A 54869-nucleotide genomic window follows, 5' to 3' on the forward strand; every position below is an offset into this window, starting at 1 on the left:
AAGCGATTGGGTACCGGTACGGGACTTGCTTCGTTATATCGAGGCTATCCTTCGCGTGTACAACGCACTCGGACGACGCGATAATATTCATAAAGCGCGCATTAAAATCCTGATTCGCGAGATGAAAGCCGAGCGCTTCATCGAGATGATCGAGCAAGAGTTCGCCGAGATGCCCAGAGATCATGCGGTTCTCGACGACGAGATCATATCAGCAGTGGGCGCGCGGTTCCATGAGCCCCCATTCGAGAATCTTCCGAAGCATTGCGTCGCGTTTGAGCAGGCTAAGCGCGAGGACCGAGCCTTTCGGTCGTGGGTCAAGACGAACAGCCATCCTCATCGGAAAGCCGGTTATATCTCCGCCGTGGTCTCAATGAATCCGGTAGGTGGAATCTCCGGAGATATCAGTGCGGATGAGATGGATTTCGTGGCAGACCTTGCGGATCGTTTCTCGTTTGGTGAACTTCGTGTCTCACACGAACACAATCTCGTACTGCCGCATGTAGAGCAGGATAAGCTCTATGATCTTTGGCGGTCCTTGGTAGGCGCCGGCCTGGCGACGGCAAATATCGGTTTGATTACAGATATTATCTCATGTCCGGGGATGGATTATTGCAGCCTGGCCACGGCGCGCTCAATTCCAATTGCGCAGCAGATCGCCCAGCGCTTTGCTGACCCGGCGCGGCAGGAAAAGATCGGCCCTGTCGACCTCAATATCTCGGGCTGCATCAACGCCTGCGGACATCACCACGTAGGTCACATCGGATTGCTCGGCGTCGACAAGAATGGAAAGGAGGTCTACCAGATCACGCTTGGTGGATCCGGTGACGAAGAAGCATCAATTGGTGCAATCATCGGACGTGGCGTTGCTGCCGATGATGTACCTGACGCGATCGAAGCCATCATTGATGCCTACCTCGCGAATCGAAAGGACGGTGAACCGTTTATTGCGACTTATAGGCGCCTCGGTGTTGCACCGTTTAAGGAGGCTGTTTATGGCGCTCATTGATAATCGGGCTCAGGTCATTGAGGAGCGTTGGGTTTATCCTGGCACAGACGGTGCCTATGTAGCTGAGGCGTACAGCGTCGTTCCTGCTGACGCCCTGGCGTTGGTTCCTCCATCTGTACGGCCGCTTGGTGTGTTCGTGTCGGCGGGCACTGCCGTGGATGTCCTGATCTCATATTTGAATAAGCTCGATTTGATCGCCGTGGAGTTCCCGAAGTTTCGGGATGGGCGCGGCTTTACAATGGTTCGGACGCTACGCACAAAATACGGGTTCCAAGGCGACATTCGCGCAATCGGTTATGTGTTGCCTGATCAGTTTGCCCCGCTTGTGCAGTGCGGGTTTTCTAGCATTGTAACGTCTGCTGAGCATCCTCCTGAACAGTGGCAACAGAAGGCAGCTTCGCTCGGAGGCACACCTCCGAAGCCTCTCGTGCAGCGAATGATCAACCAGCGGGCGAGAGTCCCGAATAGCCTTGAGTGATATTACCGCCCCGCCGCACCGGGCTGATTATCATGAACTTGTTCTGACCGGCCCACGAGTGTCCCAGGAAGCGGCACACTAAAATGCTCGCGTGAGCCGCTAACAATTCCTTCTTAACCGACCTGATGACGGAGTGGATATGGAGCATGGCCATAATCGGAAAAGCGGTATTCTTTCGGGTAGGATGCCCAGTCTGCCTTGACGTGGAACAGCGCTTTGTGGGGGCGATTAATCCCGCATTGTACAATGTTGAAATCGTCGATTTGGAAAAACAAAAAGAACGTCTCGCTGAGGCGACGGCGGCGGGCGTCCAATCCGTTCCAGCGCTCCTTATTCAGGGCGCTGTCTACCATATCAACTTTGGCGCTGACATCCTCGATCTCTTTGGCGAAGAGATCGATCACGGCCACGACTTCATTGATGTGGGGGCTGGGATATAGGCTGTGGGGCAGGATGCATGAGAAGAGCTCGCCCTGTGAACGGGCATGAGTGCGGATCGCCGAGCTCTAGGGTTGATCGTGAATGTGCGGCTGACCGAAAGCATGGCCCCGACTGACTGACTTCGGCCGGGTGGGCGCTTTGGGAGGGGCGGTCGGATATGTCGCGTGAGATATCACCTGGATCTCTGTCCTCGTCAGGACTATCCAATAAAATTGCGGAATTTGACCTCAGGGCTCTGAGATACGTTCTGGCTGCAGCGGAAGCGGCTAGCATTCGCCGCGCGGCAGAAGCCATCGGCGTCGAGCCGTCAAGCGTCAGTCGTGGTATCAGAGATTTCGAGGACCGAATTGGTGTAGGCGTCTTTGACCGCGGACCGTTCGGCGTACGTTTGACGAATGCGGGGAAAGCATTTCTACAGCAGGCGATGCCGGCCATCCAGCAGATCAACGAAGCCTTTGAGCTCGCCGGTGCGGCGGGCCGCGTCGAAACAGGAACTGTTCGGGTCGGTCTCATTACGACGCTTGCCAGTGGGTTTCTACGTCAATTAGTAGGACGGTTTAAAGATGCGCACCCTAACGTAGCGATCGACTTTTATGATGGAGGACGTCCAACTCACATCCAGGGTATCCGAACCCGAAAACTGGACATTGGAATCTTCACCGGCAACGGTGCGGTAGAGGCATGTGACACTCTGGAGTTGTGGCGCGAAAGAGTCCATATCGCGATGCCCCTTGAGCATCGTTTGGCTCGTCAGCGGTCGATAGGCTGGCAGGAACTCCGGGATGAACGTTTTATCGTATCCAGATTTGGAGCCGGTCCGGAAATACGTGACTACATCGTGCGGAGGATCTGTGATTACAGCACCTACCCGTTGATCGACTATTGTGGCGTACAGCAGGAGACGTTGATGCACATGGTCGCGATGGGGAAGGGTATAACTCCTGTGGTGGCTGCGTGGAGCGATATATCCATTTCTGCACTGACCCTCGTCCCTTTAGACGCTTTGGAGGACGTGGTCCCTTTTAGCGCCGTTTGGTCACCGGACAATGACAATCCCGGCCTACGGCGCCTACTCGTTCTTGCGCGAATGATGGCCAGCGAACTGGCCGAATGAGGTGGAGTTTTCAGGACGGATCAGTTCCGTCGTACGAGTCTATTCAAATCGAGTTAGCGTATTTGAATCACTGATTTTTTTGTGCCTGACGCCTCACTTTTGCAAAGCCCCGATCTGTCGTGATGAACCGCTCCAGCATCGGCACGACTAGTTTCTTTGGATCGGCAGCGGCCTGGCCGGTCTCCCGCGCGAGGGCATCGGCATAAGCGACGAGATCGCGATACAGTGCCGCTGGCAAATCCAGCGCCACCTTGACAGGTTTGTCCTCCGTGATGGGACCGAGTTTCAATTTTGTCATTGGGCAGTTCCATAGGGTTCGAGGACGAGATCGCGAGTTACAACAACCCGGACCGGAAATCCCGGCCGAATGGTAAGAGTAGGCTGGACGTTGAGCTGGCGGCGCACGATTTGCTGGCCAGCATCATTGATAGTGTCCTGTCCTCCGTCGCGAATGGCACTGAGCAGACGATCATCGTCATCGACGGCAAGCTCTGTTCCAATGGCGAGCAGAGTCGATAGACCGGCCGCCTTGGCAAGATCCCACCAGTGATAGTCGACGTCATCTTCCAGCCCCGCGTAGCCTTGTCCGTCGGCGCCGGGCTGACGTTCCAGAACGATCGATCGGCCGTTGGGCATGATCAGTCTGTTCCATACCAGCAGCACACGCCGCTGCCTGAAACCGATCCCGTTGTCATATTCACCGATGAGGCGGCTCCCCTGTGGCACGAGTAGAATGCGGCCTGTCGGGCTGTCAAAGATATTCTCCGTGACCTGCGCAGTGATCTGTCCAGGAAGGTCAGACCGGATGCCGGTGATGAGGGCGGCGGAAATCACCGCGCCCGCCTGAAGGACATAGGGCGAAGCCGGAGGCGCTACGCGATCTCCAGAGACGGTACGCCGGTCGACAGGGGCGTTGAGAAACGCGATTTGGCGATCCTGCGCGGTTTGCGCGCCGCCCTGAGCTGCAAGGCCCATCCCGTTGAAGTCCGGCGTTGCGCCCGTGGCGGCGGCATTGCCGCCCGGTCGTGCTTCGGTCTGAAAGAACACCCTGCTGGTGCGCGCGGCCTCCTCTTCTGCGAGGCGGCGCTGCTCCTCCTGATCCACTCCCGGTGCGCCAGCCATAGGCGGCGGCGCTACGGGCTGTCCCCGGTTCTGGGCGTCGAGGATCGGGCCACCAAGATCGCCAGGAAGGGGAGGTCCGAGAACAGGGCCGGTATAGTCGCGTGGCAGCCCCGCTAGGCCGTCTGCCGTGCTGCGATTGTCGACGGAATAGAGCTCCTCGCCGCCAGGGCCTACCTCGTGGGTCTGAAGTGCGTAAATCAGCGCGCCGCCGACGCCGAGTGCGGTGACGACGCCAAGCCCGGCCAGAACCTTGCGCGACAGGCGGGTGACGCTCGGCGTCTCCGCGCGCAGGCGCATTGTCGGCGCGGTAGCACCGGTCGTGCCCGTCAACGTTACGCCGGAATCGTCGTCTGGTTTGGTTGACCCGTTTGGGCTGTTATCGGTATCGCTCATGATGCGGGCCTCCCGTCGGTTCGAACGATTCTGACGACCTGTTGCCGATCGCCGCTGCCAAGTCGTAGCTCGGCGGCGCCGAACAGGCGGTCCACGATCAGGATATGTTGGTGGATGCGGCTGTTGACGATCTGGGCTTCACCCTCGGGGCCGATGACGAAGAGCGGAGGCATCTCACCCTGGACGATGCCACGCGGGAACTCGACATAGACGTGCCGACCATCGTCGTAGATCGATACGGGCTTCCAGGGCGGGTTGGCGCCGGTGAGGCCATAGCGGTAGTTGCGAGCGGTTGCGGCCGGGATGATAGGCGTGGTCGGTACGGACTGCCTTGATCCAGGCTGCGCGGGATAGGCCCAGGCAACGGCTGGCATATAGAGCGCCTCTCGAGCGCGCAGCTCGATCATATAGGTCCGGCGATCCGTTGTGATCACGAGGTTGGTCGCGATGTCGGCGCGCGTCGGTTTGACTAGGACCTGCACGCGGCGGGTCAGGCCGGCGCCGCTTTCGGTGTCCCCGATGATCCATCGGGCGGTATCACCGGCTGCTATCGGGCCAGCGCCGGTCAGGCTTTCGCCGGGTTCAAGCGCAATCGTGGTGATCTGGCCGACGGCGGCGTAGACCTGATAGAGTGCGCCTTCGCTCCAGGGGTAGATCTGGATGGCGTTATAATAGCCCTCACGCCTCGGTTCCACACGCGCGGCGGCGTTGGCGCTTTCTATGCGCCCAGTTGGTGTTCCTGCCGAGGTGCCGCCCCGGCTCACCGTCCAGGCCGGAGGCACATGCAAGGGGCGCGGCGCCTGTTCCGTCACCACAGCGGGGATAGCGGGTAGCGGCGGAACATCGGAATCGTAGCTGATCTCCGGCGGCTTCTTCATCGTGGCGCAGCCCGCGAGCATGGTCGCGGACAGAAGAATAACAAGCAGGGCGCCGCTCTTCTTTCCCGGGGTCTCTGATTTGCGGATGAGGGGCATCATTGGCTCATCTCCCGCGACCAGGAAATGGCATTCACGTAGATGCCAAGCGGATTGGCTTTCAGCCGTTCGGCGTCGCGTGGTGGTTGCAGGACGATGGTGAGGATTGCGGTCCAGCGTTGGGTGCTGGAGAGTTGACCGTTCTCGTAGTGACGCTCGGTCCAGGCAACACGGAACGAATCCGGCGATGCGCGGATGACGCTTGAGACATCGACGGCGATCTGGTTCCGACCCACCTTTGTGAACGGATCATTGGCACGGGCGTAGTCGTTGAGCGCTGCCGCTCCGCGATCAGTGGTGAACTCATAGGCGCGCAGCCAGTTCTGGCGGACGATGATGCCGTCGGCCGGGATGGAGCGCACCTGCTCGATGAAACGTCCCAGATGCCAAGCAACCTGCGGATCGGTCGGGCGATAGTCTGCAGTTGCCGGGGCAACGGCCTGCGATTGGCCGAGGTTATCGACCTGCACGACCCATGGAACGACCGTGCCACGCGCGGACTGCCAGACAAGGGCTGAGGCAAAGCCGGCCGACAGGATCAGCGAGCCGAGCGCCATGGTGCGCCAGTTTTTGGCCTGCACGCGAGCCGATCCGATGCGCTCGTCCCAGACCTGGGTGGCTTTTTGATAGGGCGTCTCCGGTTCGGGAGATTTGCCATAATGGGTTGCTGGACGTTTGAAGATACTCATGAGCGGTCACTTTCAGAAAGGTTGACGGAGGAGCCGCCGCCGTGGCTATCGCCGGAGCGCACGGCGTGTCCGGCGGCGGAAACGCCGTGGCTGAGCGACTGCGAGCGCTTCATGCGCTTGGCCCAATCGGGCGGGCCGCTAGCAGCGGGTGGCGATGCGGCAGAGGCGGCATCGCCACCGCCAATCGTTCCCATGGTTGAGGAGCCGCCCGTGGTCTCAAAACCGGATTTTGCGCCCTCGGAGAAACTGGATTTGACACTTTCGCTTGCGCGGGCGGCTGCCCGCTTCAGTGGTGACGCGGCTGCGCTGCCCGCAGCTTTGGCCACGCCGCCCATTCCGGCAGCAACGCCGGATGCGCCGGATTGACCAGCGGAGGCGAGGCTATAGGCTGTTGAAGCTCCGCCGGCAGCTGCGGCTCCGCCTCGAACGGCGGCAGCGCCACCAGACAGAGCGGCAGCACCACCCTTTGCAGCAAGACCGGCAGCGCCGCCTGCGGCGAGTGCCGCGCCACCAACGGCAAGTCCGGTCCCGACCGCGGCGCCAGCGCCGAGCTGGGGGCCACCGGAGACAAGGCCGTTGGCTATGCCGGGTCCGAAGATGCCAAGGCCGAGCAGAGAGAGTGCGGCCAGCACGATCGCCATGGCGTCATCAATGGTCGGGGTTGCCCCGCCGAATCCGGTTGTGAACTGCGAAAACAGCGTCGAGCCGATACCGATTATGACGGCAAGTACCAGAACCTTGATGCCGGACGAGACGACATTGCCGAGGACTTTCTCGGCCATGAAGGCGGATTTGCCGAACAGGCCGAAGGGAATGAGGACGAAGCCGGCCAGTGTGGTCAACTTGAACTCAATCAGCGTGACGAAGAGTTGGACCGCGAGGATGAAGAAGGCGAGCAGGACCAGAGCCCAGGCGAACAACAGGCAGGCGATCTGGATGAAATTCTCGAAGAAGGACCAGTAGCCCATCAGGCCGGAAATGGATTCGAGCAGCGGGCGTCCGGCATCGAGGCCGGTCTGCGCGACCTTGCCGGGGCGAAGGAGATCGGCCGTGGTGAAGCCGGTGCCGGAGCCCTTGAGGCCGAGACCGGCGAAGCTGTCGAAGACGATCTTCGCCAGATTGTTCCAGTTGCCTATGATGTAAGCGAAGGCGCCGATAAACAGGGTCTTTTTTACCATACGCGCAATTATGTCGTCGTCTGCACCCCAGCTCCAGAACAGGGCGGCCAGCGTTACGTCGATGACGATCAGAGTCGTGGCGATGAACGCGACCTCACCGCCCAGTAGACCAAAGCCTGAATCGATATAGCTGGTGAAGACCTGCAGGAACTGGTCGATGACGCCGGTGCCGCCCATGATTATTGTCCTTCTTTTTGGTGGGGTACGGCCGGTGCGTCTGGCGATCGGATGCCGAGGAAGCGATCACGACTTTCGGCCCAGACCGCCAGGCACTCGGAATTCTCGGTCGCCTTTTGCCCAAGTTGCTGGCAGCGACGCTGAGCGGCATGCAGGGGATCGGGGGCGGACGGCTGGAGCTGCCTTGCGGCTGGCGCTGCGGGGACATCTTCCTCGCGCGTCATCTCGATTGCGGTCGCCGTGATGGCGACCGCGACGAATATGATGGCGCCCAGCCGGGCCAGCAGCTTGCCGTCCATCTTCTTCCCCCTTTCTGGTGTCAGTTGCCGTTGTTGAACATCTGCGCGTTGCCCGGCTGGTAGCCGGAGCCGGGCGTCAGAAACCGGCGGCGTTGTTCGCGACCCTGTTCGGCGGCGGCTGCCTGTTCTGCCGCCGACAGGGCTTCGGCCCGGCCGTTGGCGGCCAGAAGCGCGGTCAGGTCTGAAAGCTGCTGCGCCTGGAGCGCCAGGAGCTGATTGCCGGCCTGGGTCGCCTGAAGCGCGCCAGTGGCGCCCTGGCTCTGGCCGATCAGAGCCGACATTTCGGCGCGCTGCCCGTCGATATTGCCGACGACACCGGCCTGCACCCGCATGGCATCCTGCAGACCGCCAACGGTGTTCTGCCAGCGATCGCGGGCGCCGGCGACAAGTGCCTGGTCCGAGGCCGACATCGATGCAGCGCCGTACTGGGTCTGGAAGGCCTGATCGATTTTCTGGACGTCGAAGGCGATGTTCTGCGCCTGGGAAAGAAGCTGCTGCGTCCTCTGGACGTTCTGCTGAAGCTGCTGGATCGAGGAATAGGGCAGGCTCGCAAGATTGCGAGCTTGATTGATCAGCATCTGCGCTTCGTTCTGAAGCTGGGTGATCTGCTGGTTGATCTGTTGAAGGGTGCGCGCCGCCGTCAGGACGTTCTGCGCATAGTTGGACGGATCGAATACGATTCGCCCGAAGCCGAACTGGGCGTGCGCAGGCGCAGCCAATATCGGCGAAAGCGCCAGAGGAACGGCAAGAAGGCTGGCGGCCATCAGGGCCGCGCGGGAACGGTGAACAAGAGTCATGACGGTATCTCCAGGTTGGTGAGGTCAGGGATGAGGTCGGCGGCCCAGGCGATGTCGCGCAGGCGTAGCCAGGCTTCGAGAAAGCCTTGGCGGCCATGCTCGGCGACGATCTGCGCGATCCGGGTCTGGTCGGATTTCGAGGAAGCGGCGCAGAGCGCCAGCGCCACTTCACCAAGGCCGAGGTCGAACAGGCGATTGCCGCGGCGTGACTGGCAGTAATAGTCCCGCTTGGGTGTGGCCCGTGCGAGGATCTCGATCTGCCGGTCATTGAGACCGAAGCGACGATAGATCGCCGTGATCTGCGGCTCGATGGCGCGCTCGTTCGGCAGCAGCAGCCGGGTCTGGCAGCTTTCGATGATCGCAGGCGCAATGGCGCTGCCATCGATGTCGCTGAATGACTGGGTGGCGAAGATGACGGATGCGTTCTTCTTGCGCAGCGTCTTCAACCATTCACGGAGCTGGCCGGCGAAGCCGTCGTCATCGAGTGCCAGCCAGCCCTCGTCGATGATCAGCATGGTCGGCGATCCGTCGAGACGGTCCTCGATGCGGTGGAAAAGATAGGAGAGGACAGCGGGTGCAGCGCCCGTGCCGATCAGGCCTTCGGTCTCGAACGCCTGGACTGAGGCGCCGCCGAGATGCTCTGCTTCGGCATCGAGCAACCGGCCGTAGGGGCCGCCAACGCAGTAGGGTCGCAGCGCCTGCTTCAGCTCGTTGGATTGCAGTAGCACCGCAAGGCCGGTGATCGTGCGTTCCTGAACCGGTGCGGAGGAGAGCGAGGTCAGCGCCGACCAAAGATGCTCCTTTACGTCCGGTGTGATGGTGATGCCTTCGCGCGTGAGGATCGATACGATCCAGTCCGCCGCCCAGGCGCGTTCGGGCACGTCATGGATGAGGGCCAGCGGTTGGAGGGAAACGCTGTCGTCGGCGCTCTCGCTTAAATTCCCGCCGAGATCATGCCAGTCGCCGCCCATGGCGAGGGCGGCAGCACGGATCGATCCGCCGAAATCGAAGGCGAACACCTGACTTCCGGCGTAGCGGCGAAACTGGAGGGCCATCAACGCCAGCAAGACGGACTTCCCCGCGCCGGTCGGGCCGACGATCAGTGTATGGCCGACATCGCCGACGTGAAGGGAAAACCGGAACGGGGTCGAGCCTTCGGTCTTGCCGAAGAGCAGAGGGGGCGCTGCGAAATGCTCGTCCCGTTCCGGCCCCGCCCACACCGCTGAAAGCGGGATCATGTGGGCGAGATTGATAGTGGAAATCGGCGGCTGCCGGACGTTGGCATAGACATGGCCGGGCAATGAGCCGAGCCAGGCATCCACGGCATTGATGCTCTCGGCCATGGCGGTGAAATCGCGTCCCTGAATGATCTTCTCGACCAGCCGCAGCTTCTCGTCGGCAATCCGCGGGTCGTCGTCCCAGACAGTGACGGTTGCGGTGACATAGGCCTGGCCGGCATAGTCCGCGCCCAGTTCCTGAAGCGCGAGATCGGCGTCGGCAGCCTTGTTGGACGCATCGGTATCGACCAAAGCCGAAGCCTCGTTGGTCATGATCTCTTTGAGGATCGATGCGATGGATTTGCGTTTTGCGAACCACTGCCGCCGGATCTTGACCAGCAGCTTGGTCGCATCGGTCTTGTCGAGCATCACTGCGCGGGTCGACCAGCGATAGGGAAAGGCCAGCCGGTTCAGCTCATCAAGCAGACCCGGCGTTGTCGCGGTCGGAAACCCGACGATGGTGAGGATGCGAAGATGGGCCGTTCCAAGGCGTGGCTCCAGCCCGCCGGTCAGCGGCTGATCGGCGAGCAGGGCATCGAGATACATCGGCGTTTCCGGCACGCGGACGCGATGGCGATTGGTGGAGATGCAGCCATGCAAGTAGGTGAGGGTCTCGGCATCGGTTAGCCAGTCGCATTCCGGCATGAAGCCGTCGACCAGTTGCAGGACGCGATCGGTGCGATCGATGAAGCCGGTGAGGATCTCGCGGGCATTGACGCCGGTCTCGGCCTTGCCTTCATAGAGCCAGCTTTCCGCGCGCGCTGCGTCTTCGGCAGGCGGCAGATAGAGGAAGGTCAGGAAATAGCCGGACTCGAAATGGCTGCCGGCCTCCTCGAAATCTGCCTTGCGTTCGGCGTCAACCAGCGCAGAGGCGGCGTCGGGAAAGCGGCTGGCGGGATAGGTGCCAGCGGCATGGCGTTGTGCTTCGACAAAGATCGCCCAACCGGAACCAAGGCGACGGAAGGCGTTGTTGAGGCGGCCAGCGACCGCAACCAGCTCGGCGGGAACTGCACTGTCGAGATCCGGCCCCCGAAAGCGAGCCGTTCTCTGGAAGCTGCCGTCCTTGTTGAGGACAACGCCGTTATCGCATAGCGCGGCCCAGGGCAGGAAGTCGGCCAGGCGGGCGTTGCGATTGCGGTATTCTGCAAGGTTCATCATGGCGGTACTCCCTTCAGACGCCCAGGTGCCCGGGGATGCGCAGATGGCGACGCACCACATCGACAAAGAGGGGATCGCGTTTGGCCGCCCAGACGGCGGCGAAGTGACCGAGCAGCCCAAGCGCGATGCCGACGAGCCAAAGCCGCAGACCCAGTCCGAGGGCGGCGGCCAGTGTGCCGTTGACGATGGCGATTGACCGGGGGGCACCGCCCAGCAAAATGTGCTCGGTCAGTGCGCGGTGGACCGGGGCGATGAACCCCGGCACCTCGGCGAGGTTTTCGAGCGAACCCGCCATCAGACGAGTGCCCCGCCACCGAAGGAGAAGAAGCTCAGGAAGAATGAACTGGCGGCGAAGGCGATAGAGAGGCCGAAGACGATCTGGATCAGCTTGCGGGCGCCGCCCGAACTGTCACCAAAGGCCAGCGTCAGGCCGGTGACGATGATGATGATCACGGCGATGATCTTGGCGACCGGGCCTTCGATTGATTGCAGGATCGATTGCAGCGGGGCCTCCCACGGCATTGACGAACCCGAGGCGTGAGCGGCGGGCGCGAGGATCAGGGTGGCGTAGGTGACGGCTGCGGCCGTCGCGACATGGCGGCGGATGCGGATTGCATGACGGATCATGGTTGGTCTCCTGTTGGGTTGGGGGCATGGGTTGCCGGGATGACGTAGTAATCGCCGTCGGGGCCGAGGCCTTCGACACAGGCGAGTTCGGAGAGGCGGCGCAGCGATCCGCGCCCCGACAGCACGGCGACGAGATCGATGGTCTCGGCGATCAGAGCGCGGGGCACTGTGATGACGGCTTCCTGAATGAGTTGCTCGAGGCGGCGCAGTGCACCGATGCCCGTGCTGGCGTGGATGGTGCCGATGCCGCCGGGATGACCGGTTCCCCAGGCCTTCAGGAGATCAAGGGCTTCGGGGCCACGCACCTCTCCGATGGGGATACGATCGGGCCGCAGCCGCAGTGAGGAGCGGACCAGATCGGACAGCGAAGCCACGCCATCCTTGGTTCGCATGGCGACAAGGTTCGGAGCCGCGCATTGCAGCTCGCGGGTATCCTCGATGATCACCACGCGGTCAGACGTCTTGGCAACCTCGGCAAGCAGCGCGTTTGTGAGGGTGGTTTTGCCCGTCGAGGTGCCACCTGCGACGAGAATGTTGGCGCGGGAGGAAACGGCCTGCCGCAGCGTTTCGGCCTGGTCAGCATCCATGATCCCGGCAGCAACATAATCATCGAGGGTGAAGACGGCGACAGCGGGTTTACGGATCGCAAAGCTCGGCGCAGCGACAACGGGGGGCAGAAGGCCCTCGAACCGCTCTCCCGTCTCGGGGAGTTCGGCCGAGACGCGCGGCGCGCCAGAGTGAACTTCTGCGCCGACGTGATGTGCGACCAGACGCACGATCCGCTCGCCATCAGCGGGCGACAAGCGTTCGCCCGTGTCGGACAGGCCCTCGGAAAGTCGGTCGATCCAGAGCTTGCCGTCGGGGTTGAGCATCACCTCGACGATCGACGGGTCTTCCAGAAACCGGGCGATGGCGGGGCCAAGGGCGGTGCGCAGCATGCGTGCGCCTCGCGTGATCGCCTCAGATTTCTGGTGATTTTCCGCCATGTCGTCCCCTTGCATTCAGGGACCGTTCGGCAGGCCCTGGATCGGGGACGATTAAAAGAGCCTGAAATTGGGCTGATTCAACAAGTGTTTGTCGTAGTAGTAGTGTGGAGCGCAAATACAGGAGAACGGCGGTGCGGCCCGCGACTGGATTTGTTTTCGGGAGGACTATGGATCTTCCAAATGCGAATCGTTGGTGGGGATTACATCGTTGCCAGCGACATCATCGGGAATCTCACGCAGGAAGCTTTGGCCCTTCTGAAGGCGCATTCCGAGGGTTTCGATAAAGCCTTCGTAGCGCTCGCGGCCTTTGACCTGAGCGGCAGCGTGCGCGTCACTGGGGAGAGGCGGTGTGATGGTCAGCCAGAAGCGGACGAACAGCGCTACGGTTTCGGCGGTAACCCCGAGGTCGCGCTCGAGGCGCTGGACCTGTCGGGAGAGCCGATCCATGCGGCGAGCGAAAGCGGCTTCGCGCCGATCAGCGTCGTCGGGCGAGAGAAACGAGGCGACAGCCGCCTCAACGATCGCTGAGCGCGAGATGTTCTTGCGCTCGGACAGGTCTCTGATCTTCTCGATCATCTCGACAGGCAAGGTGAGGTTTAGACGGTCACGCATCGTCACAGATCCATATTGTCGTTGGGGGCCATGGAAACTTGCCGCGCGATACCACTCATCTGGCGGCGCAGAACCTGCCGCTGGCGGGCGGCATCCTCCGGTTCGTCATCGAGCATGATGGCGAATTCTTGGGACGGGTTCGGATCTGTCGTCTCCTTGACGATGGCGACATGATCGGGCAACTCCGGTTCGCGGCGTAGCCCACTGTTGGCGGCGTCCTTCTCCGCCTTCTGGATTTCGGCGAGCAGAGCGGCATCTGGCGCCTGCGGTTTGAGTTCCGTCCAGGCGTCTTTCCGTGTGGTGCGCTTGGTCTTGGCCGGATCGGGTGGGGGCAAAACGCGCTCGTTGAAGCGCCTGTCCTCGTAGTATCGCGCCTTCTTGGCCCGGACAGGTGGTGTCGCCGCCAGCATGACGATTTCATCGTCAGGAGGAAGCTGCATGATCTCGCCGGGGGTAAGGAGCTGGCGCGCGGTTTCCGAACGCGAGACCATCAGATGGCCGAGCCAGGGCGACAAGCGATGCCCGGCATAGTTCTTCATCGCCTTCATCTCGGTGGCGGTGCCGAGTGCGTCTGACACGCGCTTCGCGGTGCGCTCGTCATTGGTCGCGAAGGAGACGCGCACATGGCAATTGTCGAGGATCGAGTTGTTGGCGCCGTAGGCCTTTTCGATCTGGTTGAGGGATTGGGCGATGAGGAAAGCCTTCAACCCATAGCCCGCCATGAAGGCCAGAGCGCTCTCGAAGAAGTCGAGACGGCCGAGGGCAGGGAACTCATCCAGCATCATCAGCACGCGATGCCGTCGGCTTTTGGCGTGCAGATCTTCGGTCAGGCGGCGGCCGATCTGGTTAAGGACCAGGCGGATCAGCGGCTTGGTGCGTGAGATATCGGAAGGTGGGACCACGAGGTAGAGCGTGGCTGGCAACTCGTCCTCGATCAGATCCGCGATGCGCCAATCGCACCGGCTCGTCACCTCGGCCACTACAGGGTCGCGATAGAGACCGAGAAACGACATTGCGGTCGACAGCACGCCGGAGCGTTCGTTGTCGGATTTGTTCAGCAACTCGCGTGCAGTTGAGGCGATGACCGGGTGTGGCCCCTTCTCGCCGAGATGAGGCGTGGTCATCATCGCTGCCAGTGTCGTCTCGATCGGACGCTTTGGGTCCGACAGGAATCCGGCGACCCCGGCGAGTGTTTTGTCCTTCTCGGCATAGAGGACGTGGAGGATTGCGCCGACCAGTAGCGAGTGGCTGGTTTTTTCCCAGTGGTTGCGTTTCTCCAGCGAGCCTTCCGGATCGACCAGCACGTCGGCGACGTTCTGAACGTCGCGCACTTCCCATTCGCCGCGGCGTACCTCGAGCAGCGGATTGTAGGCGGCGGATTTGATGTTGGTCGGGTCGAACAGCAGCACGCGGCCGTGCTTCGAGCGGAAGCCCGCCGTGAGCTGCCAGTTCTCGCCCTTGATGTCGTGAACGACGACGGAGCCTGGCCAGGTCAGGAGGGTCGGGACGACAAGACCGACGCCCTTGCCGGACCGTGTCGGCGCAAAGCACAGTACATGCTCTGGACCATCGTGGCGGATGTAGTCGCGGTCTAGCTTGCCGAGCACCACGCCATCAGGGCTGAGTAGGCCGGCAGCCTTGATCTCATGTGGATTTGCCCATCGTGCCGAACCATAGGTCGCGATGTTCTTCGCCTCACGGGCGCGCCAGACCGACATGCCGATGGCGACAGCGATGGCGATGAAGCCGCCGGAGGCGGCGATCATGCCGCCTTTGGCAAAGACGTCAGGGGCGTAGGCGTCGAAGAAGTACCACCACCAGAAGATGGCGGGCGGATAGTAGACGGGCATACCGCTGAACACGAACCATGGTGTCCCGAGTTGCGCCTGAAATCCGAGCTGCCAGGCGACGTATTGGGTGGCGCCCCAGGTCGTGAACAGCACGATCAGGAAGACGATGAGGATCTGGCCCCAGAGGATTTTGGTTGCGGACATTATCGTGGTCCTTACTGTCGGGGTTGAGGGTTACAGGCCGAGCCCGCGCTGGCGGCCGAGACTCCAGTCGATGCCGCTGGCGCCCTTGGCGACGCCGGCAATGTGCTGACCGAGTTTCTTTTCCAGCGGCGGGGTCCAAGGGACGAGTTGGAAGCCCAGTCCGTTGTCGATCATCGCGAAGCGGCCGGAGGAGAGGGCGAGGCGCTGGCGATAGATGCCGGTGACATGCTCGCCGGCCTGCACCTTCTGGAAGGCGAGCCCCGTTTCGGTCGCGAGCTTCGCGCCAACGGAATCGAGTTCGCGCTGGCGCAGGGTGTTCAGAAGATCGCGTTGCAGGATGACGCGCTGGCCTTGGCGGCGGGCGAGGCCTTCTTCTGCCAGATGCTCGGTACGTGCTCGCATGGCCTCGCGAACTTCGCCGCCAAATCCGCCTGCTGACATAGGGCTCGGTTCGCGCTCGACGAGGCGATGATCGAGCCAGGTGGCGCCGGGAGCGGCGACTTGACGGTTGAGATCGAGATCGGATCGGTTGGCGAGCACGAGTGTCGGACGTTCATCATCGGGACCGCCGAAGCGCCTGACCTCGACGATGCCGCCGATTGGAGGTGAATGTTCGAATGCGTCGATGCCACGAAAGCGGACATGATGGGCCCGGCCGTCGGTGCCGTCGATCACGGCATAGGCTTCGCCCGTGAGTTCGTCATGCAGGCCGCGATCGACCAGGCGACCCATGATCGGGGAACCTACGGTGGTGCCGTCGATAATATAGTCGGTGAAACCGCGATCCTGTCCGCGCTCGGTGAAGGCACGGTGCATGGTCTTGATGATGTCGCCGCGCATACCAAGATCGCGCAGGGATTTTTCCGCCTCAAGGCCCACCATCCATTCACCGGGGCCGGCGGGTGCTGAGAGGCCCATCTTTTCGAGATGCTGGAGGCGGCCGACCATCAGGCGGCGCAGTGATGGATCGGAGGCGCCGGGCGCTTCAGGCCGCAGGTCGATGAAGCCAGTATCGTCGGCGGCGAATCGGATCTCGACATCGAGGCGTGTCCAGCGCTCGGCGGTGACTTCCTTCTCCAGCGCGTTGCGGATCTCATGCTCGGGCTTGGGGCCGAGTTCGATGGAGACCAGATCCTCTGCACGGGAGCGGAGGCCACGGCTGATGTAATCGCGTGAAATCACCAGATCGGCGCCGGTCTGGTCGACACCGCGCACGATGAGATGGACATGTGGATTGTCGGTGTTCCAGTGATCGACGGCTGCCCAGTCGAGCTTCGTGCCGAGATCGGATTCCATTTGCCGGGCAAGGTCACGGGTGAACTCGCGCAGATCGGTCATGTCGGCGGCGTCTTCGGGTGAGACGATGAAGCGGAAATGATGCCGGTCGTCCTTGCACCGATCAGAAAAGGCGAGATCGTCAGTGCGCTCGCTGGTCGCGTCGAACATCACGCCGTTCTCGCCGTCCCGGCTGACGCCTTCACGCTTGAGGTAGGAAAGGTGGGCTGACATCGGAGCAGAGCGAAACGATTTACCCTGGTGGCGAACGATGCGGGCCTTGATCACGACACGGCGAGAGGAACTGAACAGGCGGTTGCGGCTGAAGCTGCCGCGGCCCCGGCCAAAGGTCGAGCGGCCATAGCCGGAGCTTCGCTTGCCGGATGGGGATGGCGGCGCAACATGCCCGGACTTCTTTGCGGCTCGCAGCACCTGATTGATGAAGCTCTTGGGCTTGCCGGCGCGGGTGCTCTTGATGCGCCCAGGCCTGACGCGGAACTCGCTGTCGCCCTCGCTCATGACGCAGCTCCCGGAAGCCAAAAGGCGGGGCCGTGCATGCGTGGGTCTTGATATTGCTTGGAAAAACCGTGCAGCATGCACGCGACCGACCGCCATGCACGCCAAAACGCAAGTCTCATCAGAGACTTACAGCGTTTCGGGCATGGGCTTTTATCTCGCCGTCCATCTGTCGTTCCCTGCCGCTTCCCCCTCTCTCCCGCACATCCCTCTCCAGACCACGCCATGCCGCGCCAATGTGCGAAAGCCATCATGGCCGGTCTCCTTCACCGGCACGGGCGACGAAGAGGCCGCCTGAATGCGGAGCAATGGCCGGATCATCGCCGGTTGACGGTGCAACTGAGGCGTCGCCGGATTGCCGTTCGGATGTCGGTTGGCCGGCATCCAGTCCGTGCGCGGACGGCGTGACGAAGAGCGGTGCTTGACGCCATGCGTTCGGATCGACGGCGGCAACGGCGACGGTCCCCGGCGCCGTGGACGACACGCTTCCGACGCCGATCATCGGTGCGAGCGTGGCGATGTAGGCGCGGGTTTCTGCCGGAAGCGGACGGCCTGCGAGATATTCCTCATACCGTCCGGGACCGGCATTGTAGGCTGCAAGAAAGCCCGGCGACCCGTAGCGGTCGTACATCTCGCGCAGATAGGCCGTGCCCGCGAGGATGTTGTCGCGGGGGTCGAAGGCATCACGGCCGAGAGCATATCGGGTACGCAGTTCGGCCCAGGTGTCGGGCATGATCTGCATCAGGCCCATCGCGCCTGCCGACGATACGGCGCGCACATCACCGGCGCTTTCGACGCGCCGGACTGACCTGATCCAGTGCTCGGGAATGCCGAAGCGCTGCGAGGCTTCGCTCACGAAAGCCGCATGGGGATCGCGGGACGATTGCTCGGCCGACGGCGCGCTCTGTGCCAGAACGGCGAGCGGCGGTGCTGCGACGAAAGTCAGGCCGGAAAGGAGAAAGAGGATGATGCGCCGGGCAGCGCGAGGCCGCCCGGCAGACATCGGTGATGCGGGGTTCGAACGAACGATCCGCATGACCTATTCCCGTTCACCGCGCTTTTGCGGGCGGCTCCAGTGCAGCGACCATGAGGTCGCGTCCGCGCCGTTGCGGAAGAGGCGCGCACGGATCGGCTGCGTAAACGTGGGGTCGTCGATCAGCAGTGAGAGATACTCTCCGGCCTTCTCACTGGTTTCGGTCCATGCCGCGCCGATCTCCGGCCCGTTGCCGTCCGGGCCAAGATGCACGCGGTAATTCGGCGCGTTCTCGACGTCCGAAGGTTCGACGGAAACGATGCTGATATCGTGTTCGAGCGCGAGCGTTTGAATGCGACCGGTAAAACCGGATTCCTCGCGGGTAAATTCGCCGATCTGCGGCATGATGGTTTCCTTTCAATGTGCGATGGAGAGAGGTGCGGCGAGCAGTGCGCCCGCCGAAGGCAGGGCGCTCACCGCGTTGGCGCCCGCCATTCGAAGCGGCCTTCGCCGTCCTCGTCGGTCCACAGGGGAACCGCGCGGCCGATGACCGAATGGGCAGGGATCGGGCCGAAATAGCGTCCGTCGAGACTGTCGGGGACGTCCCAGTTCATGAGGAAGACATCGCCCTTGGCGACGACCCGGCAGCCCTGCCAGTCGGGTAGCGGGCGGCCGATACGGTCGCGCTCCAGCGCCGTTCCCATTTCCATGCCGTCGACGGTGATGAGGACGCCGATGCGGCAGACAGACTGCCCGGGAAGGCCGAGAACGCGCTTCAGCAGCGGCGTGGAGCGCGGCAGGTATCCACCATTGGCGAGGAAGCTGGCGACCGGTTCGGGCGCATCGACCGCGACCAGATCGGTCACTTCCAGACGGCCCTCCGGCTCGACGGAGTAGAAGCCGATGGGCGTGCTCGCGGACGCGTTCCAGATGAGTTTGGTCGGCGCATCGATCCACGTCGAAACCGCGATGGCGCTGGTCGCGATAAAGGTCGCCATGGCCCATTTGAGGTTGGTCATGGCGCGATCCTCCGGCGCTTGAGCCACGCATGGTGTTGATCGCTTGTGTAGCTGCGCGGCTCTTGTCCGGCAGTCAGTCGGTTGTGAACATGCCGCCAGTAGTCGGGCGCTGCGTCGACCGGATCGAGCTTCATCGCCTCGATGGCGTCGATCAGTTGGAGCACGCGCTCGACCTTCGGCCAGCCCTCGATCTTGAGCAGGATGTCGCCGCCGGGGCGCACGAAGGGCAGTGTCTGGTAGGTCTCGCCGGGCTCTGTCGCGCGCACGATGTCGATGCGCGAGATGATCGTGCCGTAATCGTTGGAGGCCCAGCGGACGAAGGCGAAGATCGTGTCCGGCCGGAAGGAAAGGACACGGCGGCGGCGATCGAGGATCGTTTCCTGTGCGCACTCGCCGAACCTGATCCAGTATTCGATCTGCTTTTCCACCCATGTCAGCTCGACATGTGTGAGACGGTCGGATGGTGCGGGCGACGGCATCGGGCCGCCGCGCATGCGGGGTGCCGCGATGCCGGTCATGAAGGGTCTCCTGATGGTTGGGGGAACTCGCGGGCGAGCATCTCGCGCAGCATGTCGGCGACGGTGACGCCGCGCTGGAAGGCGGCGATCTTGATGCGGCCGCGCAGGTCGGGTGTGACGTCGATGGTCAGCCGGGCGGTGTAGCCGGAGCTCGATGATGGCGCAGACGATGGGGCCGACGGGGATCGATCGGCGGCCTTGATCCATTGGTCGGGATCAGTCGGGCGGGCTACGAAGCCGCGCCTGTGCGGAGACTTCGTCATGGCCTGTCTCCCGCCGTGAGCGGCAGAAGGGCTGCGATGCGGTCCACGGCCTTGCGCGCCATGTCCGGATCGAGTTCGCAGCCGATGTAACGCCGGCCAGAGAAGCGGCAGGCCTCGCCCGCTGAGCCCGAACCGGCGAACCAGTCGCCGACAAGTCCGCCCGGCGGGCAGCTCGTGCGGACGAGGATCTCGATTAGGCCGGACGGCTTTTCGGTCGGACGAATGGCGCGGCTATGCGCATTGCGGGCATAGATGACCGAACGCATCAGGCGCGGCCCGCCGTTCTCGCTGACATAGTGGCCGGCATCGATATGGCCGGTATGGGGCGGGCGTTTCTTGCGCCGGACGGTGCGCGCTGTCGCGTCGGGCGTGGTTTGCACGACGTTGTAGACCGAGCCCCACGGGGCGTCGCTGCGGTAGAACTGCACGACGAGTTCGTGGACGCGCTTGAAGCGATCGGCGTGAAAGCCGGAGCCGTTCTGCTTCTCCCAGACGATCTCCTGGGCGTATTTCAAACCGGCGTCATCGAACGCGGCGGCGATTGCTATGAAGCAGCGCAGCGAGCCGAACACCCACATCGACCCGGACGGTCGCAACGCCGCCCTGGCGAGCGGCAGCCAGCCCTCGACACGGCGATCCCAGGCGAGCGACGTGTCGCCATAGGGCGGATCGGCGAAAATTATGTCGAACGGGCCGTGCGCCGGCATGAGGACACGGCAGTCGCCGGCGATGATGGAATGTGCGGGGAGATTCATGGCGCCAGCCTCCCCACTTCCGCGGTGAAGGCAGCGATCTCGCGGGCGGCCATGTTGTCCTGCTCGGCCTCGAATACGAGGCGGCCGGACTGTGCCGTGTCGGCGAAGGCGACGCGCTGGCCGATGGTCGCTGCGAGCAACGGTGGATCGTGCTCGGCAAGCGCCTCGGCCGTATCGCGGGCGATGACGGTGCGGGCGCCGCAGCGGTTGAGCACGAAGCGCGCGACGAGCTGCGGACGGTAGATGCGCGCCTCGGCGAGCAGCGCCAGCATCTCGGCCGACGCCCAACCGTCGAACGGGGACGGTTGCACCGGGATCAGGACGAGATCGGCGGCGAGCAGTGCCGAGCGCATAAGACCGGCGACCCGCGGAGGCCCGTCGATGACGATGTGATCAGCATCACGGGCGAGCTCCGGCGCCTCTCGGTGCAGCGTGTCGCGCGCCAGGCCGACGACGCCGAACAGGCGTGGCAGGCCCTCGCGGCTGCGCTGCTGCGACCAGTCGAGCGCCGAGCCTTGGGGATCGGCATCGATCAGGGTGACGCGCTTGCCCTCACGCGCCCATTGGCCAGCGAGATGCAGCGCCAGCGTCGTCTTGCCGACACCGCCTTTTTGATTGAGGAGCGCGACGATCATTCCGCACCTCCCGGCTCATCGCCGAAAGGCAGTTGCCTGGGGTGGGAAGATGAAGAGGCGCGGCTTATGGATTTACGGAAAGACGTAAGGGGCGTATCATCGATTTTGGATGATGATTTGAGGCCTTCTTCGGACCTCTCGGCGATGTTTTCCACATCGCGCGCGCGCTCTTTAAGGTTAGACTCTTTGTTAGACTCTAAGTTAAGGGCGCGATTTCGTCTTTTATTACTGTGGCTTATACCCTGTTTGGGTTCCCGATAGCACGAGCCTCCGGTTCCCGATAGCACGATAGGTCGGGTTCCTGATAGCACGAGGCTATCCACAGGTTGTCCACAGGGCTGCGAAGGCTCGAAGGCGAGCAGCAGACGGCCGCCGATCTCGACCTCGAGAAACAGCGTGTAGCCGGGCAGCGGCTGGCGCTGGATGATGTTGCGCAGCTCGAAGGCGAAGCGCTTGAACGGCGACAGGCTGCCAGACTTCTGGTGCAGATGCCGGAAGTCGAAACGCCAGCCATTCTTCTGCTTGCCACCATGCTTGCGCACCAGGCGGTAGAGCCAGCGATCGAGGCCGCCAGTCAGGTCGAAATAGGTCCGGTCGATGGTGAGAACGAGCGCATCATCAAGGACCGCACGATAGAACCAGTCCGGTACGATCAGTTCGAGTCCGGCGGGCTTGCCGTAGCGGTCCGTGCGCTCCTGCCATTCATTGATCCAGGAGAAACGGTGGCGGCGGCCCTCGGCAGGCTGGCGGATCGATGTGGCGACTGTGGTCGACTGGAGGCGGTCGAGCGCCGCCTTCAGGCGCTGGTAATCGCGCATAGAGACGCCGCGACCGATGAAGTTGAGGATTTCATAGGGCGTGGCGGCCATGAGGCGCGAGGTGCGCAGACCCTTGTCTCGCGCCTCGACGATCTGGCTTGCTACCCAGATCAGGATGTCGGCGTCCCAGATGGTGGCCATGCCATGATCTGGGACGGCCTCGACACGGATCGACACATCGCCCGCGACGAAATCGATCGGCGCGGTGCGGTGGCTCTTGGAGAGGGAGAAGAAGGGATAGGCCATGAGATCCTGCGCGTCTCGTGGCGCGAAGTCGCCGGGGAGCGCGTGGAACAGATCGAGCTGTCCGCGCTCCGGGGATGGGCGATGCCGCGCCGTCATTGAGGGAACCGCAGGGATCAGCGGGCGTGGCGGCCGGCATGCGCCGGTGCGGGCTCATGCCGTTTCGCGGGCAGGACGCTGCCACGCGGATCAGACGTCGAGGTTACGGCCCCGCGCTCGGCCCAGGCTTCGAGTTCTTCGATGGAATAGACGACGCGGCCGCCCAGTTTGCGATAGGCCGGTCCTGTGCCGTAGGTGCGATGCTTTTCGAGGGTGCGGGCCGACAGGCTGAGGAACGCGGCCGCTTCCTTGGTGCGGAAAAAGCGGGGCGGGATTGTGGGGAGATCGTATTTCAAGGTGGCCTCCGTGGTTTTCTCTGGAGCCGCTGGCGGATCAGCGGCGAACGAGGGCCACGATGGCGAAGAAGAATTGGCTGGGGGGAGTGCGAACTTGAGGGGGCTAAAATCGCACACCCCTGATCGCGGGAAAGGTTAGAATCGGCGGCGATGGCGCAGGAGCCTGCGATAGCCCCCGTCGATCATGGCGAAGCCGTCCTTGACCAGATCAATGACTGCGTCACGCAGAGCAGATGTTTTCCAGGGCTCGGCGGCGACGCGTTCGACCCCGAAGATGACTTCGGCGATTTCGCGGTAGTCGGCGTCGTTCAGGCGTCCGTCGACGGCGCGCAGCATGTTTTTCAGCCTGCGCCGCTGCTGCGCTGTCATCCGGCTATTCGGCGGCGTCTTGTGGCCATGCAGGCTGCGCCATAGTCTCGTCAGGGCTTCGATCCGGTCGAGGCCGAGAGCATCGAGAGGAACATGGGCGCTGATCGGCTGATCCGACCCGAGGCCGTCCATCAGGATCAGGTGAATATGTCCGGTCTCAGTGGCGTATGACAGATGCAGCCCCTCAATGGCTGGTCCTGTACGAGACGGGAAAAGATCCGAAGGCAACCGCGGCTGGGTGAGGGCCATGTCTGGCGACGGGCCGATGTGCAGGACGCTGCTGTCGGCTTCAGGCGTCCAGAATACGGTCTGTTCCAGGCCGGTGAGGCTGGGACGGGCGGGGAAATCGCAAACCCCAGCGGGTCCGGATGGCTTCGACCTGTTTGCTCTGGGTCAGCGCGGGAGCTAAAGAAGTTGAGAAGTCTTTCTGATAGCCCTCGTTGCGGCGCAGGCATTCCCAGGCGAGATTGTCCGTATCGACTTCATCCATGAAGTCATATTCCGATGATGTCCGCCATTCTCTTGTATCGGGCACCATGAGTTTCCTCCCCATACGCATTGAATACACGCTCTGCGGGAATTGATTCCGGGGATTCGATGACGTGTATAGGTCAGCGGAAGGCAACGGGTGTTGTCGCTGTGACAACGGGAGGCGGCGGCGGGCGCTTAGTGTGGCAAGCCTCTTCGCAGTTGCCGATAGCCGTATTCGGTCATCCAGTGGGCGCGCGAGAGATGGCTGTCGTGAACGCGGCGCGCGCGATCCGGCTCCGCTACGGGGCAGATGCCGAACAGAACGGCTACGGCTTCCTGCCAGGAGGCGCCGTCTTTCTCTGCATCGAGCAGCCGCATGTAAAGCTTGACGTGTTGGCGGTCATATTCGGTGAGCGCCGAACCTTCCGGGGCCTGCTCGCGATAGTCGAGTTTCAGCATCGAGGGCGCCGATGTCTTCATTGTGGTTGTTGGTCGGAGAATGATCTTAGATCGGCATTGTGACGGATGAAGGTCATTGTGCCGCAAGAAGCAAAGCAGCAATCGAAACTATCCGCGTTTTGCCGCTTCCTGCTCATCGACGATCATGACCCCTTCATTGCGTCCCGAGTTGATGAAGGCGATGCCTTCAGCCTCCAACGCTCTGCGCACCTGATCGCTGGTGCTTTCAAACACGCGAAGGCCGGTCGCCGACTCCATGCGTTTGAGCGCGGTCAGCGATACTCTGGCCCTGTCCGCGAGCATCTCCTGTGTCCAGCCCAGCAGTGCGCGCGCGGCCCGTGTTTGTCGGGCGGTGATCATTCATGATCACCTCCCACCAGCACCAACCGTCACGCCACAACTACGGCTATTATAGTCGGAGTATGCAGAAATAGCGACCCAAAATCGTCGGTCTGGGTTGGATGGAGGAAGAAACAAACTCCGACTGATTCGGTCGCCCTGCGATGGCCATGGGCCGATCCAGCCGGGCGTCGCCGACAGGTGGAGAGCATGTCTAATTCGACGGACGGTCATCACCGGTCGAATCTCGACAATGCCCTATTTCTATTCGAGACATGAACTTGGCCTTGGTGAGGTTTGAATGCGTGTCCTTTCACAAGCAGGAATGTTGACCACGAGCATCGCGGCTATGCTGGCGTTGATTGCTTGCGGTTTAGCGCAAGAGGCGCCACTGGCTGAGATCGAACTGGCCGCGCCCAAGGTGGTGATGGAGTCGGATCCTGTTCCGCCCTTCACCTATTGGGCGCCAGAGAACTCGACAATCCGCAACCATCCGGGCATTTCGGGTGTCTGGATCGCCGAGATCGAGGGGCAGCCCATGCGCTACTATTACGGCGACCAGTGCCGGGCCTCCCAGTTCCAGCACCTGGTCGGGCAGTCGCTCGATGCGCTGCCGGGAAAGCCGGCTGATGCGGTCTGGCGCATGGCGTGCTCGACTTGCGCGGTGACTTCGGATCTCGACCGCGAGCGAATGAATGTCGCTTACGACAACGACTCGCGTCTGATCACCAGCATCTCTTGCGGGTAAGAGCCGGGATGAAGAGTAAATGAAGACCTGGCGGCTTGCGCCGCCGGGTTATCCGGCTCCCGCTCAGAACGGGATGTCATCGTCGTCGATGAACTTGCCGTCGTCGTTCTGGGCCTGCTTGGCCCGGCTGAGGAAATCGACCGTCTCGGCGATGATTTCGCAGCCGTAGCGGTCGTTGCCCTGCTGGTCGGTCCATTTAGTGTAGTGGATGCGGCCGCGAACCAGAACCTTCATGCCCTTCTCGCAATATTGCTGGATCGTCTTGCCGAGACCGTTGAAGGCGGTGATGCGGTGCCATTCGGTGTCCTGCACCCGGTAGCCGTTTTCGTCCCGGACGACCTTGCCTTCCGAGTAGCGGGGGCGCGAGGTGGCCAGCGTGAAGTGGGTGATGCCGGTGCCGCCCTGGGTGTTGCGGGTTTCGGGCTCCTGGCCGATATTGCCGGCGAGAATGACGATGTTCTGCATTTGATGTCTCCGTTGCTTCAGTCCGAGGGACCGTCCCTCCGACGAGACCCGGCCAAGGACGTCGGGAGACACCCGCATCGACGCCTCGGCGGCGACTTGACCCCTAAAGCCCGGAGTGGAGCGGGCAGGCGCGCTTGCGCGGCAACACGGTCCGGCGCTGCGGGGGTTGCTGGTGGAAATCGAACGGTCTTAGGGGATCAGTCAGTCGGAGGGATATGTCCTTCGGCAAAGCCAATCGGGGCAATCAGCGGAACCTTCGTCCTTGCCGGCATTCGTCATCGAGACAGAGCGCCTGAACTCGCGTCGACAGGGGCAGCCGGATTCGTTCATCCTCTCGCGGCCCACGCTTAACCTTCATGGATGGCAGGTCTTGGGGCAGGGGAGGGCATTGGGAGAAGGTGAAAGGCGCCGCATTGCCTTCAATTGCCCGATGCCGACGCCAGCATGCGAGAAGGAATGTGGTTCGCCTTCCGGTCATCGCGGCCCAACGTATTGGGCCAGCAAGGCAACAACCCTGGCTGCCCCTGAAAGTCGTCCGCAATGGTGATCTTCCCTTTCCGGACCAAGCAAGACCAGGAGTGACGTACACTGTCGATTAGCCGCTACGATCTCGTTGTCGAGCGGGGGCCGGAACGCCTGAGCACGCTTGCCGGGGAGTCCCGAAGATGGTTTTGAGCGGTCAAGGACCATCGGACGGCGTCACATGAATGCGCTGGCCAACATCCATGCGACCGAAAGTACGAGCGCTAACGCCATCAGGCGGTTGAAGAGGCGTATCCGCCCCTGACCGATCCGCGCTCCGCCCCAGGCCCAGAGCATCAGGGACAGCCAGCAGATCAGGCCGAACAACGTAGCGAAGACGACCAGCCCGGTCACACGATCGGGAAGCGGCAGCACGAAAGCCGCGAGAGACGAGAATACCGCGAGCCATGCCTTCGGGTTCAGGCCCTGCACAAGCGCGCCCGACCAGAAGCCGGGCGCACGAGGCAGATCGTGCGGCTTGAGGGCGCCGTCATCGCTTAGCAGACCCCAGGCCATCCACAGCAGATAGACGCTGCCGATCAGGGTCATCGGGCGGGCAAGCGCCAACATCCAGCCGGTCCCCGCCAGCATGCCAGTGCCGAGCGTCAGAAAGAGCACGAGGAAGCTCGTGGTTGCGCCTGTCACGAATGCTATCGCTCGCGCGGCGCCATAGCGTGCACCAGTCATGGCTCCGATGATGTTGACCGGCCCCGGTGTCGCGGAGGCGGCCAGCGCGAAACCGGTCATGGCAAGAAGCGTCTCGAAAGGCGGCATGGCCTTAGCGCAACAGCGGCAGGCGACCGCAAATGCGATCCACTGCCTTGCGCGGGCCGCCGAGCAGGATCGCCTGTGGCGCGTGCTCCGCCAGCGGAGCGGAGGCGATGCGGGCAGCATAGTCCGCATAATCCCTCGCCTCGAAAGCCGGGCGCATATAGGCCAACCGGATCGGCAAATCTCCGGCAGCAAGGAAGAGTGCGGGCAGATCGGCAGCGGCGGCGCCGAGAACCGGCAGCGCGACGCTGGTGATGCCGGTAAGTGTCACGCCGTCCTGCGTAGGGGTCGCTGCTCCCACCAGGTCGGGACGCAACTGGCCGAGGGTCATGCCGAGGACGGCGGCGAAATTGGTCTTGAGCCCCAGGGGCAAGTCTTCGGCGAGGATGATAACGGGCTTGAACGACATGGAGAACGATCCTTTTCCGGAACGCTCTGACACGGATGATCTCCGCTATGATTGGATCAAATTGACCTTTCAGTGATGGATCAGCGCACCCGGCGTCACGCCGTAATGGCGGCGAAAATGCCGGATGAGATGTGCTTGATCGTAGAAACCCGACGTGACGGCCGCTTCGGCCGCTGGGGCACCGTCCAGCAGCATACGGCGCGCGCGATCCACACGGGCCTGCATGACAAGGGCATGGGGCGTGAGGCCGGTCGCGCGTTTGACGCTGCGGATCAGATAGGACACGTTCAATCTGGCCTCCGCCGCCAGTTCGGCCACTGTCAACGCCTCTCCGGCGTCGACGCCGCCCCTGATTCGCTCGCGGAGAAGTCTGACGGCAGCAGGCTCCCGTCCCGCCGAGCGTAATGCGGCCCCGCCATAATGAGTGAAAGCCTGCGCCAGCACATCATGGATGGCTTCTTCGAGAGCGATCCGCCAATCGGTCATCGCTCCAGTGTTCAGGCACCTGGCCAGATGCGCCAGCGCCCGGGTCAGGCTCAACCCGCGGTCTTGTGGCGCGACGGCGGAAAAGCCGCTTAGATGCCGCAACCCCAGAAGCGTGCGCGCCGCATCTTCGGAGACATAAAGCATATTGTAGCGTACCCGACCGGCGGCGGCATGGCCGGTATGGGGTTCTTCGGGGTTCATCAGGGACAGCGAGCCCGCCGGCAACACCATGCTTTCGCCACGGCAGACATAGCCACCCGCGCCTTCAGTGATAGCGCCGATAGCAAAACCTTCGTGCGTGTGACGGCCGAAGGTCTGGGTGCTGAATGCGGCCTCGTACAACTCGATGCCGTGATGCCAGCCAAGATGATGATAGCGATTCTGCTGCATGTGACAGGTTTAACATCAGCGCGGGACGCATGAGAAGGTCGATCGGAGCGGATCGCATTGGTCATCACCGTTGCACGTATTTGGTTCGATTGAGGAAATGAGGTGGCTTTATTCTTCCGCCTCTCTGATGGCATGCGGCCGTTAGCGCGAGAATACGACTTCGCCGAGGGCATTGAGATTGAGGATTGCTGCAATGCCGATGAACAGCCCGCCAGCGCCGCCGAGCAGGTTCAGTACGATGATCGAGTCGATGGCGTTCTTCGTGATGCCGTAAACGAGGGCGTAGCCGGCGATAGCGGCGGGGACGGCGAAGATGGCTAGGGCGATGAGCCTCAAGGCAGGATTTTTCGCGAAGCCGAGCACGACGATGACCATGCCGACCGAGAGAAGCGCTGCGCCAAGGGCTGCGAATCCCGACATCAGAAAGCCGGCGCCGGTTCCATAGACATACTGGAACGCGGTCAGCCCCACCATGAAGGGCAAGGCATAGATGGCGAAGTTATAAGCGATGAAGCAAAGCGCGATAGACAAGGAGATGGCGAGCAGGATCAGGATCATGGAAGCCTCCACATGAACGGTTGAGGATCACGACAGGCTGCCAGAGGATACGCTCCGCCTGCGACTATGCTACTTCGCCGGTTCTGCAAGGATGCATTATGGGAGCCAGAATATGGCTCTTAGTCAAGTAATGGCGGCTGAACCAGCCGCCGGACGGCGGCGCTTTAAGCGCCGCCGTCGTACTTCATGACCGGGATGCCGAGCTTGCGGGCCTTGTCCGCAAGGTTTTCCTGAATCCCGGTGCCGGGGAAGACGATGACGCCGACCGGCAGGACATCGAGCATGGCGTCGTTGCGCTTGAACGGCGCCGACTTCGCATGTTTGGTCCAGTCGGGCTTGAAGGCGACCTGCGGAACCTTGCGGTTGTCAGCCCACTTCGCCGCGATCAACTCGGCGCCCTTCGGCGACCCGCCATGCAACAGCACCATATCGGGGTACTTGGCACGGACCTGATCGAGCTTGGCCCAGATCAGGCGGTGATCGTTGAAATCGAGACCACCGGTGAAGGCGACCTTGGGACCTGTGGGCAGCATCACCTCGGTTTCGGCCCGGCGCTTGGCGGCGAGGAAGTCCCGGCTGTCGATCATCGCCGAGGTCAGGTTGCGGTGGTTGACCATCGACCCTGAGCGCGGCCGCCATGCCGATCCGGTGTGGCGCTCGAACTGCTCGGCGGCGACATCGCGAAAGAGTTCCATGCTGTTGCGTCGCTCAATGAAGGTCTGCCCCTCTGCCGTCAGGCGCTCAAGCTCGACGGACTTCACCTCTGAGCCGTCCTGTTCCCTCTGGCCACGGCGCTGGGCCTGCTCGTTATCGTCCAGTTCGCGTTCGATCCGGGCAGTGGCGCGGTGGAAGAGATTGACGGTCGACCACAGCAACTCGTCGAGGTCGGGTTCAAGGCGGGTGTCGCCAAGGGTGACGATCAGGGCGTTGAAGATGTCGGCGACTGCGCCAGCGACTGTGTTGCCTTCGGGAAGCGGCCTTGGGTCGGGTTCATCCTGAAACGGACGGTAGCCGTAAAGCTGGAGTTCGCTGAGGACGTGATCGGTAGGGGATGAGGTGTGCGGCGGCTCTAAGCTCAAGTCATCATATTCGGTCATCATGGTGTTCGCCCTTGTCGGTTTGACCGCGCCCATCGCGGCCTTCGCAGGCGACGAAAGCCGTCGGGCGGGCCGGACTGGCAGCCTGAGCAAAGCGAGGGCCTTGATGGCCAAGGCCGGCTATTTTGCTTCGCGCTGCAAAGCGTCCGCAGGACGCGGCGGAAAATAGCCGGGCGCCGCCATTGCCTTTCCGGCGCGTTTGATGGCCGATCGCCCTCTCAGAAGGCCGTGGGCAGCGGCCCCTCCGACACATCAGGGAAACACACTGACCGGATATGGCAGGTTTGAGCTGCTGCGCGGCTTATCCCGGGCGTGACCGATACCGCTTCACAGTGCGAGAAACCGGCTGACGTCTTCGGGGACAATCTGAACCCGCAAGGCCGCTCGGAGAGCATCCACGCCGAACTGGCGTATATCCTCATTGAAGTCCCCGAGCACTGGCGACAGGACAACCGCCTCGATCCCGATGCTGCGCGCCCGTTCGACCAGACTGTCTCGCGCGCCATCCCCCGCCGGATCGTTATCGCGCACGATATAGAGCCGCCGCAGCGACGGCGGGAACAGGATGGCCGCGAGATGTGCCGCCGAGAGCGCCGCCATCATCGGCATTCTGGGCAGACCCGAGCGTGCCGACAGCACGGTCTCAATCCCTTCGCCGGCCCCCAGGACATCTTGCGCCACACCGAAGCGGACGCCGTGCCCGAGGAGATGGCCCATCGCCCGCCGAGGGGTATCGACAGGGGCTTTGTCGCTGCCATCGGGCAGGAGCCAGGTGCGATGCGCGCCGGTCTGGACGCCGTCAAGGTCGGTGACGGCGGCGATCATCGCGGGCCACGTCTCGGTGGGGCCATGCCCCTCAGGCCGATAGTAGCAACGGGGGTGGAAACGAAGGTTTGCGGCGTCGTGCAAAGCCGTAATGCCGCGTTTCCGCAGATGCGTTTCCACGATTGTCCCCGCAATCGGCTGCGCCATGGCGAACAGACGCCGCGATGCTTCCGGCGACCCGGCTGGCGCTTTTCCCGGCCGGGGTCTGGGTTGCGGATCAGGTTCAGGCCTCGGCAGGCTAAGGAAGGAGCGGGCTTCCTGGGCAACGGCCTTGAAGTCGACAAGGCCGCAGCTCTCGCGGATGACGTCGAGCAGGTCACCATGTTCGGCCGTTGCTGCATCGGTCCATTTGCCTGCCGCGCCCTTGCCGGATTCCGGGCCAGTCAAGCGCACGAACATTGAGCGGCCAGGGGTGTTCTGCACATCGCCGATCAGCCAGTAACGGCCCTCGCGATGACCGTTCGACAGATAGCGCTTACACACCGCCTCGGCCTGCCGGCCGAGACGTTGGGCGAGTTCGGATGCGTCGTGGCGAGCCATTTACACCGCCTCCCGTTCACCGATACGCTGGACGGGATAGCGTTCGAGGACCTTGGCCAGAATGGCCGGGCCGCTGGCGTCTGTCGGCACGAACATCCTGAGCTTCCACGAAATGATTTCGTGGAAGAGGCCATAGGCGCTCAGGCGATCGCGCATCGTGTCGGTGAAACCCGAAAGTTCGATGCGGTTCGCGCCCATGACGCGGCTGCGCCGAAGCTGGAGGCCCTCGGTCAGGTCGAGGATGGTCTTGCCATCCATCAGCGCGGTGAAAGCGTCGTCAGAGGTCAGCGTCGATGTACCGGTCGTCATGGCGCTCGCGACCCATGCGGGCGAGACGCGGCGGCCGACGATGCGCTCGCCGTCATCGGTCTGGAGGCGGTAAACGCGCGTCGACTCGTTTGGCAGGCGTTTCCAGATCGGCAGCAGCAGGCCGCTGACGACACGGATGGTGCTGTCGGCGAACTCCGGCACCTCGGCCACCTCGGCATTCCACGCGGATGTGAATGCGGTCTCGTCCGCCTCGACCCAATGGGTCTCGCCCATCATCTTGACCGGGATATTATGCGCCTCCATCGGCCGGATCAGCCGGATGCGCCGTTCGATCTCCCCATCGTCGAGCATAACGCTGGTGGTCGGGATCTGTACGGCGGTGCGGCCGGAGCGCTCGTTGATGAGAAGCTTCGCGCGAGGATCGGCAAGCTGGTCGAGCGCCTCGGCGAGCGTCACCGGATGGTTGCGCTCCCGCTGCGTGATCGTGAGCAGCCGGGCTTCGGCGCCAGTGCCGGGATGGACGTGGATCGTCTGGCGGTCGGTGACGACGAACGATTCCGCCCGCAGGGTTTCCAGACCGACATCGTAGCTGCCGGAAGCGATGGCGCCCTCGATCCTGGCGTTCAGCAATTGCTCGAAGGCGGTGAACAACACGCCCTGCAGATCGATGGTAAGCGCCAGCAGCCGGTTCAGGAAGGTGGTGATCGGCGGCAGCTCATCCTTGATGCCGGTATCGTCCATGAGTTTGAGGCCTGTGGCGTCCTCGAACGTCTGGAGCGAGCAACCCTCGACCTTGCCGCGCACCATCAGGAGATAGAGCTGACGCAGCGCATCGCGGGCATAATGCGATTCCAGATTGTCCTCGGGACGGAACAGGCCCTGACCGCCGGTCTGGCGCTGGCCGCGCGTGATCGCGCCCAGCGTGTCGAGGCGGCGGGCGATGGTCGAGAGAAAGCGCTTCTCGGCCTTCACGTCGGTCGAGATCGGCCGGAACAGCGGTGGTTGCGCCTGATTGGTCCGGTTGGTGCGGCCCAGCCCCTGAATCGCGGCATCGGCCTTCCAGCCGGGTTCGAGCAGGTAGTGGATGCGCAGCCGCTGGTTCTTCGCATTGAGGTCGGCGTGATACGAGCGCCCGGTGCCGCCCGCGTCCGAGAAGATCAGGATGCGCTTCTGGTCATCCATGAAGGCGGCGGTTTCCGCGAGATTGGCCGATCCGGCGCGGTTCTCGACGGCGAGACGATCAACGCCGCCGGGGCTGGTCTTGCGGACGATGCGCCGTGAGCGTCCCGTCACCTCGGCCACCACATCCGTCCCGAAGCGGTGGACGATCTGGTCGAGCGCGCCGGGAACGGGCGGAAGCGAAGCCAGTTTCTCGATCAGTCGATCGCGGCGGGCGACGGCTTCGCGGCTTTCGACGGGCTGGCCGTCGCGATAGACTGGCCGCGACGACAGATTGCCCTCGCTGTCAGTGAAGGGCTCATAGAGCTGCACTGGAAAGGAATGGGCGAGGTAGTCCAGGACATATTCCCTGGGCGTGTTGTCAACGCGGACGTCGTTCCATTCCTCGGCCGGAAGCTCGGCAAGGCGACGTTCCATCAGGGCTTCGCCGGTCGACACGATCTGGATCACGGCGGCATGGCCGTCTTCCAGATCGCGCTCGATCGAGCGGATCAGTGTCGGCGTCTTCATGCTGGTGAGCAGATGGCCGAAGAAGCGCTGCTTGGCAGACTCGAAGGCCGAGCGGGCTGCCGACTTCGCCTGCCTGTTCAGCGTGCCGGAGCCGCTGTCGCCGCCGGTGATGTTGGCGGCCTGCATGGCGGCGTCGAGATTGTTATGGATGACGGCGAAGGCCCCGGCATAGGCGTCGTAGATGCGGGTCTGCTCCGGCGTGAGCTGATGCTCTACCAGCTCGTATTCGACGCCGTCATAGGAGAGCGAACGGGCGGCATAGAGACCGAGCGCCCGCAGATCGCGGGCCAGAACCTCCATGGCCGCGACGCCCCCGGCCTCGATCGCTTCGACGAACTCGGCCCGCGTCGAGAATGGAAAGTCCTCGCCGCCCCACAGGCCGAGCCGCTGGGCATAGGCGAGGTTATGGACGGTGGTAGCGCCGGTCGCCGAGACGTAGACGATACGGGCATTCGGCAAGGCGTGCTGAAGGCGCAAGCCCGCGCGACCCTGTTGCGAGGCGGCGACATCGCCCCTCTCACCCTTGCCGCCACCGGCGTTCTGCATGGCATGGCTCTCGTCGAAAATGATCACTCCATCGAAGTCGGAGCCCAACCATTCGACGATTTGCCGGACGCGCGAAACCTTCTCGCCACGCTCGTCGGAGCGTAGCGTGGCATAGGTTGTAAATAGGATGCCTTCCGGCAGCCGGATGTCCTTGCCCTGCGGGAACCGCGACAGCGGCGTGACCAGCAGGCGCTCCATGCCGAGGGACGACCAGTCGCGCTGCGCGTCTTCGAGCAGCTTGTCGGATTTGGAGATCCACACGGCCTTGCGACGGCCCTGCATCCAGTTGTCGAGGATGATTCCGGCCGACTGGCGGCCTTTGCCGGCGCCGGTGCCGTCGCCGAGCATGAAGCCGCGGCGAAAGCGGACGGCGTTTGGTGCATCATCAGGCGCAGCCGAGACGACATCGAAGGTCTCGTCCACCGTCCATGAACCGGCAAGGAAGTCCGCATGGGCTTCGCCCGCATAGATCACCGTCTCCAACTGGGCGTCGGACAGAATGCCGTCGGTGACGATGTTGGCAGGAAGGCGCGGCCGGTAGCTGGGCTTGGGCGGTGCGACCGAGGACATGGCCGCCGACTGCACCAGCTTGGTGGGGTGAGCCTGAGAGCCGGGAATACGGATCGCCTGTAAACCGTATTCTTCATAAATCGCATCGGTGATGCGGTCGGCCTCGGCGTGGGTCCAGTCCACGGTCTCATAGGCGAGCTCGACGCCTTTGGGTTCAGCGGCAACGCGTACCGGCGCGGTTGCGGCGGCGCGCGCGAGATAGCCGCGAACGGTGCGCGGGGCGGCCGGAGCAGCGGCAGGAACTGAGATCGAAGTATCGACCGGCAGGCGCGCCGGGACATGTTCGCCGATCCAGCCGATCAGGGTAGCGACATCCGGTGCGATCCCCGGCGAAGCTGGAAACGCGGCCGGATCATCGGCGGGCAGCTTGTCGATGACGGTCAGGCGCGTGTCGATGGTCGTGCCGTGCTTGGCATAGACAGAGCCGTCGATCGAGGCGGTGAACACCACGCGGCTATGTTCCTGTAGCCGGACGAAGGCGTCCCGCCAGACCGGCGTATCGGGTGCGAAGCTCGAACCGGTGATCGTCACCAGCCGCCCGCCATCGGCCAGGCGCGCCAGCGCCGACGCGACATGGCGATAGGCGGCATCAGCCATCCGGCTCGACACGTTCGCCATCACCGAGAACGGCGGGTTCATCAACACGACAGTCGGAACGAGCGCCGGATCGAGATGATCGTGAATCTGGGCTGCGTCGAAGCGGGTAACGGAAATGGCCGGAAAGAGGTGGGACAGCAGATTGGCGCGGGTTTCCGCCAGCTCGTTCAGCACGAGCGAGCCGCCGGCGATCTCGGCCAGGATAGCGAGGAGACCTGTGCCTGCCGAGGGTTCGAGAACCCGGTCGGCAGGCGTGATGGCGGCGGCCGTCGCTGCGATCAGGCCAAGCGGGATCGGCGTCGAGAACTGCTGGAAGGTCTGGCTCTCCTCGGAGCGGCGCGTATGGGTGGGCAGAAGCCCGGCGATCCTGGTCAGCAGCGGCAGGCTGGCGGCCTGAGACCCGGCTTTGCGGAGAAGCGCCTTTCCGTATTTGCGTAAGAAGAGGACGGTCGCCGCCTCGCAGGCTTCATAGGCGGTTTTCCAGTCCCAGGCGCCGCTGGCGTCGGACGCGCCGAAGGCGGTTTCCATCGCGCCGCGTAGGGCGACAGCGTCAACGCGATTGCCGCGTTCGAGATGAGGGAGAAGGAGAAGCGCTGCCTGATGGATGGCGAGGGTCGTGTCGACGGCAGGGACAAAAGGGGCAGCCGGAACGGTTGCGGCGGCGGAAGCATATGACATGGGAGGATCCTTGGAGAGCGGGAACGGGATGAGCCTGGGCTGCGCTCTCTCTGGACCGCACAGGCTCAAACCCGTCCCGGCCTTCCTCTTCCTCTCAGGTGATCAGCGATGGTGGACGTGAAAAAGCGCCCCAACCGACGGGTGGGGCGCTGATGGTTCTCATCCGAAACGGCGACCTGCTGCTGTGAACGTATAATCGTTTGCCACGATGGTCTCGTCGACGGCGGAGTCCGAATTGAGATGTTCGTATTCGCATTCGAGCTGTCGATAGAGCCAACGGGCGAGATCGCGCATCGCCTCGGTCACCACTTCCTCGGCATCGGCTGTCATGTCCTGACAGGTCGGGCTATCGCGTTCGACCGAGATCGATATGCAATATTCGTGGTAATAGTGACCGCGATGCGTGGCCTCGGCGCGAAGCTGGTAGAAGTTGCGGCGCTGGACGGCTTGCAGGGCGTCGGCGATGCAGTGAAGCGCGCTGTCCTGAGGAGCATAGGACCGGATCTCGGCCGAAGCGTTCTTCCGGTAAGAATAATGCGCCTCGTAGCAGGCGCCATCGCCTTGTGACCAGAAGCCCCGGAACCAGATACGCGGCTCGTACCGCACGCCGCCGCCTATCAGGAGGACAGTGCGGGTCTTGAAGGTAATGCCGATGATTTCCGCGATGCGCTGGAAATCTTCGTAGACGGCATCATGCCAGTGGTCGTCGAAGTCGCCCTCGCGATACCAGGCACGCGCCTTGTCCTTCGCCGTATCGGAGAGCTCTTCGAGCCGATAGACGGTGGTTTCGATGATTTCAGGCATCGGAATCAGCTCCATCCAGCACGGTGGCAAGCCAGCCATCGGTATAGATCCAATCCACCGTCTCACCGGTGGCGAGGTTGAGCACATGCGCCCCACCTCCGAAGCCGTCGATCCGCGGCTTCGAGCAGGTGTTGGCGTATTGGATGCCCCATCGCCCGGTCAGGCCGAACTCGGCGGCGCAGCGCATGACGAACCGGATTACATGCTCGGGATCGCCGGTCCCGTCATCGCGCATCCAGAGATGCGTGCCTCCGTGCTCGGGCTGGATAGACAGCAGGAAGCCTTCCGACGGGGGATCTTCGGCGGCGTTCTCGTCGCAGAGGGCATTGTAGAGTTCGAGTGCGCGCGCGGCGTTCTCGGCGGTGCCGACGTCGAGCAGGCAGGAGAAGCGGGTGAAATAGTCGGCCATGACAGGCTCCTGAAACAAGAAAACCCGGCGCGAAGGCCGGGCGTGGATTGGGAAATGGAAAGGGAATTCAGGCAGCCTGGCGAAGCGCAGCGCGGGCGCGCTAACGCCAGAAGCTGTCGACCAGCCGCCCTTCGAGCACGCTGGCGCCGAACCGCAGGCGTCTGGCGTCGTCGTGATTGTGAGAGCCGGCCTCGACCATGGCCTGGCCGCGTAACCGACTGGCTTCTGTGACCACTTTGCGGGCTTCGCCGTCGCATCGCACGGGCTCGCACCAGCCAATCGCGCCTGAGCGAACCTCGCCGGCGGCGACAAGGCATCCGTCGCGGTCCACGATGGTGATGACGCGTGGCGCGTAGCGAATGACGGCGCGGCTCCCGAACGAGATATCATCCAGGGCGATGCGCGTTTCAGCTTCGCTGATCGCTTCGGAAAGAGAACTGCATTCGGCAAGATGGATGGTGCGATCGAACGAGATCGGGTCGGCCGTGATGTCATCGTCGACGAATGTGGCCGTGCCTATGCAGGCGACGCGAAGGGGGTATCGCGCCGCGCTGCGCAGGCGCGCGATCAACTGATCGAACGCGAGTTTTCCTGCAGGAACGGCGTGGGCAGCGTATGAGGTGCTGAGCATCGGGATCACTCCATGACAGGCAGCGGAAGCCTCTCTCCCGCTTTCAATCCGTCACGGCCAAACCGGCCGATCTCTTCCTCTCATCGCTAGCGAATGGCGGCCGTGGCCGGCATGAAAAAAGCACCCCGCCGGGGACGGGACGCTTTATGGCGATCAGTCGATGGCCTGGAAAATCTCCGAGGCCTCGGGGTGGCGGGCCGAATAGCTGTGAAGCCGTTGGTAGCCTTCTGCGAGGCGGTCGGATTCGTAGCGGAAGGAGAGATGCGAGAAGGCAAAGAGCGTGGCAATGATGCCGGCGGCTTCCGCCGAAACATCGCCGCGATACTCCGTGATCCCGCTTTCGATCCTGAAACGCGGGTGGGAGGTCGGCGCGAGGAACAAGGGGCCGTCCTTGTCTTCGTAGAAATTCCAGAAGCCGCCGCCATAGTCACGGGGACTGAGCCGTTCCATGATGGAATAGACCGCATTTTCGGCCACGGTCAGGAGTGGCAGGCCAAAGAGGGTTGGCAGGAATTTCGCGCGGCGATCTTCCGGCACGAGGATCGCGAGGCATGGCGTGGCGGTTTCGGTGGACATGGGCTGTTTCTCCTGAGAGCGGAAGGAAAGACGTTCGGACAGCGCTCTCCTGGCCAATCCGAACTCCCCCGGCCCAAGCCGTCCTTTCACTCTTCTGACGGATGACCGGTCGAAGCCATGCTTCGGCGCCGCTGCCTGTGCGTGGCCTCGGCCAACCGCACGGCAAAGCCCGGGCGCGATGCGCTTCGGGCTGATGGAAGTGAGGCGCTAGCGCCTCACTGGAAGGGATCGATTTCGAATTCGACCATGGCCTCGTCGCCGTCGAATTCGCCGGCGGGCATGGCGCCGTGGGTGCCGTCACCGGCCTGGAACACGACGATCGAGACCATCAGGGTAGCGGCGAGGCTGGCGGCGAAAGCGGTGGCATCTGCATAGGACATGGTTCCAGCTCCTGTCTTTTGGAGGCGGGAGACCATCCCCCGCGCGACAGGCGCCCGAAGTGTCTGACCGGATCTGCAATCACCCTCGTGCGTTCGGCTCGTCCGAATCCGCGAGGGCGGCACGCTCGCGTAAGCCGACCCTTCACGGGTTGATTGACGAAGAGACGGATCAGACCAAGGTCAGCGAATGGAAGCGGGGGATGGTGTTTCGCATCTGACAGGAGCCGGAAACCCTTATGCAGATGTCTTGCTGTGCCGGCCTCGCCACGATCCGGACCTGATGACTGGCGTGTTTCCCGGCCTCACAGGTCTCACATCGCTATGGAAGTGGGAATGGGCCGCAGGTCGAACTCGAAATCGATCCCTTCCTTTGGCAAACGGCTTCCGGCATGACGCACGTCCCGTGCGCCGCATCCAGAGTGCGGTCAGCGCCAAAGACCCTCCGCGATCTCGCGGGCGATCATGGCTCTCGCCTTCAGCATGACGTCATCGCCACTCGTGTCGATATGTTGATAGAAGCGGGTGGACGATCCTGCCGCCAGCCAGTCCCGATAGGCGCAATACTCACGGGTGTTGAGCTTGAAGGCCCGCATGTCGCTGGCCCAATGCGGTTTTGGCTCGACGACGACGGTGACGCCGTCACGACATTCCTCCCACGGAAGCGACCGCTCCGAGGGGAGATTGCGAAGGTCGTCCGCGAAGATTTCGTCAACGGATATCATGCCGCGTCCGCCTTCGGTTGGAATCCGTCCGGATCGCCTGGGTCCGGCGGCAGGTAGGCGTCATAGGGATTGCAATCGGCCAGGTGGCCGAAGGGTGTCATGACGATCTCGCCGTCACCGGAGCGGCTTACGGCGCACAGGACGTAGCGAGGTTCGCGCGTCGCGGCGTCGCGGCACTCCATCAGGGCGAGATTGCCGTCGCCAGCGGCGCGCAGCAGGGTGTTGAAATTGGTGCGGGCATAATCGGGAATGGCCATGGATTTTCTCCTGAAACGAAAAGCCCGCCGTCATGCGACAGCGGGCCAGGGGAAGGGAAAGGCACAAGGTCAGGCGGCGGCCCGGCCTTCGATGACATCGGCGCCGACCTCATCGGCGGTGATGGTTTCGAGACGCGCACGGCTGTAGCCTGCTTTCGCCAGCCAGAGTTCGGCAGCTTCCTGGGTCTCGACGAGATGCAGCAGCTCGACGTTGTCGCCGATGTCCTGCACGACGCGCACCTGGCCGACGCGCGGGCGCTCGACCACGCGGAAGGTGAGATCGCTGTCGATGCCGTAGGTGCGCATGACGGTGACGAGGATGATGCCGCCCTGGCCGAAGTTTCCTTCATGCAAAGTGAAGCACGGTGGGCTCGAATAGGTCGGGCGTTCGCGGGCAGGTTCCTTGCGAACGAGACGGCCAACGCCGTTGCGCCGTTCCCAGGCCGCCAGCTTCCTGGTGAAGCGGGAGGGCGGTTTGGGCTGGCCGTCAGTATAGGCGATGAGGGCCCCCAAGGGGGCGATATCGAACACGAGTGACGCGGACATTCTTGGTCTCCAGACATAAAAATGGCCCGGCGGGTTACCGGGCCTGATGGAAGGAGGGAGAAGAAACGGGGCGACCGGAGCCGCCCCGCCGGTAAGGATCATTCAGCCGCGATCAGGTGGACCGCCTCGATGTCGCTGTGTCCGACGTCGTCATCGTCACCAGAGAGGAAATCAGGCAACGCCTCGATAGCCGACTCGACGTCGACGTCTTCGGGGGCCTGTGTCTCCTCGAACAGGCGCAGAGGCTCGGGCAGCCAGCCGGTGTCGGCGAGCAGACGCTCGGCCTCCTTGGCCATATCGCCCTTCTTCAGGTGCTCGATGAGCGAGGCTGCCCGTTCGCCTGCGCCTTCACGCACGGCTTCGAGGATCCGGGGCTTGGTAACGCGGCCGAGATAGTTCTCGACCGTCGGCCGCCACCCGGCGCCCTCCACCATGTCGAGGCCGGTTGCACGCGCCAGGCGGTCGGCATGGGACATGCGCGTCTCCAGACCGTGCTGCGAGACGCCGTTGCCGCCGTACGGGTTGGGCTTCTCGTAGAGCGCATTGACGCCATAGGCGACGCAATGGGCGAGGAGCGCCATGCGGCTGGTGTCGTCGAGTCCCGCGATCCAGTCCCACAGAGCGTCGTCGTCGGTCGGAAGATCGGCCTTCCAGTCTTCGTAGCGGGCGGTGATGGCCTTGGCGGACGGGCTGTCCTTGAGGTCCGTTCCCTGCACCGAAAAGAAGTGATGGCGCACGGTGACTTCGAGGCATCCGCTCGGAGCGGAATAGTGATAGCGCTCCATCACCAACCTGTGCAGCAGCGCCGTCATGGCGACATGGGGATTGTTCGCCAGCGCATCATGCAGCGCCAGGGTTCGGTGCGCCGTCAGTTCCGAGACCAGCCGTTCCGGAAGGGGCTTAATGACGTCTTCCTCCCCCTCGGGTTCGGTTGCCTGCCCGCCCACGGTGATCACCGCGCGCTGAGTGGCAGGGATCGACGAAACTGCGCCATCGGGTTCAGTACCATCAACGCCGTCAGCCCCCTCCACGGCTCCGGGCGCCTCGTCTTCGGGGCGAACGTAGCCGCGATCGACGGACAGGTTGCCGTCGCGGTCGATGCTGATGAAGACGCCGGCGCGCGCGATGTCGGCCGGATCGTAGATCACCGGACGATCCTCGAAGGCGGCCAGAGCGGTTTCGATCTCGCCGACGCGCTCATCGACCTCCTCGGGATATTCCTCGGCCTCGGCATATTCGGCTTCCAGCGTCTCATATTCCGCGGTCAGGGCATCGAAGGTGGCCTGTTCCTCTTCAGTCAGAGACGTTGTCGTGCCGATCAGACGGCGCAGGCCGTGGCCATAGCCATAGGGGACTTCGACCCGGGCATCGACCCACTTCCAGCCCTCGGCGGCGATCGCTTCGGCTTCCGCCTTGAGCTTGTCGTCGGTGAGTTGATCGAGCAGGCTCACATCCTGCAGCCAGCCGCCATCGTCGGACTGGAACAGGTCGTTCAGCACGATGCCGCCGGCAGCCTCATAGGCGTCGATGCCGACGAACTGCGCCCGCTTGTCGGAGGCGCGTACCGTGGTTTCGGTCAACATCCGGCGGATCTGGTAGGGTTCCTTCGACCACGAATTCTTGATCGCGTCCCAGACCTGTTCCTGACGGGCATGGTCGGGATTGACGGTGAAGGCCATGAGCTGTTCGAGCGTCACACCGTCCTCCGTATAGAGATCGAGCAGAGAGGGCGCGACGGACACCAGGCGCAGGCGCTGCTTCACGACATTGACCGAGACGAAGAAGGCTGCGGCGATCTCCTCCTCGGACATGCCCTTGAGGCGCATATCCTGGAAGGCCCGGTACTGGTCGAGCGGATGGAGCGGGGCGCGCTGGATGTTTTCAGCGAGGCTGTCGTCTTCGAGCAGGATGTCGCTGCCGGCTTCGCGCACGACGCAGGGCACGGGTGCGGTCTTCGCCAGACGCTTGGCCTTCACCAGCAGTTCGAGCGCGCGATAGCGACGGCCGCCAGCGGGAATCTCGAACATACCGGTCTCATTGCCGTCGGCGTCGATCACGGGGCGCACGTTGAGACCCTGGAGCAGGCCGCGCCGGGCGATGTCCAGAGACAGTTCCTCGATCGACACGCCGGCCTTGACCTTGCGCACGTTCGACTGGCTCAGCACCAGCTTGTTGAAGGGGATGTCGCGCGAGGACGACAGGATGATTTTCTGAGCAGTAGTAGCCATTGGGATTTTCTCCGCGACGGGCGCCGAGAGGCTCTCTCTCGACCTCAAACCCGTCACGAAAGTCCCCCCACTCCTCTCACTCTGTTTGCGGTGTCGTATGATTGGGGATTGTGCCGCCAGACTTGATGCGCCGAACAAGAACGGGCCGTGTATCAGCGGCCTGAGCGAGGTGTTCGATTAATATGCGGTCAGCCTCAGAACATTCCCCAAGCACCTCGATCTCGATCCACTGGCGGACGCGACCGGCATGGGAGTGACGCAGATAATGATCGGATGAGAAGTACAGGCTTTCGTTTGTATCGATGAGCCGGACCCGACGGGTCAGGAAGAGAATCCCGCCGCCGAGATTGCCGCAGAACAGCAGGTCCTCGGGCGGTGCTGCATTCGATCCGTCGCTGACCTTTTTGCGGCCGATCTGGCGGAAGGCGTCACCGAAGGCCGCCGGATTGCGCGTGATCCGCGCCGCGGGTTCCTGATGGAATATCCATGGAGGCCGCTGGGGATCGAGTTTTCTGACTGCGATCTGATGGAGGAAGTCGGCGAAGCTCGCCGGGTCCGCCGGATAGGGGCAGGTCCACCAGATGTCGCGGACACGCCTGCGCAGTACGTCGGGCATGGCGAAGAGCCGTGCGCGACCTTTTCGCCACCAGGCGGCCCGCTGGTCGCGACGATGCCGTTCGGCCTCGTCCCACCAGATGGCGCGGCGGGCCATTTCTTCATCGACACTGTGCTGGCCTGCGGCGATCTGTTCAGCGAAGAGCGGCAATGCCTCGCGTTGGAGGCGCTGCTTGCGGAGGAACGCCGCGCGTTTGCGCGACGTGTCTCCATAGGGTTCCGGTCTGTGCCAGCGACGGAAGCGCATCATATGCCCTCCCGTCGAGCGCGGGCCGCAGCATAGATGATGCGTTCGGCCGCGCGGATGCTGCCCGCGTGGTGTGCCGCCTCGGCCCAGACCGAGATCGGCAGATTGCCGGTGAAGAGTATGTCGCGTTCGATCCCCATGCCGAAAGGCAGGCTGATCGACGACATCTCCTCGAGCGAGAAATAGCCAAGCTCAGGATAGCCGATATCAGCAAGGCCGAAGAGCGTGTCGCCGTCAGCGTCTAGTTCGGTTGCGAGCCAGACGCCTTCGCCGAGTGGATTGAAGAACTTCACCACTGGCATATGATCGACATCGCGCTGGCGGCCATTGGCGAGAAGCTGCTCGCGCAGTCCATCGGTCAGAAGGATCATGCCGCCCTCCTGTCGATGATGGTTTCGGTCTCGCCATTGGATCGCTTGTCTTCAGGGACGAAGGAGAGCAGCCAGTCGGCCGCCTTGCTGGCCTGACTGGCGGCGCGGACGATGGCGCGGGAATCCTCGCGCATCACGTCCAGCCACGATCCAATATAATCGGCGTGGCGCACGGTCGGCACGATGCCGAGGGCGGCACAACTGAAGGCCGAAATCTGTTCGGCAATCATTTCCTCGAAGGCGTATTTCTTCGAGCCGAAAGACCCGGTCAGATCACGGTTCAGCCGGCTGTGGTGGCCGCTGGCGTGCCCGACCTCATGCAGGGCAGTTCTGTGCCAGTTAATCGGCTCGAAATAGGCCTGGGGCGGCGGTACGACCACATAGTCCTGGGTCGGGACATAGAAGGCCCGGTCGCCGCCGATACGGAAGTCGATTCCTGTCGCCTTGATCAGCGCCTCGACCCTTGGCTCGATGAGGTCGGGCGGAGGCGGCGGCGCGACGGCGTGGAACTCCTCTGGCAGGCCTTCACATTGCGCCACGTTGAACACGGTGAAGCGCTTCAGAAAAGGGATCGCGTGGGCTTCCTCGCCGGTTTCTCGGGCGCGACGCTTCTCGTCTTCGGGCGTGAAGCGGTCGGCATAGACGACTGTGGTGCCGCGTTCCCCCTTCATGACGTTGCCGCCGAGCGAGAGGGCCTGACGAAATGTTAGCCAACCCTGGGCGGGAAAACCGTGCTGCATGACGGCGCCCCAGAGTATGAGGATATTGATGCCGCTGTAGTTTCGGCCCGTGCTGGCGTTTCTCGGCAGGCCGAGCGGCGCTGTCGCGCTCGACCTACCCCAAGGCTGCACCCATGGAACGCGGCCAGCTTCCAGCTCGACGATGATCTTGTTGGTGATTTCGTCGTAGAGGTTCGTCCGGCTCGATCCGGTGCGTGTGGCGCGGTCATGTCTGGACATTGCGGTTCTCCGCGACGGGCGCCGGAGACCTTTTCTCCAGCCCTCAACCCGTCACGGAAAACCCGTCCGTACTCTAACTCTCAGGGGGCGTTGCGGGGTTTCCCCGCTGATGGGGGTGTGTCGGCAACGTCAGTGCCGATCAGGGGGAAGGCTTTCCCCCACATCACAACCTGAACAGAGGGAGCATTTGCGCTATAGTCGCGAAGAAGGTCGTAGAGGGGAGCCGTTGTAGTTCATATGAGGGGGCAGCAAGCAAAGAATGAAAAGAATGCTCAACGCATAGCGATGTGGCGGGACGCGTTCGCCGACAAGAGAACCGGTATCCACCAGACTATTCAGGACTTGCTGTGGAACTACGCGGCCTTTCGGACAACGGTGCGGATCGTTCGCCTCGCAAATGATGCCCGGGGCGCTCGTCCGCCGCTGAACCAAATGATCTTCAACATGGTCTCGGAGGGCTTCTGGTCTGGCCTGCTTCTCGGCACACGAAGGCTTCTGGACAGGGGGCCGTTAAGTGGTCCTAAGGGCGTCTATTCCATTCGATCCGTGATCAAGGATGTGGAGGCGTGTCAATCCTGGCTTAACAGGCGTGTCTATGTCGAGCAGGTTCTTGGAGCCCATTACGATCTGGAGCGGCTGCAACAGGAAGAGCATGAAGCCCTCAGTGCCGCGAAGGGTGGCGTGGTGTGGGGATCGCCTGATCTTGTCAGGAGTGATGCCGCGCATCGACATTTCGATTTCCTGAGTGGTGTTGCACCTTCAAGTCGCTCCGAGGGTGACCTCATGCTGCCCGCCGTTTTCGCGAGGATCGAGGCACGTCTTGTCGATCTGGACCGGATCGCTGAGCACGTTAGTTCGCATGTCGCCCATGCTGGCAATAAGCAGAGCCGCGAGCATAAGGAACTCGATAATTTCGACATTCGTGATGCGCAAAAGACTTTGAAGCAGTTGAAGGAGATTGCTGATCTTGTCGGTGCCTGGTTCGCCAATGAGGGCGGGGCGGGATTGGCGACCTACATTGGTGACCAATTTGCTGGCCTTGATCATCCGTTGATCGAAACCGCTGATTTGGCTGACCTGGAAGAGCAGTGGCGGTTCGTCGACAGGGAGATTGCGGGTTGGTCCATCGGACCTGATGGCCTGTGAGCCCTGATTTAGCAGTTGGCGCTTCGAGAGACGGCGCAGGGATCGTCATCGGCCGGTTTCATCGAAAATCCCGTGTTTCCACCCTGATCGCATCGATATGCAGATCGCGCGTTCTTGAGACCTTTGGCGGCTGCCTGCGCCGATCATGCGTGGACGAGCTATGGTTGAATTTATCGCTGCGACCATGGGGCAGCGGGATAGCAACATCGCGTTGCCCGACGGTGGCCAGTTTCTGTGACAGGTCTGTGATCAGATCCCACTGTTCAGTTATTCGGGGAAACGCTCTGAGCGCTGACTTTTCTTCTAGCTGTAATTGAATATTTGTTTGCATACTGAGAACGACGGTTCACAAAGACAGTGCGAGAAGTGAGATAGATCGAAATCTATGGCCGAAAGCGACTATTATTGACATTTGTATTTACGTGTTTCTTCATTATTGAATCGCTTTGCGCGCCAAGCCAGAATCCTGTGGTGAGCAGAGCAAATCACACCGCCAGGGGGGAGCATGAAGCTCAAATCGGTCGCGATCCGCAATTTCCGGCGCCTCGAGAATGTCCAGATCGATATTGAGGACCAAGAGACGCTCTTCGTTGGTCCCAACAACAGCGGGAAGACTTCTGCGACGGCGATATTTCGCTGTTTCCTTGGGGGGCGAGAGTTCAGGGTCCACGATTTCTCGGTGTCGCGTATGTCCGATTTCGAGGCCTTTTCGGCCAGCGGAGCCTCCTCGGACCTGCCCGAAATCCATCTGGATCTATGGTTCGAGATCGACCCGGAGTCGGTCGCCTACGGCCGTGTCTTCTCGCTTCTGCCCAATCTCGAAGACTTCGAGCGCGTTGGCCTTAGGCTGTCTTTTGGCTTCGCGGACCCGGCGAAGCTCCGGACGGCCTACAATGCCGCCTATCCTCCCGAGGAAGATGGCAGCCAGGGCAAGACTCTTTTCCAGTATCTGGCGATGGACACCAACCTCGCCCGGCACAGCATCGTCCGCTTCGCGTCCTTGGCGCGGCGCACGGACGAGGACGACAATGAGTCCATCCACGCTGCCGCGATTGAGCCAGAAGAAGGCAAGCGCCTTCTGAAGCACCTAGTTCGGGTCGAGTTCGTCGACGCGCAGCGCAACATCAACGATGATGACAGCAGCCGGAGCAACCGGCTTTCGACGGCCTTTGCTGCCTTCTACCGGAAGAACCTTCAGGACGCCGGTCCCGCGGCCGATGCTCACAAGGTCATCGACGAGAATAACTCGCGCCTGACCGATCACTACGAGGTCCAGTTCGCGCCCCTTATCGATCTGATCAAAGGTCTGGGCGTACCGTCCGTTAATGACCGGGACCTCAGGATCATTTCGTCACTCAGTCCGGAAACCGCCCTCAAGGGCAATACCGAGCTTCTGTACGTAGACCCGGCCCGCAAGCACGAGTTGCCTGAACTCTACAACGGCCTGGGGTTCAAGAATCTCATCTATATGGCGATCCAGGTTCGCCACTTTCACTCGCAGTGGCTCGCGACGCCGGAAAATCGGCCGCTGTGCCTCCTGATTTTCATTGAGGAGCCCGAGGTCCATCTCCACGCCCAGGTGCAGCAGACTTTCATCACCAATATCTGGAAAGTGATCAAGGATTCCGCCGAGGCTGCCGGGCTCTCCGGCGCAGTCCCCCAGATGGTCCTGACCACTCACTCCTCCCATATCCTCGACACCGTCGATTTCGCGAAGGTGCGTTATTTCCAGCGTTGCCATGCGGCGAACGACGATGCGCTGGGCAGCATCCGTAACGTATCGGACGTGCGCAGCCTTCGCGCGTTCCATCCGGAAGGGGACATTGTCAATGGAGACGTCGTGTCGCCCCAGGAGGCTCTCGATTTTCTAAAGCGCTATTTGCGCCTGACCCATTGCGATCTCTTCTTCGCTGACGCGGCGATCCTCGTCGAGGGTGCAGTTGAAAAGTTGCTCCTCCCTATGATGATTGAGAAGGCCGCCAACAAACTGCGCAGATCTTATCTGACGGTACTCGAAGTCGGCGGCGCCTATGCATACCGGTTCGAGGGTCTACTCTCGTTTCTACGCATTCCCTATCTCGTGATCACGGACCTCGATTCGGTGACTCCGGACGCTGCCGCCAGCGCTTGTCGCGGTGATACGCCGTACGCCCGAACCTCGAATGCGAGCCTCAAGAATATTTTGGGCAAGACGACCGTCGACGAACTTATGGCTCTGGGAGCGGACGAGAAAATTAGTGAGGAGAGGGACTGCTGCATCGCCTTTCAGTACGACATCACCGTCACGGATCAAGACAACCAGCTCATGATGCGGCCGCGTACACTCGAAGAGGCGTTCGCGTACGATAATTTCTCGCTGCTGCGCGAAGGGAAGATTACGATCGGAAAGGCGATCCCCAACGACCTCGATGCCGCATACCAGACGATCTACGAACGGATCCGCTCCAGTACTTTCAAAAAGACTGATTTCGCCATGAGTCTGCTTGCCGGCGATGAGAACTGGCAAACCCCAACCTATATCGCCGAAGGCTTGGCCTGGCTGGAGGCGAAGCTGTACCCGCCGATCGCACCTTCCGACGGGACTCTTGGTTTAGACAAGCCAGAGCCCGTCCAGCTTGGCGCCGTGCCTGCTGCGCTGCTCGGGGAGGGCTGACATGGCGAAGGTTGAAACCCAAGCCGACAAGGACGTCGAGGCATGCCTCGATGGTGAGGTCAGCTTTGCGCTCATCGCCGGTGCCGGAGCCGGCAAGACGTCCTCGCTGATCGATGCCTTGGAATGGGTGCGCGAGCACAAGGGAAAGGCCTTGCGTCAGAACGGTCAACGCGTTGCCTGCATCACCTATACCAAGCGGGCAGTGGCGGTAATCAGCGAGAGGCTCGGCTTCGACGATCTCTATGCTGTGTCGACATTGCATAGTTTTCTATGGGCGCAGTTCGGACGATTTCATCCTGACATCCGCCGGGCACTAGAAAACCGCCGCCTGCCGGATCTGATCGCGAAGGAGCGCGCGAAGGATAACGGCGGCCAGAGCAAAGCCGCGTGCGAGGCCCGGGCAAAGGCCGAGCGGTACGAACTGGACTTGGCGGCACTCGCGGCTGTCGAGCAGTTCGACTATGGCGATGCGGTCTATGGGGATTATCCCAATGGCGTCCTCGGGCACGACGATATCATAATCATCGCGTCCTACCTCCTCGAGGAAAATGCGACTTTCCGCCGTATCTTGGGACTGCGCTTTCCGTACATCTTCGTGGACGAGGCCCAAGATACAGCCGAAACAATCGTTCGTGGTCTGAACCTCGCTTGCGAAGGCGAGGGTCTGCCGATCGTCGGTTATTTCGGCGACCCTTGGCAGCAGATCTATGATGAGACCAGTGAGGACTTTGCGCCGCCTCTGACCGGCAAGACGATCACCAAAGTCGAGAATTTTCGCTGTTCGAGGAGCGTGATTGGCTTGCTCAACGGCTTCCGCACGGATGTCGTGCAGGTGCCGGCGGGCAAGAACCAAGATGTGGAAGGCAGTGTCGTCTTCCGCCTGGTGAAAGCGGAGGCTCCGGAAGAACCGCGGAATCGGTATTCGGACGCGCAGACCGGACGCGCACTCGCGCAGATGGATCAGGCAATGACGGACTGGGGTTGGACCAATCGCGACGACGTCGTGAAGCTTTTTCTGGTCCGCCAGATGATTGCCAGGAGGATGGGCTTTGCCACGCTCAATCGGCTGTTCTCTGGTCAGTTCGCGTCCACACGTGCGCAAGATGCGTTCGAGCGAGGCCAACACTTCCTGCTCCTGCCACTGACGTCTACCATCTTGCCCCTCGTCGAGGCGCACCGTGCTGGCAACAGCCGCCGAATCATCGATATCCTCAGACAGCAAAGCCCCGCGTTTGCGGTGGATGGCATCAATGCGTCCAAGAGCCTGCGATCCATGGTCGACACGTCAATCGATATCGTCGCCGAGTTGGCCGGTCGCTGGGAGGCGGCGGCGATTGGCGATATTCTGCGCTTCGCTGCGGACAAACAGATTATCCGGGTCGCCGAGCGGCTACAGGCTAACCTGATCCGCGATCCCCGTGTCGAAGTCTATGATGCTGAGCAGCACGGACTGGACAAAGGCGACTGGCTTGCTGACACTTTGTTCGGGATGACTACGAGCGAGGTCGCAGCTTACACATCCTTTGTCGGCAAGAACACTGCGTTCAGTACCCAACATGGTGTGAAGGGCGAAGAATATCCGAAGGTGCTTGTGGTTTATGACGACGTCGAAGCTGGCTGGCACAATTACAATTTCGCGAAGCTCCTGACGCCCGGGATTTCAGGGGTCGGGACGGACAAGCAAGAGGCGCGCGGCCGCAAGCTCGCTTATGTATCGCTTTCGCGGGCGCTCGAGGATTTGCGGGTCTTATTCTTCACGAGCGATCCCGAGGCTGCGCGCGCCGAGCTGATCGCAAAAGGCTTGCTTTCCGCTGACCAGATCGAACTCGTCGGCTGAGGTTGCGTCGCGTTGTATTATCCGAACCATTGGCTTGGGCTGGAGCCTGTTACGACGAGCGAAAGCATTTTTCATATCAATGCGTTGCCAACTTCATTCCAGTTTCTCGAACATCTCGTCAATCGAGCGGGACCGCCGGGGGAGAGAGGCAGCCAGTTCATCGGTGTCGAGAACGTATTTTTTAAGCCGAAATGTGCCGGATAGCTCCCGCATCTCGAAGAAGCGGACAGGCCTTGCCCGGTTCGCAAGGGCCTGGACGATGGTGAACTTGACGGTCGATTTGCAGCGGATGCCGAAAATGACCTCTTCGAGTTCGAGTGGGGAGTCGTGGACACCGCGTTTTCCGATCAGACGCCATTCGCGTTCGTAGCGCCAGCTTGCGGCCTTCCGCAGGAGGACAGCTTCGTCGACACGACGTTGAGCCTCGGTGTCGTTTTCCATCACGGCCACGTCGCTGGCCAGAACCTTGCGACTGCCGCCGTAGCGAATATTGTGAAGGTTCGCTTCCGCCCCGACCGGGACAGAGTATGCGGCGCAGACGCCATTATGCTGGTCACCATAATGGCTCCACATCAAGGGGCAGGTTGCTCGCGAGCCGAACGAGACGATGCCACGATCGTAGCGGCGCAGAAGTTCCTCTTCGAGATATTGACGAAGCAGCCAGTGAAGCGGGTCCTCAACTTCGTAGCTCGGGTCCGTTGCATGATACCGGATGTCATCGAGGAGTCGCGATGCCTCTTTCTGGCTATGCCGCGCGATATGGTCGGCAGTCTTGGGGCCACGGTATTTCAGCGACTTTGCTGCGGCCCGCATTTCGGCTAGCACTCTTTGCTCGCGTAGATGGCTGAGAACCCGCTCCAACTGGGCATTGGGAAGGTTCCCCTCAAGGGATGGTCGGCAGTCCAGAGGGTCGTTGAAGTCGCCTGGATCCGAATAATACAGTTCGTCGGCGACCAGCATGTCGAGAAGGCGTGGGCTGAATGCGCGATATTTGAACAGCAATCGGGGTAGTTTGCTCGCCTCATCCATGTTCGTCCTTAGGCCCTCAAATTGGTTGCTTCTCGTCTCTGAAGACGACTTCCTCGCGCTTCGGGCGACATCTCGATCAAGATTGCTCCGCCAACTCCGCGAGGAGATAGTTGATGTAGCTGCGTGTCAGGTTGCAGTAGAGATGTGCTTCCCTGAGCGACGGCGAGACATCCGCCGCGAGTTGTGTGCCGTGTCGGACCCCGCCGCCTCCGGGTGAGGAGAGGAAACCATGCATTTTGGTCATCCAACCCAGAGTTTCGGCCAGCGCGCTGCCGCCGTTATTTTTGCGCAAGGCTCGGATGATCTCGTTGAAGTATTTTCCTTCGACCGTTCCTGATCCGCTTTCCTGACCCTGGAATGCCGTCGAGACGGTTTCAAGGAGCCAAAGGATTTCCTGCACCGCCTGCCGCGGGCGTTGTTCGAGAAGAAGACGATCGGCCTGGTCCAGCGAGGTATGAATAAGTTCATGCGCGCGTTGACCCAGCGATTTCTGTGGCGTCTGGACGGCTATTGCTGTCTGGGGGTGCCGCGCCAGCAGAGCTGGGGGTCTTACCTCATAGGGGACTTCATGCTCATAGAGGATCTGGTTGACAACGTCGGCGTCAGGAAGGCCTATTTCAGGGTGCGTCGTCTGTATTTGCGTACATCCATCCCAGAAGGCGCTAATGAAAACCGGAGCATTGTCCCCGGCAGTCATCATCGCGCCATGAAGGTCGCTGATGGCCCAGCTTTCGCTAGAGCTCCAAGATTGACCACCAGTGAACCTCGCCTTGAACAGTTCAAAGATCGACCAGGAGGATTCCGACTGGCTGGCGATAGAGTGAACCAGTGAATTAAAAGCGTTCACCGCAGCCGGGGACATCGGACCGGGAGAGCCATAGCGCCATGCTGTCGGCATCGTCAGGGCCATGTCGCCACCTCAGGTTTCTTCGGCAGGAAGCGCGAAGCGGACCACGCGCAGATGGTCATCGTCGTCGATCGTAATTTCGAGCACTTGGTTGATCAGGTCGTCATCAGCAGTGTCGAGTTCGGCCAGCGCCTGTTCGAACAGTTCGATCTGCATATCGAGGTCCATGCCGGGCGGACCGTTGAGGCAGATCAGTCCGGCATGGATGGCGACATCGGCATATTGCCCCTTGGTTCCGGGCCTGTCTTTCGGCCCCCTGAAATCCACCGAGTTTTTGGTGACGAAGGTCCAGTCACCGTCGAGGATGATGGGCTTCAGCTCCCAGTCCTTCAGGCCTCCGAGCTTCAACCAGACGACATGACTGGTCTCGCCGAACCCCTTATCCAATGCCAGCTTTGCCAGTTCGGGACTGAGGCATTCATCGATCAGGAACTTCATCCCGCCTTCCTGAGACGAGGAACGCGGCGATCCGTGATGATGACCGAGCCTTCGGGAAGATCGCCAGAGACGCGTGGGCGACCGCGCAGCGGGTTCGCTTCCGCGTAGATCGTGGCGAGCCTAACCTTCCTGACGTCCAGGCTGGGCCAGGCTGCGAGGATGCGCTCCATCGAATGGCCGGCGGCTACGGATGCCGCAACGTCGTAGACAGGAACGCGGGTGCCCTGGAAGACGGGCGTGCCGCCAAGAATCCCTGGCGAGGTTGTGACCATCTCCCGTGCGGCGGCGAGATCGTCCAGCCGCTCGCTCGCGCCCTTCATGAAGGGCAACAGGTCGATGGTCAGGAACTCGTCGCGCACGGTCCAGTCCTCGCGAAGCAGCGCAGCCCAGGGCAGGGCGCGTGACCGTGTGAGCCGGGGCTCCGCGGTCCTGATGGCCGACAAGCGCTCTTCCGAGGTCAGGCGCTTCGCGCTCTCGAAATAGAAGGCGATGAGCGAACAGGCTCCGGCCAGGACGTAGCGGCCGTTGTCGAGTGAGACGAAGGCGTCTGGCAGGATGTGTTCGTCGATGACGCGGTTGACGTCGCGCAGGCTCACGCGCGAGACGACGGCGGCCTCGCTCGCCTTCAGCATTTCCGCAACTGCGGGCATGGGAGCCTCCTGATTAAATCTTCCGATACGTCGGAATATATACTGCGGAGGCCGGAATTTCAATGTCCGATCGAGACTGGACGCGGGGCATGATCCAAAAGAGGGGACCGCCGCCCCACGCATGAGCGGTATCAAGCTGCGATATCCAGTTCCTCATCCTTATCCTCTGCCTTCTCCGTGACGGGAAGGGTGAGGGCCAGCGCGATGGCGTCCGACACCTTGTTGGCGGCGGCCCTGATTGGATCGGTCTTGAGATGGGCATATCGCGCGGTCGTCTGGACCTGCGTGTGGCCGAGCAGCCTGCCGATCATGGTCAGATCCTCGCCAAGCTGGAGGGCGTCCGAGGCGAAAGAGTGGCGGAGATCGTGAATACGCAGATCGTCCAGTCCGGCGCGTTTGCGCAGACGTCGCCACGGCTTCTGCATGTCGGTCAGGTGCTGACCCTCGATCGTCCCGGTGATGACGTAGGGATTGTCCTTCACCTTGGGGACCGTCTTGAAGACTTCCACGACGGCTTGACCGATTGCGACCAGCTTTGCTCCACTCTTTGAATCGGGCAGGCGGAGAAGGCCCGCATCGAGATCGACATATTCCCATTTCAGCTTCTGGATTTCGCTGAGGCGGCAGCCGGTAAGAAGCAGAAGCTGGATGCAAAACGCGGCTTCGCGTTCGGCATTGGTCTCGCGCAGGACTTTGCCGAGCCGGGCAAGCTCATCGGGCGTGAGGTAACGCTCGCGCTTGACCTCCTTGTAGCGCTTGACCTTCCAACAGGGGTTCACGCCGTCGGTGCGTACGCCCCAGGTATGGGCGACAGTGAACATGACCGAGAGCACCCCAAGGGTCCTGTTGGCCTGATAGGGCGTTTCCTTCATCGACTGGTGCATCTCGACGACATCGGCGCGGGTGATGTCGATGATGCGATGCGATCCCAGCTTCGGGTTGATGAAGAGTTCGACCGACCTTTTGTATTCCGCATGGGTGGAGGCTTTGCAGTGTGATGCGACGTGCTCGTCGAGAAAGCGCTGTCCAAACTCCTTCATGGTGGGGGACGCCTTGCGGCGGTCGCGCTCGCCGGCCGGATCGGCGCCAAGGCGGACCTGCGAGAGATGCTTCATCGCTTCGGTGCGGGCGAGGTCGGGTGTCACCGCGCCATGCAGCCCGATGTTGACGCGGCGCAGGCGACCGCCGGCCCGGAATTGGGCGAGGTACATCTTCCGGCCGGACGGATAGACGCGCAGCCCGAAGCCCTTCAGTTCCTCGTCCCATAGGAAGAATTCCTTGTCGGTTGGCGCTGCCGCATCGACGGAACGTTTCGTGATTTTGGTCATGAACTGCTCCCTCCTGCCGGAACTTCCGGAATCAAATCGGAATCATTTGGGGGCGTATGGATGCGCCCTCTCATCGTAAAATAAGGTAGGTCGCATCCGATAATCTGTCAATAGTAACAGCTATTTAGGTGGTAAATAACAGCTATTTCGTAGTGCCGGATAGAGGGGCGAAAAGCGGCCAGAACAAACTCATAACCTGAAGGTCGTTGGTTCAAATCCAACCCCCGCAACCAAAACCTCTCAAAACACACCTTAATTAATACCAAAGCCCGCAACGCACGGGCTTTTTTGCGTCAAAAGCAATCCGAAAATGACCGCCAGAGAATTGCTCCGCACATTCCCGTCAGAACCGTGACAAAGAACCCCGCTTCGCCTAAAAGCCGTCTTACCAAGGGGAGCCCCCTGCAATGGGCTGAGAAACCGCTAGCACAAGCGCGGTGAACATTCGAACCGGATCCGGATCAACCCGGCAAAGGGAGAACAGCAGAGGCTTGACGCTCGTCGGCTTTATCGCGGGACCGCCCGTGTCTGTAATGGATAGCCTCGCTGTCGAAGCAGAAAGGACATCATGATGAGCGCGCGCTTCACCGAAATCCTCAGACAAA

The 54869-nt window shown here is 62.1% G+C and carries 61 protein-coding genes (2 of these 61 running past the window's edge); 9 read left to right on the top strand and 52 right to left on the bottom strand.

Annotated features, from left to right (window positions below):
• From ABFT80_RS04715 to ABFT80_RS04730, 4 genes are all read left to right on the top strand, one after another.
• On the top strand, window positions 1-1006 hold the 3' portion of the coding sequence (locus ABFT80_RS04715; protein ID WP_347970666.1) for a DUF2849 domain-containing protein. Its footprint begins 1004 nt before the window's first position; only the last 1006 of its 2010 coding nucleotides appear in the window; the start codon falls outside the window, past its left edge; the stop codon is at window positions 1004-1006.
• Window positions 993-1484 (top strand): DUF934 domain-containing protein, encoded by a 492-nt coding sequence (locus ABFT80_RS04720; RefSeq protein ID WP_347970667.1) that lies wholly within the window; start codon window positions 993-995, stop codon window positions 1482-1484. Before ABFT80_RS04715 ends, ABFT80_RS04720 begins: the two co-directional genes overlap by 14 nt.
• Window positions 1485-1630: 146 nt before the next feature.
• A complete protein-coding gene (locus tag ABFT80_RS04725) occupies window positions 1631-1924 on the top strand; it encodes a thioredoxin (protein WP_347970668.1) in 294 nt (97 codons plus the stop codon).
• Between the two features lie 158 nt (window positions 1925-2082).
• Window positions 2083-3039, top strand: coding sequence for a LysR family transcriptional regulator (locus tag ABFT80_RS04730; RefSeq protein WP_347970669.1), 957 nt, complete (start codon window positions 2083-2085; stop codon window positions 3037-3039).
• A 67-nt stretch (window positions 3040-3106) separates the two neighbouring features.
• Here ABFT80_RS04730 and ABFT80_RS04735 read toward each other — a convergent pair whose 3' ends face one another.
• The 27 genes from ABFT80_RS04735 to ABFT80_RS04865 form a co-directional block, all read right to left on the bottom strand.
• Window positions 3107-3337 carry a DUF2274 domain-containing protein gene (locus ABFT80_RS04735; RefSeq protein WP_347970670.1) on the bottom strand — a complete coding sequence of 77 codons (231 nt, stop codon included), beginning with the start codon at window positions 3335-3337 and terminating at the stop codon, window positions 3107-3109.
• Complete coding sequence (locus tag ABFT80_RS04740; RefSeq protein WP_455189868.1) at window positions 3334-4554, bottom strand: TrbI/VirB10 family protein; 1221 nt, start codon at window positions 4552-4554, stop codon at window positions 3334-3336. Before ABFT80_RS04740 ends, ABFT80_RS04735 begins: the two co-directional genes overlap by 4 nt.
• Entirely contained in the window at window positions 4551-5528 is a 978-nt protein-coding gene (gene trbG, locus ABFT80_RS04745) for a P-type conjugative transfer protein TrbG (RefSeq protein ID WP_347970846.1), read from the bottom strand. Before trbG ends, ABFT80_RS04740 begins: the two co-directional genes overlap by 4 nt.
• A complete protein-coding gene (trbF, locus tag ABFT80_RS04750; protein ID WP_347970671.1) occupies window positions 5528-6217 on the bottom strand; it encodes a conjugal transfer protein TrbF in 690 nt (229 codons plus the stop codon). Before trbF ends, trbG begins: the two co-directional genes overlap by 1 nt.
• Window positions 6214-7572, bottom strand: coding sequence for a P-type conjugative transfer protein TrbL (gene trbL, locus ABFT80_RS04755; RefSeq protein WP_347970672.1), 1359 nt, complete (start codon window positions 7570-7572; stop codon window positions 6214-6216). Before trbL ends, trbF begins: the two co-directional genes overlap by 4 nt.
• Window positions 7573-7574: 2 nt before the next feature.
• Complete coding sequence (trbK-alt, locus tag ABFT80_RS04760) at window positions 7575-7871, bottom strand: putative entry exclusion protein TrbK-alt (protein ID WP_347970673.1); 297 nt, start codon at window positions 7869-7871, stop codon at window positions 7575-7577.
• Between the two features lie 20 nt (window positions 7872-7891).
• Window positions 7892-8668, bottom strand: a complete 777-nt coding sequence (gene trbJ / locus ABFT80_RS04765) for a P-type conjugative transfer protein TrbJ (RefSeq protein WP_347970674.1) — start codon at window positions 8666-8668, stop codon at window positions 7892-7894.
• Window positions 8665-11103, bottom strand: coding sequence for a conjugal transfer protein TrbE (gene trbE, locus ABFT80_RS04770; RefSeq protein ID WP_347970675.1), 2439 nt, complete (start codon window positions 11101-11103; stop codon window positions 8665-8667). Before trbE ends, trbJ begins: the two co-directional genes overlap by 4 nt.
• Window positions 11104-11116: 13 nt before the next feature.
• Entirely contained in the window at window positions 11117-11398 is a 282-nt protein-coding gene (locus tag ABFT80_RS04775) for a VirB3 family type IV secretion system protein (RefSeq protein ID WP_347970676.1), read from the bottom strand.
• Entirely contained in the window at window positions 11398-11730 is a 333-nt protein-coding gene (locus ABFT80_RS04780; RefSeq protein WP_347970677.1) for a TrbC/VirB2 family protein, read from the bottom strand. The genes ABFT80_RS04775 and ABFT80_RS04780 overlap by 1 nt, the downstream gene beginning before the upstream one ends.
• Complete coding sequence (trbB, locus tag ABFT80_RS04785; RefSeq protein WP_347970678.1) at window positions 11727-12716, bottom strand: P-type conjugative transfer ATPase TrbB; 990 nt, start codon at window positions 12714-12716, stop codon at window positions 11727-11729. The genes ABFT80_RS04780 and trbB overlap by 4 nt, the downstream gene beginning before the upstream one ends.
• 165 nt (window positions 12717-12881) lie before the next feature.
• The gene (locus ABFT80_RS04790; protein WP_347970679.1) at window positions 12882-13328 is read right to left on the bottom strand and encodes a ribbon-helix-helix protein, CopG family; all 447 of its coding nucleotides are present in this window, start codon (window positions 13326-13328) and stop codon (window positions 12882-12884) included.
• A 2-nt stretch (window positions 13329-13330) separates the two neighbouring features.
• Window positions 13331-15322 carry a conjugal transfer protein TraG gene (locus ABFT80_RS04795; protein WP_347970680.1) on the bottom strand — a complete coding sequence of 664 codons (1992 nt, stop codon included), beginning with the start codon at window positions 15320-15322 and terminating at the stop codon, window positions 13331-13333.
• Window positions 15323-15352: 30 nt separating this feature from the next.
• Window positions 15353-17116, bottom strand: a complete 1764-nt coding sequence (locus ABFT80_RS04800) for a relaxase/mobilization nuclease domain-containing protein (RefSeq protein ID WP_347970681.1) — start codon at window positions 17114-17116, stop codon at window positions 15353-15355.
• A gap of 247 nt (window positions 17117-17363) precedes the next feature.
• A complete protein-coding gene (locus ABFT80_RS04805) occupies window positions 17364-18149 on the bottom strand; it encodes a lytic transglycosylase domain-containing protein (protein WP_347970682.1) in 786 nt (261 codons plus the stop codon).
• Between the two features lie 3 nt (window positions 18150-18152).
• The gene (locus tag ABFT80_RS04810; RefSeq protein ID WP_347970683.1) at window positions 18153-18491 is read right to left on the bottom strand and encodes a DUF736 domain-containing protein; all 339 of its coding nucleotides are present in this window, start codon (window positions 18489-18491) and stop codon (window positions 18153-18155) included.
• 68 nt (window positions 18492-18559) lie between these two features.
• The gene (locus tag ABFT80_RS04815) at window positions 18560-19084 is read right to left on the bottom strand and encodes a S26 family signal peptidase (protein WP_455189879.1); all 525 of its coding nucleotides are present in this window, start codon (window positions 19082-19084) and stop codon (window positions 18560-18562) included.
• Between the two features lie 17 nt (window positions 19085-19101).
• Window positions 19102-19623 (bottom strand): DUF2840 domain-containing protein, encoded by a 522-nt coding sequence (locus ABFT80_RS04820; RefSeq protein WP_347970685.1) that lies wholly within the window; start codon window positions 19621-19623, stop codon window positions 19102-19104.
• Window positions 19620-19886 (bottom strand): hypothetical protein, encoded by a 267-nt coding sequence (locus ABFT80_RS04825; RefSeq protein WP_347970686.1) that lies wholly within the window; start codon window positions 19884-19886, stop codon window positions 19620-19622. The genes ABFT80_RS04820 and ABFT80_RS04825 overlap by 4 nt, the downstream gene beginning before the upstream one ends.
• A complete protein-coding gene (locus ABFT80_RS04830) occupies window positions 19883-20641 on the bottom strand; it encodes a DNA-methyltransferase (protein ID WP_347970687.1) in 759 nt (252 codons plus the stop codon). The genes ABFT80_RS04825 and ABFT80_RS04830 overlap by 4 nt, the downstream gene beginning before the upstream one ends.
• Window positions 20638-21276 carry a ParA family partition ATPase gene (parA, locus tag ABFT80_RS04835; RefSeq protein WP_347970688.1) on the bottom strand — a complete coding sequence of 213 codons (639 nt, stop codon included), beginning with the start codon at window positions 21274-21276 and terminating at the stop codon, window positions 20638-20640. Before parA ends, ABFT80_RS04830 begins: the two co-directional genes overlap by 4 nt.
• Window positions 21273-22436: a replication initiator protein A gene (locus tag ABFT80_RS04840; RefSeq protein ID WP_347970689.1), complete on the bottom strand. Its 1164-nt coding sequence runs from the start codon at window positions 22434-22436 to the stop codon at window positions 21273-21275. Before ABFT80_RS04840 ends, parA begins: the two co-directional genes overlap by 4 nt.
• A 17-nt stretch (window positions 22437-22453) precedes the next feature.
• Complete coding sequence (locus tag ABFT80_RS04845; protein ID WP_347970690.1) at window positions 22454-22732, bottom strand: helix-turn-helix transcriptional regulator; 279 nt, start codon at window positions 22730-22732, stop codon at window positions 22454-22456.
• 135 nt (window positions 22733-22867) lie between these two features.
• On the bottom strand, window positions 22868-23350 hold the full coding sequence (locus tag ABFT80_RS04850; protein WP_347970691.1) for a DUF2285 domain-containing protein: 483 nt from the start codon (window positions 23348-23350) through the stop codon (window positions 22868-22870).
• Between the two features lie 40 nt (window positions 23351-23390).
• The gene (locus ABFT80_RS04855) at window positions 23391-23639 is read right to left on the bottom strand and encodes a transcriptional regulator domain-containing protein (protein ID WP_347970692.1); all 249 of its coding nucleotides are present in this window, start codon (window positions 23637-23639) and stop codon (window positions 23391-23393) included.
• Between the two features lie 128 nt (window positions 23640-23767).
• A complete protein-coding gene (locus ABFT80_RS04860) occupies window positions 23768-24031 on the bottom strand; it encodes a DNA -binding domain-containing protein (RefSeq protein WP_347970847.1) in 264 nt (87 codons plus the stop codon).
• Between the two features lie 108 nt (window positions 24032-24139).
• Entirely contained in the window at window positions 24140-24391 is a 252-nt protein-coding gene (locus ABFT80_RS04865; RefSeq protein ID WP_347970693.1) for a helix-turn-helix transcriptional regulator, read from the bottom strand.
• Between the two features lie 280 nt (window positions 24392-24671).
• Between ABFT80_RS04865 and ABFT80_RS04870 the strand changes: the two genes are divergently transcribed.
• Window positions 24672-25118: a hypothetical protein gene (locus ABFT80_RS04870; RefSeq protein WP_347970694.1), complete on the top strand. Its 447-nt coding sequence runs from the start codon at window positions 24672-24674 to the stop codon at window positions 25116-25118.
• A 63-nt stretch (window positions 25119-25181) separates the two neighbouring features.
• Here the strand turns inward: ABFT80_RS04870 and ABFT80_RS04875 are convergent, their stop codons facing one another.
• From ABFT80_RS04875 to ABFT80_RS04970, 20 genes are all read right to left on the bottom strand, one after another.
• Window positions 25182-25583 (bottom strand): single-stranded DNA-binding protein, encoded by a 402-nt coding sequence (locus ABFT80_RS04875; protein ID WP_347970695.1) that lies wholly within the window; start codon window positions 25581-25583, stop codon window positions 25182-25184.
• A gap of 699 nt (window positions 25584-26282) precedes the next feature.
• On the bottom strand, window positions 26283-26879 hold the full coding sequence (locus tag ABFT80_RS04880; protein ID WP_347970696.1) for a LysE family translocator: 597 nt from the start codon (window positions 26877-26879) through the stop codon (window positions 26283-26285).
• Between the two features lie 4 nt (window positions 26880-26883).
• A complete protein-coding gene (locus ABFT80_RS04885) occupies window positions 26884-27318 on the bottom strand; it encodes a DUF2000 domain-containing protein (RefSeq protein ID WP_347970697.1) in 435 nt (144 codons plus the stop codon).
• A gap of 36 nt (window positions 27319-27354) precedes the next feature.
• The gene (locus ABFT80_RS04890) at window positions 27355-28161 is read right to left on the bottom strand and encodes an AraC family transcriptional regulator (protein WP_347970698.1); all 807 of its coding nucleotides are present in this window, start codon (window positions 28159-28161) and stop codon (window positions 27355-27357) included.
• A gap of 141 nt (window positions 28162-28302) precedes the next feature.
• Window positions 28303-28719 carry a hypothetical protein gene (locus ABFT80_RS04895; RefSeq protein ID WP_347970699.1) on the bottom strand — a complete coding sequence of 139 codons (417 nt, stop codon included), beginning with the start codon at window positions 28717-28719 and terminating at the stop codon, window positions 28303-28305.
• A 164-nt stretch (window positions 28720-28883) separates the two neighbouring features.
• On the bottom strand, window positions 28884-29819 hold the full coding sequence (locus tag ABFT80_RS04900) for a DUF2493 domain-containing protein (protein ID WP_347970700.1): 936 nt from the start codon (window positions 29817-29819) through the stop codon (window positions 28884-28886).
• A gap of 324 nt (window positions 29820-30143) precedes the next feature.
• Window positions 30144-31181: a DUF7146 domain-containing protein gene (locus tag ABFT80_RS04905; protein ID WP_347970701.1), complete on the bottom strand. Its 1038-nt coding sequence runs from the start codon at window positions 31179-31181 to the stop codon at window positions 30144-30146.
• Window positions 31182-35531, bottom strand: coding sequence for a strawberry notch-like NTP hydrolase domain-containing protein (locus tag ABFT80_RS04910; RefSeq protein ID WP_347970702.1), 4350 nt, complete (start codon window positions 35529-35531; stop codon window positions 31182-31184).
• 159 nt (window positions 35532-35690) lie between these two features.
• Entirely contained in the window at window positions 35691-36335 is a 645-nt protein-coding gene (locus ABFT80_RS04915; protein WP_347970703.1) for an antitoxin of toxin-antitoxin stability system, read from the bottom strand.
• On the bottom strand, window positions 36328-36744 hold the full coding sequence (locus ABFT80_RS04920) for a hypothetical protein (RefSeq protein ID WP_347970704.1): 417 nt from the start codon (window positions 36742-36744) through the stop codon (window positions 36328-36330). Before ABFT80_RS04920 ends, ABFT80_RS04915 begins: the two co-directional genes overlap by 8 nt.
• Before the next feature lie 100 nt (window positions 36745-36844).
• Window positions 36845-37375 carry a hypothetical protein gene (locus ABFT80_RS04925; RefSeq protein ID WP_347970705.1) on the bottom strand — a complete coding sequence of 177 codons (531 nt, stop codon included), beginning with the start codon at window positions 37373-37375 and terminating at the stop codon, window positions 36845-36847.
• A gap of 153 nt (window positions 37376-37528) precedes the next feature.
• The gene (locus ABFT80_RS04930; protein ID WP_347970706.1) at window positions 37529-37951 is read right to left on the bottom strand and encodes an antirestriction protein; all 423 of its coding nucleotides are present in this window, start codon (window positions 37949-37951) and stop codon (window positions 37529-37531) included.
• 215 nt (window positions 37952-38166) lie between these two features.
• Entirely contained in the window at window positions 38167-38331 is a 165-nt protein-coding gene (locus ABFT80_RS04935; protein WP_347970707.1) for a hypothetical protein, read from the bottom strand.
• 425 nt (window positions 38332-38756) lie between these two features.
• Window positions 38757-39053 (bottom strand): hypothetical protein, encoded by a 297-nt coding sequence (locus ABFT80_RS04940; RefSeq protein ID WP_347970708.1) that lies wholly within the window; start codon window positions 39051-39053, stop codon window positions 38757-38759.
• Window positions 39050-39310 (bottom strand): DUF6117 family protein, encoded by a 261-nt coding sequence (locus ABFT80_RS04945; RefSeq protein WP_347970709.1) that lies wholly within the window; start codon window positions 39308-39310, stop codon window positions 39050-39052. The genes ABFT80_RS04940 and ABFT80_RS04945 overlap by 4 nt, the downstream gene beginning before the upstream one ends.
• Before the next feature lie 69 nt (window positions 39311-39379).
• Window positions 39380-39856, bottom strand: coding sequence for a hypothetical protein (locus tag ABFT80_RS04950; protein WP_347970710.1), 477 nt, complete (start codon window positions 39854-39856; stop codon window positions 39380-39382).
• 98 nt (window positions 39857-39954) lie between these two features.
• The gene (locus ABFT80_RS04955; protein ID WP_347970711.1) at window positions 39955-42084 is read right to left on the bottom strand and encodes a ParB/RepB/Spo0J family partition protein; all 2130 of its coding nucleotides are present in this window, start codon (window positions 42082-42084) and stop codon (window positions 39955-39957) included.
• A gap of 76 nt (window positions 42085-42160) precedes the next feature.
• A complete protein-coding gene (locus tag ABFT80_RS04960) occupies window positions 42161-42949 on the bottom strand; it encodes a hypothetical protein (protein ID WP_347970712.1) in 789 nt (262 codons plus the stop codon).
• Window positions 42946-43317 (bottom strand): DUF2958 domain-containing protein, encoded by a 372-nt coding sequence (locus ABFT80_RS04965; RefSeq protein ID WP_347970713.1) that lies wholly within the window; start codon window positions 43315-43317, stop codon window positions 42946-42948. The genes ABFT80_RS04960 and ABFT80_RS04965 overlap by 4 nt, the downstream gene beginning before the upstream one ends.
• A complete protein-coding gene (locus tag ABFT80_RS04970; protein WP_347970714.1) occupies window positions 43314-44276 on the bottom strand; it encodes an ArdC family protein in 963 nt (320 codons plus the stop codon). Before ABFT80_RS04970 ends, ABFT80_RS04965 begins: the two co-directional genes overlap by 4 nt.
• Before the next feature lie 237 nt (window positions 44277-44513).
• Here ABFT80_RS04970 and ABFT80_RS04975 point away from each other — a divergent pair, with 237 nt between their 5' ends.
• The 3 genes from ABFT80_RS04975 (at window position 44514) to ABFT80_RS04985 (ending at window position 49912) form a co-directional block, all read left to right on the top strand.
• Window positions 44514-45422 (top strand): AbiU2 domain-containing protein, encoded by a 909-nt coding sequence (locus tag ABFT80_RS04975; protein WP_347970715.1) that lies wholly within the window; start codon window positions 44514-44516, stop codon window positions 45420-45422.
• Window positions 45423-45927: 505 nt separating this feature from the next.
• Window positions 45928-48075, top strand: a complete 2148-nt coding sequence (locus ABFT80_RS04980) for an ATP-dependent nuclease (protein WP_347970716.1) — start codon at window positions 45928-45930, stop codon at window positions 48073-48075.
• 1 nt (window position 48076) lies between these two features.
• Entirely contained in the window at window positions 48077-49912 is a 1836-nt protein-coding gene (locus ABFT80_RS04985; RefSeq protein ID WP_347970717.1) for a UvrD-helicase domain-containing protein, read from the top strand.
• A gap of 93 nt (window positions 49913-50005) precedes the next feature.
• Here the strand turns inward: ABFT80_RS04985 and ABFT80_RS04990 are convergent, their stop codons facing one another.
• The 5 genes from ABFT80_RS04990 to ABFT80_RS05010 form a co-directional block, all read right to left on the bottom strand.
• Window positions 50006-50941, bottom strand: a complete 936-nt coding sequence (locus tag ABFT80_RS04990; RefSeq protein ID WP_347970718.1) for a DUF2971 domain-containing protein — start codon at window positions 50939-50941, stop codon at window positions 50006-50008.
• 76 nt (window positions 50942-51017) lie between these two features.
• The gene (locus ABFT80_RS04995) at window positions 51018-51851 is read right to left on the bottom strand and encodes a hypothetical protein (protein WP_347970719.1); all 834 of its coding nucleotides are present in this window, start codon (window positions 51849-51851) and stop codon (window positions 51018-51020) included.
• 9 nt (window positions 51852-51860) lie between these two features.
• The gene (locus ABFT80_RS05000) at window positions 51861-52286 is read right to left on the bottom strand and encodes a DUF5615 family PIN-like protein (protein WP_347970720.1); all 426 of its coding nucleotides are present in this window, start codon (window positions 52284-52286) and stop codon (window positions 51861-51863) included.
• Window positions 52283-52936, bottom strand: a complete 654-nt coding sequence (locus tag ABFT80_RS05005; RefSeq protein WP_347970721.1) for a DUF433 domain-containing protein — start codon at window positions 52934-52936, stop codon at window positions 52283-52285. Before ABFT80_RS05005 ends, ABFT80_RS05000 begins: the two co-directional genes overlap by 4 nt.
• 131 nt (window positions 52937-53067) lie before the next feature.
• Window positions 53068-54264: a tyrosine-type recombinase/integrase gene (locus ABFT80_RS05010; RefSeq protein ID WP_347970722.1), complete on the bottom strand. Its 1197-nt coding sequence runs from the start codon at window positions 54262-54264 to the stop codon at window positions 53068-53070.
• 568 nt (window positions 54265-54832) lie between these two features.
• Here ABFT80_RS05010 and ABFT80_RS05015 point away from each other — a divergent pair.
• Window positions 54833-54869, top strand: the beginning of a protein-coding gene (locus tag ABFT80_RS05015; RefSeq protein WP_347970723.1) for a TenA family protein. 614 nt of this gene lie beyond the right edge of the window; only the first 37 of its 651 coding nucleotides appear in the window; the start codon lies at window positions 54833-54835; the stop codon falls past the right edge of the window.

The organism is Foliimonas ilicis, from assembly GCF_039939195.1.
Lineage (GTDB): Bacteria > Pseudomonadota > Alphaproteobacteria > Rhizobiales > Rhizobiaceae > Foliimonas > Foliimonas ilicis.

What these genes read in the sequence shown, in the direction of transcription:
- ABFT80_RS04990 (WP_347970718.1), bottom strand. Translation starts at nt 50,941, where the DNA reads ATGGATGAGGCGAGCAAACTACCCCGATTGCTGTTCAAATATCGCGCA.
- ABFT80_RS04980 (WP_347970716.1), top strand. Translation starts at nt 45,928, where the DNA reads ATGAAGCTCAAATCGGTCGCGATCCGCAATTTCCGGCGCCTCGAGAAT.
- trbF (WP_347970671.1), bottom strand. Translation starts at nt 6,217, where the DNA reads ATGAGTATCTTCAAACGTCCAGCAACCCATTATGGCAAATCTCCCGAA.
- ABFT80_RS04735 (WP_347970670.1), bottom strand. Translation starts at nt 3,337, where the DNA reads ATGACAAAATTGAAACTCGGTCCCATCACGGAGGACAAACCTGTCAAG.
- ABFT80_RS05010 (WP_347970722.1), bottom strand. Translation starts at nt 54,264, where the DNA reads ATGACCAAAATCACGAAACGTTCCGTCGATGCGGCAGCGCCAACCGAC.
- ABFT80_RS04950 (WP_347970710.1), bottom strand. Translation starts at nt 39,856, where the DNA reads ATGTCCGCGTCACTCGTGTTCGATATCGCCCCCTTGGGGGCCCTCATC.
- ABFT80_RS04960 (WP_347970712.1), bottom strand. Translation starts at nt 42,949, where the DNA reads ATGATGCGCTTCCGTCGCTGGCACAGACCGGAACCCTATGGAGACACG.
- parA (WP_347970688.1), bottom strand. Translation starts at nt 21,276, where the DNA reads ATGATCGTCGCGCTCCTCAATCAAAAAGGCGGTGTCGGCAAGACGACG.
- ABFT80_RS04860 (WP_347970847.1), bottom strand. Translation starts at nt 24,031, where the DNA reads ATGCTGAAACTCGACTATCGCGAGCAGGCCCCGGAAGGTTCGGCGCTC.
- ABFT80_RS04925 (WP_347970705.1), bottom strand. Translation starts at nt 37,375, where the DNA reads ATGCTCAGCACCTCATACGCTGCCCACGCCGTTCCTGCAGGAAAACTC.
- ABFT80_RS04890 (WP_347970698.1), bottom strand. Translation starts at nt 28,161, where the DNA reads ATGCAGCAGAATCGCTATCATCATCTTGGCTGGCATCACGGCATCGAG.
- ABFT80_RS04970 (WP_347970714.1), bottom strand. Translation starts at nt 44,276, where the DNA reads ATGTCCAGACATGACCGCGCCACACGCACCGGATCGAGCCGGACGAAC.
- ABFT80_RS04915 (WP_347970703.1), bottom strand. Translation starts at nt 36,335, where the DNA reads ATGCCTGAAATCATCGAAACCACCGTCTATCGGCTCGAAGAGCTCTCC.
- ABFT80_RS04740 (WP_455189868.1), bottom strand. Translation starts at nt 4,554, where the DNA reads ATGAGCGATACCGATAACAGCCCAAACGGGTCAACCAAACCAGACGAC.
- trbL (WP_347970672.1), bottom strand. Translation starts at nt 7,572, where the DNA reads ATGGGCGGCACCGGCGTCATCGACCAGTTCCTGCAGGTCTTCACCAGC.
- ABFT80_RS04790 (WP_347970679.1), bottom strand. Translation starts at nt 13,328, where the DNA reads ATGCGTGACCGTCTAAACCTCACCTTGCCTGTCGAGATGATCGAGAAG.
- ABFT80_RS04930 (WP_347970706.1), bottom strand. Translation starts at nt 37,951, where the DNA reads ATGTCCACCGAAACCGCCACGCCATGCCTCGCGATCCTCGTGCCGGAA.
- ABFT80_RS04895 (WP_347970699.1), bottom strand. Translation starts at nt 28,719, where the DNA reads ATGATCCTGATCCTGCTCGCCATCTCCTTGTCTATCGCGCTTTGCTTC.
- trbB (WP_347970678.1), bottom strand. Translation starts at nt 12,716, where the DNA reads ATGGCGGAAAATCACCAGAAATCTGAGGCGATCACGCGAGGCGCACGC.
- ABFT80_RS04955 (WP_347970711.1), bottom strand. Translation starts at nt 42,084, where the DNA reads ATGGCTACTACTGCTCAGAAAATCATCCTGTCGTCCTCGCGCGACATC.
- ABFT80_RS04935 (WP_347970707.1), bottom strand. Translation starts at nt 38,331, where the DNA reads ATGTCCTATGCAGATGCCACCGCTTTCGCCGCCAGCCTCGCCGCTACC.
- ABFT80_RS04975 (WP_347970715.1), top strand. Translation starts at nt 44,514, where the DNA reads ATGAGGGGGCAGCAAGCAAAGAATGAAAAGAATGCTCAACGCATAGCG.
- ABFT80_RS05000 (WP_347970720.1), bottom strand. Translation starts at nt 52,286, where the DNA reads ATGAAGTTCCTGATCGATGAATGCCTCAGTCCCGAACTGGCAAAGCTG.
- ABFT80_RS04910 (WP_347970702.1), bottom strand. Translation starts at nt 35,531, where the DNA reads ATGTCATATGCTTCCGCCGCCGCAACCGTTCCGGCTGCCCCTTTTGTC.
- ABFT80_RS04855 (WP_347970692.1), bottom strand. Translation starts at nt 23,639, where the DNA reads ATGGTGCCCGATACAAGAGAATGGCGGACATCATCGGAATATGACTTC.
- ABFT80_RS04920 (WP_347970704.1), bottom strand. Translation starts at nt 36,744, where the DNA reads ATGGCCGACTATTTCACCCGCTTCTCCTGCCTGCTCGACGTCGGCACC.
- trbK-alt (WP_347970673.1), bottom strand. Translation starts at nt 7,871, where the DNA reads ATGGACGGCAAGCTGCTGGCCCGGCTGGGCGCCATCATATTCGTCGCG.
- ABFT80_RS04940 (WP_347970708.1), bottom strand. Translation starts at nt 39,053, where the DNA reads ATGATATCCGTTGACGAAATCTTCGCGGACGACCTTCGCAATCTCCCC.
- ABFT80_RS04730 (WP_347970669.1), top strand. Translation starts at nt 2,083, where the DNA reads ATGTCGCGTGAGATATCACCTGGATCTCTGTCCTCGTCAGGACTATCC.
- ABFT80_RS04900 (WP_347970700.1), bottom strand. Translation starts at nt 29,819, where the DNA reads ATGATGACCGAATATGATGACTTGAGCTTAGAGCCGCCGCACACCTCA.
- ABFT80_RS04810 (WP_347970683.1), bottom strand. Translation starts at nt 18,491, where the DNA reads ATGCCGCAGATCGGCGAATTTACCCGCGAGGAATCCGGTTTTACCGGT.
- ABFT80_RS04775 (WP_347970676.1), bottom strand. Translation starts at nt 11,398, where the DNA reads ATGGCGGGTTCGCTCGAAAACCTCGCCGAGGTGCCGGGGTTCATCGCC.
- ABFT80_RS04840 (WP_347970689.1), bottom strand. Translation starts at nt 22,436, where the DNA reads ATGACGGCGCGGCATCGCCCATCCCCGGAGCGCGGACAGCTCGATCTG.
- trbJ (WP_347970674.1), bottom strand. Translation starts at nt 8,668, where the DNA reads ATGACTCTTGTTCACCGTTCCCGCGCGGCCCTGATGGCCGCCAGCCTT.
- ABFT80_RS04985 (WP_347970717.1), top strand. Translation starts at nt 48,077, where the DNA reads ATGGCGAAGGTTGAAACCCAAGCCGACAAGGACGTCGAGGCATGCCTC.
- ABFT80_RS04830 (WP_347970687.1), bottom strand. Translation starts at nt 20,641, where the DNA reads ATGAATCTCCCCGCACATTCCATCATCGCCGGCGACTGCCGTGTCCTC.
- ABFT80_RS05005 (WP_347970721.1), bottom strand. Translation starts at nt 52,936, where the DNA reads ATGCCCGCAGTTGCGGAAATGCTGAAGGCGAGCGAGGCCGCCGTCGTC.
- trbE (WP_347970675.1), bottom strand. Translation starts at nt 11,103, where the DNA reads ATGATGAACCTTGCAGAATACCGCAATCGCAACGCCCGCCTGGCCGAC.
- ABFT80_RS04965 (WP_347970713.1), bottom strand. Translation starts at nt 43,317, where the DNA reads ATGATCCTTCTGACCGATGGACTGCGCGAGCAGCTTCTCGCCAATGGC.
- ABFT80_RS04815 (WP_455189879.1), bottom strand. Translation starts at nt 19,084, where the DNA reads ATGGCGACCTTTATCGCGACCAGCGCCATCGCGGTTTCGACGTGGATC.
- ABFT80_RS04805 (WP_347970682.1), bottom strand. Translation starts at nt 18,149, where the DNA reads ATGCGGATCGTTCGTTCGAACCCCGCATCACCGATGTCTGCCGGGCGG.
- ABFT80_RS04905 (WP_347970701.1), bottom strand. Translation starts at nt 31,181, where the DNA reads ATGGCTCGCCACGACGCATCCGAACTCGCCCAACGTCTCGGCCGGCAG.
- trbG (WP_347970846.1), bottom strand. Translation starts at nt 5,528, where the DNA reads ATGCCCCTCATCCGCAAATCAGAGACCCCGGGAAAGAAGAGCGGCGCC.
- ABFT80_RS04850 (WP_347970691.1), bottom strand. Translation starts at nt 23,350, where the DNA reads ATGGCCCTCACCCAGCCGCGGTTGCCTTCGGATCTTTTCCCGTCTCGT.
- ABFT80_RS04995 (WP_347970719.1), bottom strand. Translation starts at nt 51,851, where the DNA reads ATGGCCCTGACGATGCCGACAGCATGGCGCTATGGCTCTCCCGGTCCG.
- ABFT80_RS04800 (WP_347970681.1), bottom strand. Translation starts at nt 17,116, where the DNA reads ATGAGCGAGGGCGACAGCGAGTTCCGCGTCAGGCCTGGGCGCATCAAG.
- ABFT80_RS04780 (WP_347970677.1), bottom strand. Translation starts at nt 11,730, where the DNA reads ATGATCCGTCATGCAATCCGCATCCGCCGCCATGTCGCGACGGCCGCA.
- ABFT80_RS04865 (WP_347970693.1), bottom strand. Translation starts at nt 24,391, where the DNA reads ATGATCACCGCCCGACAAACACGGGCCGCGCGCGCACTGCTGGGCTGG.
- ABFT80_RS04945 (WP_347970709.1), bottom strand. Translation starts at nt 39,310, where the DNA reads ATGGCCATTCCCGATTATGCCCGCACCAATTTCAACACCCTGCTGCGC.
- ABFT80_RS04795 (WP_347970680.1), bottom strand. Translation starts at nt 15,322, where the DNA reads ATGTCCGCAACCAAAATCCTCTGGGGCCAGATCCTCATCGTCTTCCTG.
- ABFT80_RS04875 (WP_347970695.1), bottom strand. Translation starts at nt 25,583, where the DNA reads ATGCAGAACATCGTCATTCTCGCCGGCAATATCGGCCAGGAGCCCGAA.
- ABFT80_RS04870 (WP_347970694.1), top strand. Translation starts at nt 24,672, where the DNA reads ATGCGTGTCCTTTCACAAGCAGGAATGTTGACCACGAGCATCGCGGCT.
- ABFT80_RS04880 (WP_347970696.1), bottom strand. Translation starts at nt 26,879, where the DNA reads ATGCCGCCTTTCGAGACGCTTCTTGCCATGACCGGTTTCGCGCTGGCC.
- ABFT80_RS04720 (WP_347970667.1), top strand. Translation starts at nt 993, where the DNA reads ATGGCGCTCATTGATAATCGGGCTCAGGTCATTGAGGAGCGTTGGGTT.
- ABFT80_RS04820 (WP_347970685.1), bottom strand. Translation starts at nt 19,623, where the DNA reads ATGACCGGCATCGCGGCACCCCGCATGCGCGGCGGCCCGATGCCGTCG.
- ABFT80_RS04725 (WP_347970668.1), top strand. Translation starts at nt 1,631, where the DNA reads ATGGCCATAATCGGAAAAGCGGTATTCTTTCGGGTAGGATGCCCAGTC.
- ABFT80_RS04825 (WP_347970686.1), bottom strand. Translation starts at nt 19,886, where the DNA reads ATGACGAAGTCTCCGCACAGGCGCGGCTTCGTAGCCCGCCCGACTGAT.